We start from the raw sequence: 40,746 nt of genomic DNA, 5'->3' as shown, positions 1-40,746 counted from the left end.
GGTAACGTTGAACCCGGAACGGGAAAAACAGGCGGCTTAAATTAACCGGGGGTGACAACTACCTTGACACTTACCGGGCACTAAAACCTATTCCCACATAACCAGTGTATCGCATTGCTTTAACATATTTAACGGATCGTTCTAAGTGAGTTGCATAACCTTCAATATCCTTGATCCCTGTTTCATTCCATTTATGAGTAATAGAACTAGTAGACAGACCAAGAGCATTTTTTATTTTAGTGTATTCACCAAATTTCATAGCTTTATTAAGGAAGCCTATTTTTAATTCTCGATCAAGTTCCTTAAATAGTTGAGCACGTTTTACATAGAACTGCTCACCAATCAAAGCACCTCTTGTCATATAGGTGTTTTTATATGTTTCTTGAATTTCTTTGAGAATCCTTTCTATGTTCTCGAAATACTTTCCTACTGGATCAGCAGCAAGGCCAATTCCTTTATCAGCGATGCTAGAGAAGTTAGCTATAGTTGCATAGTGGGTATGCAGAAAGTTAGCTTCTTTATGAGTAAGAGGCTCTAACGCTTTATCAATGCGTTGTTTGGCTGCTTGCATATGAGCGATCTGATCACTGTCTTGTTTCTCTGGATCAACAAGAAGCATGATAGAACCTGCTTTATATTCCTTACTATCTCCATTCAAAGAACGATAAAGTTCTTTTGTCCCTGCTGGTGAACTACCTTCAAATAAGAATCTTTCATAAGCTCCCGTTTCAGCACCATAAGGCAGGACACAAAAACCAGCATCTACTGGTTCACGTTTCTCTTGATGAGGCTTTTTAGCTGTCTGAGCATGTTGTATAGGTTCTTCTACTTTAGCTGGTCCGGGAGCTACCAAAGGAGCAGGGGCAGCGGCAACTACAGTAGTAGCCTTAGCTGCTTTATTTTCCTCGACCCAATAGGAAGCATTTGAGAATGAAGAAATGAAACTTGCGTTACAGGGGCAAGTACTACAACTATGCAAAGTACCTGCTGCTGAAACTCCGTGAATTGTGTAAGTGGGAATGCCACCCGCTATATGATAAGTTTTCCCATTTTTACCACATGATACAGAATCACCATTTCTCGCAGTCGCAATCCCTCCAAAGCTGTGATTTGGGGAGCCTGAAAGTATGGTTCCGCCACATGTTGTCTTGTCACCTATACGTAAAAAATGACCAGTTGCCATATATTATCCTTAATGAAGATTGATCTTACCCACGTAATGTGGACACGGCCCTTAGACGCAGATACAGTCTCATTTATGCGACCAGAAGCTAACCCTTAAAGCCCGGTTTACCATTCACTTGACGCCATTCTTTAACTTCCTGAACAACACCTTCGGGGCTATCATCTTTCCCATCCTCTGGGTAAAAGATAAGGTCGGAGGCTGATGGATGTTCAACAAGTCGCCTGAACTCCCTGACCCGGCGATTATCATCCTTTTCTGTTGGCCCTTCAGCATTATAAATTTTACGAACTAAATCTAAAAATTCGCTTTCTGTATAATCAGGTAATGATTTTTTATCGCCCATATTATTTACTCTGCCTCGTTGAATGAATATCGATATGCAGCTTAGGTGAAGTTATGCTCATATTATCGACATTATAAACTTCCCCACCTTTACTTATTAGAATAATATGATGTATCTCATAGCGTTCTCTTCCTCCAGCACGATCCTGTTCTCGTGTGAAAGGAGAGTTCCCATTGCGTATATGAATTTTGTTACTCCCCCGGAACTGGCTTGAGAGTTCAGGATCTTTTGAAACCTCGAACCAAAACGCTTTACGGAACTGGTCAAAATTTCCAAAGGTTCGCCCTCGTAGTTTATCTGCTATCTGACCAGGAACCGGGGAACCATTCCCCGTGTTAGCATCAGACAACCAAATACCACTAACTTTCTGCCCTTTACCCGTTACCTGGCCGGGATTGTTTCGTAGATAAACATAAATCGGCGGAATATCCGACACTGGCAGAATAAGAATATAATCCGCAAAACTCTTCTCCTCCGGTGCCGGAGTGGTTGTCGCCTCGATGCGGGTATTTTCCGGCAGCGGATCAACAACTACCGGATTAGGTATCCTTACCGGGTGCCGGTTGCCCGTATTTGAAGGAACATTGACACCTGAACTGTCGGGCGTCCAGATAATGGTGATACGCGGATCTTCCTCTGTGGTGAACGTATAGGCTTTCCGGCTGCTGTCCCACTCCATTTTGCGCACACGCACCCTGTCTTTACCCGGTGGCGTATGCCAGCCATGAGGAACCGGATTGCCTTTATCATCCTGCTCCCACGTATAACGCACACGCGTCGGTGCTTCACGCATCTGTTCCAGACGCATCCGGTCAATAAAGTCCTGTTCGCCATCATTGAGCCTGCCGGGCATCATTCCCAACACGACTGCCGCGATGGGAGCACCGGGGCCGCTGGCCGCTATTCTTCCTGCTCCGCTTGCTAACTCACCCAGTTTTACCGCCCACGTTCCTGATGTAATGGCATTTCCACCAATCAGGGTAAGAACACTGGCTCCTTCAACAGCCGTCTGAACATTAGCAGCACTTGTCGCTGCGGCTGTTGCCCGCTGGTATTCCACTTCTTCATAATTACCGAACCACCATTTATACAGGGCGCTTCGCTTTTTCGGCTGTGGAATATCTTAAGCAGGTTTGTTTTTCCTGGCGGTCTGAGCATGTTGGGGAACATCAGTATCAGAAGCTGGATCAGCAGGGGGAACGGCCTGATAAAATGCCATCGCCGCAAAATGAGTATGGGGTTCCTGCTCTTCCCCGGCATCATTACAACCTTCACCCCGCAGGCAGGATTTGGCAAACACACGATTGCGGTCACGTTCTTCCGCCCGTTGTTTAGTTCTTTCTTCTGCTGCGGCCTGACGTTCAGCAACCAGTGCCGCAAGGGCTGCAACAGAAGGATCCGGGCCTCTGCCAACCCATTGTCCTGCCGGCGCGATAATCCGGTTAGACCCTGACGGGCAGGCACAGCGCACAACTGAACCATCCACCGCTGCTATTTTTCCATTATTGGTATCACGGGGTTCACCGGAGACGATAACCCCTGCCTCACCGCATACAGGACAGGGGGTGGTTTTGTCCCCGACACGAACCACCCTGCGTCCGTGTTCAGTATCATTGGACATGGAGGCGATACACACAGCACCGGTGGTGGTTTTATCACCTTCCAGTGCGGTTCCCCGGCCATAACAGTTCGAACGGTTTCCCATTACGCCACCTCACAGGATGACAGGAAATCCTCCGGCACGAGATTACTCTGTCTGCCCTCTGTTGTAGCCCGGTACAGGGTGTTAACAGCATGCTGCCAGCAATATGCCTGCGGGCCAGCGATAAGCACACGCGCTGCCTCAGTGATTGTGGCCGGTGCTTCCGCCGTAAACAGGGATTGCACTGTGGCTGAAAGCCGGTCCGCGGTCAGTCCATTGTTGTATTGACGATCCATTGGCTTTTCCTTGTCAGCGCCAGGGGGTAACTGATGCAATATTAACCGGCTTATAATTTGACTGAAAAGAGATGCCCGTCATGATATGAAGAATATTAAAGAAGAAAAAACTATAACAGGGACCTTCGGCTTAAGGGATTAATGGTGTTATCGCTTCTTTATTTATCTGGCCGAGTCCGGGAACGAATTTTCTGTCGTTATTGACCATTGGCTCCCTGTCCAAATCGTCTTCAGCTTCTGGCAGAAAATAGTGCCTCGCCGGGGAATATGGACACAGTATTAATTCACCCGGTGATGATAATAGCCGGAGTCAATTATAAAATATTTATCAGTAGGTTATTCAAATAAATATCCCCGCGCGCTTACTCAGGTCACACGGGGCGAGTTTATTTCTGGTTACTCAGCAACCGCAGGAAACAGGGGTTCCTTCTTTTCCCTCAGTACCGTCAGTGGAATAACCATCCCGTTTCCACCAGTCCAGCCCACCTAATAATTCTTTTACCTGAAAACCGGGCGTCATCAGTTTCATCGCTGTTTTGGTCGAAGCGTTGCAACCAATGCCATCACAATAGCAAATATATATTTTGGTTTTATCCAGGTGTTCTGTGTTGTTAAAACAGATTTCTTTATGCGGCTGATTGATTGCTCCGGGAATATGCTCTCTCTGATAAGCATCTTTACTGCGTCCGTCAACGACAACAACATTTGTATTCTCTTTTAAAGCCAGATACAGATCCCATGAATCCGTTTCATAGGCCAGTTTTTGTTGATAAAAAGATAACTGTTCAATTGCTGACATAATAACCTCATTTTCTACCGTTAAGCCTGTGCTCAGCATCCGGTATTAGCGTAACCAGTTCAATGCTCTGGCGTAAACTGGTTACTGTCATACCGGCATAAAGAACAAGTCACGGGGCAATACCGGCCCGCGATTCTCAGACAGATGTCACTTCCTATGGAAATTACACATTCAAAAAAATAACCCTGCAGCCCCTCCGGACACCGGATTTCTTTCCCCGCCACAGTGAGTGTCAGCCCGACGAAATAACCTGTAGGGGAAACCGGGCCTGGCTGGCGACGCAGCCCCGCAGGGGATCAATACAGGGGCTGTTGTGACCCGGGGGAACGGGCCGGAGATATATCCGTGGAATATCATTCAGGTAAGACCTCCGGTTGTCTTCAACTGTCAATAAACGCCACACTGTAAACCACCTCCCTTCCCGTTTCTCAGCAAAGCCATTAATCCGCAAAAATTTTTGTCAGATTGACGATCTATCTCAATAACAGTGCTGTTTACGGCGCTACACTGGGCAGCCAGGCCAGCTGTATCGCCGGGAACGGTAACCATCAGGATAACCGTGATGACTCTGATAGAGTGTATCCGCTGATATCACAGGAAAAAACACCGCTTTAGTTTTTTAATTTCCCTCTCTCCCGGCCCGGCAGAATCACGGACGGGACGAATAGCACTATTGAAAACATGGATTAATTACAGCGATGTAACATCCTGAAAACAATAATCCATTATTCCGGGTGAGCAATGATAACAACAGACGGTAACAGTGCGGTGGCTGAGGTCGCATTTAAGTGCAGCGAAATTATCGGGATCTACCCGATTACTCCCAGTTCTGCGATGGCCGAACAGGCAGATGCCTGGTCCGGTAAAGGAAAGCGTAACCTGTGGGGAGATGTCCCCACGGTTATCGAAATGCAATCAGAAGCCGGTGCGATAGCTGTAGTGCACGGCGCACTGCAAACCGGTGGTCTGGCCACTTCTTTTACCTCATCACAGGGGTTATTACTGATGATCCCCACCCTGTATAAACTGGGGGGACAGCTGATGCCTTTTGTACTGCATGTGGCGGCAAGGACCGTGGCAACCCATGCGTTGTCTATTTTCGGCGATCACTCCGATGTTATGGCTGTCAGGCAAACGGGCTGTGCGATGTTATGTGCAGGCAGTGTGCAGGAAGCTCAGGACTTTGCTGTTATTTCCCATGCGGCGACCCTGAAAAGTCGTGTCCCGTTTATCCATTTTTTCGATGGCTTCAGAACCTCTCATGAGCTGAATAAAATTGAGCCACTCAGCGATGAAACTATCCTGGCTATGCTGCCACAACAGGCGATTGATGACCATCGCTCCCGCGGCCTTACCCCTGAGCGACCGGTGATCCGCGGTACCTCAGCCAACCCGGATACCTATTTTCAGTCTCGCGAGGCTACCAATGTGTGGTACAACGCCGTCGACCAGCACGTTGAAGATACTATGCAACAATTTGCGGCCCTGACCGGCCGGCAATATGCCCCTTTCGATTATTATGGTCACCCGCAGGCTGAGCGGGTAATTATTATTATGGGATCTGCTGCAGGAACCTGTGAAGAAGTGACTGATCTGTTACTCAGCCGTGGTGAAAAGGTCGGTGTTCTGAAAGTCCGTTTATACCGGCCTTTCTCACCAGCCCGGTTGCTGGAGAAATTACCCCTCAGTGTGCGCAATATCGCCGTTCTTGACCGGACTAAAGAGCCCGGAGCTCCGGCCGAACCCCTTTGCCTCGATGTGATCAGTGCCGTGGCAGGGGCAGTCAGCAGCGGAGAAAGATCACACCTGCCACGTATTTCCGGCGGCCGTTACGGGTTATCTTCCAAAGAGTTTGATCCGCAATGTGCCCTCGCTGTCTTTGCTGAGCTGGCAAAGGAGATACCGAAACCCCGCTTCACCGTCGGTATCTATGATGATGTTACCCACCTGTCCCTGCCATTAGGTGATGACTGTCCGCCTTCCCTGGCAAGAATGGAAGCATTGTTCTACGGTCTGGGCAGCGACGGCAGTGTTTCTGCAACCAAAAATAATATCCGGATCATTGGTGAAAAGACCGACAGTTTTGCCCAGGGCTATTTTGTCTATGATTCCAAAAAAGCCGGGGGACTGACAGTTTCACACCTGCGGGTCAGCGACCACCCTGTCCGTTCTGCTTACCTGATAAAACAGGCGGATTTTGTCGGCTGCCATCAGCCACAATTTCTGGATAAATATCAGATGGCAGAGCAGCTGAAGCCAGGCGGTATTTTTCTGTTAAATACCCCCCATTCACCGGAAAATGTGTGGGCAACATTACCCCGGGAAGTACAGGCCGCACTTAATGAACGCAGGGCAAAGCTGTTTACGATTAATGCGACAAAAATAGCCAGGGAGTGCGGGCTGGGTACCAGAATTAATACGGTAATGCAGATGGCGTTTTTCAGTCTGACGCAGGTTATTCCGTTGTCACAGGCATGCCAGGCGCTGGAGCAGGCCGTTGAACGCAGTTACCGCAGCAAAGGCGATGAGCTGGCAGAAAGGAACTGGCAGGCACTGGCTGTCGCTCGTGAATCTTTGCATCCTGTCCCTTTGCAGCCGGTGACCCGTGACAGCAGGCCACGTCCGCCAGTGGTATCCGATGCCGCACCCGATTTCGTGAAAACAGTCACCGCCGCTATGCTGGCAGGGCTTGGCGATAAATTACCCGTGTCTGCTCTGCCGCCGGATGGCAGCTGGCCCGTCGGCACCACCCGCTGGGAAAAACGTAATATTGCCAGTGAGATCCCGGTCTGGAAAGCAGACCTCTGTACCCAGTGCAATCATTGCGTTGCTGCCTGTCCTCATGCTGCCATCCGCGCGAAAGTCGTCGACCCTGATGCGATGAGTGATGCCCCGTCATCTCTGCAATCTCTGGAGGTCAGGTCACGGGATATGCGCGGGAAAAAATATGTCCTGCAGGTGGCACCGGAAGACTGCACCGGCTGTAATTTATGTGTTGAAGTCTGCCCGGCCAGCGATCGGCAGCAACCGGAAATAAAAGCAATCAATATGCTTTCACACCTTGAGCATGTGGACGAAGAAAAAGTTAACTTTGATTTCTTCCTGCAGTTACCAGAGATGCGCAGTGAACAGCTGGAACGGATCGATATACGGACTTCGCAACTGCTGACCCCACTGATGGAATATTCAGGGGCCTGCTCCGGCTGCGGAGAAACACCTTATATTAAACTGCTGACCCAGCTTTGGGGCGACCGGTTATTGATTGCCAATGCTACCGGTTGTTCTTCTATTTACGGGGGGAACCTGCCATCTACGCCTTATACTACCGACCGTGAAGGCCGCGGGCCGGCCTGGGCTAACTCCCTGTTCGAAGATAATGCTGAATTCGGGCTGGGCTTCCGTCTGACCACCCGCCAGCGTAAAAACCGTATTCTGCGGTTACTTGATAGCTGCCGCAGCCTGATCCCTCCGTCCCTGTTCGCTGAATTACAGCAACCGGCGGAACCCTCACAGAAACGTCAGCAGATTGAAGCATTACGCCGGGTCCTTGAGTCAGAAGCACTGCCACAGGCAGCAGAACTCAGTCGTGATGCTGATGCTCTGGTCGATAAGTCAGTCTGGCTGATCGGCGGCGATGGCTGGGCCTATGATATCGGTTATGGCGGGCTTGACCATGTTCTGAGCACCGATGAAAACATCAATGTGCTGGTGCTTGATACCCAATGTTATTCAAATACCGGCGGGCAAGCCTCAAAAGCAACGCCTCTGGGAGCTGTGGCAGCGTTTGCCGAAAATGGCAAACGGAAAGCCCGTAAAGACCTGGGGGTCAATATAATGATGTACGGACACGTTTATGTGGCACAGATTTCGCTGGGTGCTCAGCTTAATCAGACCGTAAAAGCCATACAGGAGGCGGAAGCCTATCCGGGTCCGTCGCTGATCATTGCCTACAGTCCATGTGAGGAACACGGTTATGATCTGGCTCTGAGCCATGACCAGATGCGTCAGCTGACAGCCACCGGATTCTGGCCATTGTACCGTTTTGACCCGCGCAGAAATGGCACAGATAAACCGGCCCTCAGCCTGGACTCTCGCCCGCCGACGGATGCCCTGGCCGATGTGTTGGGTAATGAACAGCGTTTTAAACGACTTAACCGGCAGCAACCGGAGGTTGCCGCACAGTTGTGGAAAGAAGCCGCTGATGACTTACAAAAACGCTATGATTTTCTGGCATCGCTGGCAGGAAAATAATCCTCCGGATTTCCCTGCCACTCCCCGCCGCCCGGGATAAACAGCAGTACGGGAAATGACTACCATTGCATACAGCAGTTCGTCACCACGGGCTGCTGTATGGCTTGCTCTGGCAAAGTCCCGGTCACTGTATAACACTCCCCCTGACGCAGCAGGATAACCAGACAGGCGGGCGGACAGAGACAGCTCTTTCACCAGCATCGTAAATCCCTGCCGCCGCAATAATGCATCAGAAAAAATGATCTTATTTTTTGATGAAAAACCAGATGAAATATTTTGCTACAAAAAAAACTATTCACAAAAAACAGGATAAGACAAAAAAGATAATAAAAATCAGCAACATAACACCAAAAATCATCCTGAAATAAAAAATACAAATAATTTACATATTTATATATCATCAGTCTCGCTAAATTATAAAGAATAACTTAAGGGTGACTAATGAAGAAGTATATTGCTGTTTCGGTTCTGGTACTGATGACTGCAGGCTGCGCACAGATGAATACGATGACGCAGGATCCAATCTCAACCAGTGACATTGCCGCTAAAATTAAAACCGGTAAAACAACCAGACAACAGGTTATAAATCTGCTAGGTAATCCGGACAGTGATAATATTGTGAACGGGCAGGAAACCCTGTCTTACACACTTTCTAATGACGTCGCTAAAGCCGGAAAAATGGCCAGCATGGCCAGTTCCGTTATGGCCTATATCCCGGGGGTTTCTGCCTATTCCGGTTATGCCTCCCAGGCATCTTCAGGGTCCGGCGCGCTGGGGCACTCCAAACAGGTTACTGTCACTCTTAAAAATGACAGAGTTTCCAGCTATTCCGTGACAGGCAGCTGACATTGAAAAAACTACTTATTACCGCTGTTCTGTTGCTGCCTGTTCCGGCATTGTCTTCAGTCACGGTCAGTAAAATGCAATTATGTACTGACCTTTATTCATTATATACCTCTGCTGAATTCCACAGCCTGCAAGGGATGCCGGAAGATGATTTTATCCGGCAATATCATCTGCAGGATGCTAAAGAAGATTATTCACCGGCATTTTATGACTTCGAGAAAAAACTGGTTGATAAAATTTTTGCTGAGCATAAAAAATCAGCGGATGACCAGTATGAAATGATGCGAAAATCAGCCAGAGATTCAAAGGTATATCTGGATAAATGTTACGATAATTTAAAAAATACCGATAATGTTATTTTTGACTAACCTCCGGACAGTTAACACAATATAAAGGCTACATATGAACGAGCAAAAATTATCAGTAAAATCCGCCATCGATAAACTGGCAGCTAAGATTGGTTATACCAACGTTATCTGTCTGCCGCTGTTATTTATCGGCTGGTTTATACTTTCCACTGCCACTGTAAATGTTGGTTTCGGCAGCAACCTGTCATTATCTTTATGGAAAATTACTGCCAGTGGTGGTGATATGTCCGGGTTTATGAATGGCGGTTCATCCTTCAGCTTTTACAGCCTGCTATTACTGATCGGTTTTTTCGGCCCGGTGTATCCTTTCTACTTTAAAGATATCCCGGCAAAGATTGGTAATGCTCTTCCATTAATTTTCATTCTGTTATTTCTGATTATCGCTTATATGAAAATTAAAGGGCTGGAGAGCGATATGAACGATGCTTTTGGCAGAAATTCAGGTATGGCACAGGACCTGTTCCGCACAATTCATCTCGGTGCGGGCTTTTATCTCGGTCTGATCGTGAGTATTTATCTGACCATTAAAGGCTTAAAAAAATAACAGCGGGCAGTTACAGGGGGAGCCGCTCCCCCTGTAATTATTCAACGGTCCGCGAGGATAGTGTTATTTTTCTTTTTTATACAGACCCGGAATAACTTTCCGTTATTATCCGTTTATCTGCCTGCATTAATCTCTGCGAATATAAATCCGCCCTTCTTATCTGCATATTCAGTACCAGACAGATTTTCTGTGCTGCCGGCAGTTTATAACAGCCGTTCAAAACGGTAGGGTGCAGGATCGACCAGTGGCTTGTCGCCGCAGATAAGATCTGCCGCCAGCTGACCGGCGGCGGGCGACGTACCAAACCCATGGCCGGAGAACCCGGTCGCAAGTGTCAGGCCCGGTATACGGCTGACAGGACTAATCACCGGGGACGAGTCCGGCGTTACATCGATGGTGCCAGCCCACGACTGCTCCACTGTTGCCTGTTCAAACACCGGCCATGCGGCACGCAGACTCTTCAGCGCTTCATTATTCAGCCGGGTATTCACTTGCGGGTCAAGGATACGCTGTTGTTCAAAGGGTGTAATCTGGTCATTACGCCAGTGCCGTGCCATTATCCAATCCTGCAAAAAGTGTCGTCCTAATCCGATCCGCAGGTTATCCCGGGCCTGGCGCAGTTGCGGCAGATAGCGGATCCCCAGCCGTAAATGGTCCCATGTCAGGGGGGCATCCAGTGCGCCTCGCTGGGTTATAATAAAACCGCCGCCATGATGCTTGCGGAATGAAAAGTCCGCGGCACCTACCGCGATCTCAGCAGGCCCTTCCATCGGCCGGGTACGCATAACCGAGCAGATTAACGGCAAGACCGGCAGATTTATCCCCGAATTTCCCAGAAAGCGGCGAGACCAGACTCCTGCCGCCAGTAACACCTGGTCACAACGGATCTCTCCCCGTTCGCTAATCACCCCGCTGACTTTTCCGTTAGTCGTCACCAGGCTACGTACCGCACACTGTTCGACAATCACAGCCCCTTTCGCTATCGCGGCTGCGGCAATTGCCGGCGCCGCCAGGGTCGGTTCTGCCCGTCCGTCCGACGGAGTATAAATGCCTCCCGCCCAGTGTGTGGTTCCGCCTGGCACCTGCCGGACAATATCTGACGAGGTAAGCAGCTGTGTATCAAGCCCGGCACCGGCAACACTGCGGTGCCATTGTTCATGGGCCGCCATCTGTTCATCATTGCGGGCCACAAACATGATACCTGACTGGCGGTAACCCGTATCATGCCCGGTACGGGCCGCCATGCCCGCCCAAAGCCGATCGGCTTCCCGTGCAAGGGGAATATCCTCTTTTGCTCTGCTGGTTTTGCGTATCCAGCCGAGGTTTCTCGATGACTGCTCTGCGGCGATGGCCCCCTTTTCCAGCACCACTACAGGTATCCCACGTTCTGCCAGAGTCAGTGCCGCTGTCAGGCCGATAATGCCTCCGCCGATAATGATCACGGTCGATTTATCGGGTATCTGTTCTGCGGTTTTAACCGGCATGATTACTGGTGCCATAGATTATCTCCTGTCTTAGTGCGGCAGGGTGATTTGCCGCACTTCCGCTGTTCCCGCACCACGATATGCCGTAACCTCAAGCTCAACCTTATACATCTCAGAACCGAGTGGCGGACAGGTAACGGTCGATGCCGGATTAATCCCGTGAAATTTCTCACCAATAATCGCCATTACTGTAGCAACATCCGCTGGTTGCTGGATAAAGACCCGTGAGCACACGACATCGCGCAGTGAGGCGCCCACCGCTGCCAGCGCAGTTTCAATATTGGCAAACACCTGCAGAGTCTGTTGCCGTAAATCTTCCGGTATTTGTCTTGTCACCGGATGCCGTCCGGCGGTGTTTGAAACGAAGATCCAGTTATCCAGCATCACCAAACGTGAGTAACTGGCTTTTTTTTCAAATTCAGAACCGGTAGTAAGTCTGGTTACAGTCGTCATAAGATATCCTGATAATTAAATAAGTTCGGGGGTTTCCCAAAGGTTAAGGGTTACGCCAATGCCTTTTGCTTTGGCATTGCGATAAACAACCGTTCCCCATGCAACATCCTCAACCGGCATTCCGCCGACAGACATGATGATAATTTCCTGATCACTGATACGGCCTCTGGCTTCACCGGCAACGATTTTTCCCATATCTTCAAGCTGATCAGCGGTCAGTGTCCCTTCCCTGAGCATATCCATAAAACGGACACCGATAATCGGGATCGTGTTATGGGCGGGTGCAGGCACTTCAGCGACCCAGGCTTTGTACAGGCCAGGATTGTCCAGAACTTTTCGGACATCCGGCTGTTCCATCGCCTGGTCGATATTGCACAGGGCAGGCATAGCCAGAAACGCACCCGCTTTTACCCACTCCCGTTTTACCAGCGGATAGGACGACGGGTCTCCGGTTTCTCCGGAGTTACAATAGCTGATGATGTCACTGCCCCTGACCAACTGTTCGAGAGTGTCCGCCACTGTGACTGTGGTAATTTGCGGGTAGTTACTGGCGACCCAGCTCAGAAATCTGTCCAGGCTCTGTTGTCCGCGCCCTTTGACTTTCAGGGTATCAATCTGCGGGCATGCTGCCATAAACGCTGCCAGGGTCGTTTTCCCCATCACGCCGGGCCCCAGCAGACCAACCACTTTTGAGTCTTTTCGCGCCAGATACCTGGCTCCGACACCGGGGATAGCCCCGGTACGATAAGCCGATAGCAGATTAGCTGACATATGTGCCAGCGGAGCACCGGTATCAGCATCATTCAGCGTCATCATTAGAATAGAGCGCGGCAGGCCTTTTTCGCGATTAGCAATATTTGAACCGTACCATTTGACCCCTGAGGTACAAAAGTTGCCGCCCAGATAGGCAGGCATTGCCATCATACGGCGGTCTGCTGTGGGTTTCGGCATCGCGGGGAAAGGTGAATTTTCAGGAAAGGTTACCATTGCGCCATGAGAATCATTGTTTGGCCCTGCCATGCGATAATCACCGTGGTATAACAACCCGAACATCTCTTCCATAGTGTCAACACAGGCTGCCATATCTGTTACTCCGGCACGGATCATGTCCTGCTCGGATAAATAAATAAAATCCACTCTGGTTGAATCAGTCATTTTTTTCTCCCGGCCGGCAGCCTGTTCACAAACAATCAATACAGACACGGCAACAGACCAAATAGTGATCGGTTATCCTGTTGTCCGGTAATACAGACAGAAATAACCTGCCAGCCTGCCGGCTGTATTGAATATTTGCGACACGGTGAATAAATGCTGTGGCACAGGAATTGCTTTATTTATTTTTTTGACTGTCACAGGCAGGGGTTCTGATGCAATACAATAATGTCAATATCCATGGCCGTTTTCAGCCTGAGCAGCCATGGTTTGTACTGAATGCCGCCGGGCACTACACACTGCAGGGATCAGCTGATCCGGCAATATCCCACTTTTACAGTTTTGATCTTGCCCCGGGTGCCGAATTCACCCTGGCGGTCCCGGACGGATGTGTGGACATTGTTTTTGATTGTGATCCTGACAACCCCGGAGGCAGAGTCTGTGGTACGACTCTGCAGGCCCGCAGTGCAAATATGAAACACCGGCACCCTTATTTCGGGGTACGGTTTACGGCAGGTATTATTCCTGATTTTCTGGATATTGATGCCACGGATATTCCGGACCGTGAATTCAGTTTTACGGATGTGGTGCCGGGCGTACAGCAGGCTTGTGAACTGATTACTCAGGCCTGTGGTTTCAGCCGCAAAATCGCTTTATTCAATGCCTTTTTCGCCACGCGACTGGTGCGTAAATCATCGCCCCTGACAGCGCAACTGTTGCAAGTGATGGGCCAATATAAAGGTAACCTGCGTATTGACCAGCTGGAAATCCTGACCGGTTACACCTGCCGGACAATTCAACGCCAGTTCCGCCAGGATACGGGGCTATCCCCTAAAGCTTTTTGTAATATCTTACGCTGTCAGTCGGCATTAAACAGTATTCATGCCCGACAGAGCTTATCATTCAGTGAGCTTGCCTGTGATTTAGGGTTCAGTGACCAGTCACATTTTCTGCGGGAGTTTAAAAAGTCGGTCAGCACAACTCCGCGAGATTATCAGCGGAAAATTAGCGGCCAGGCATATACGCACCGTTTACGTTTTCATTGATCACCGAATCAGTGCAGCCATGCACTGTCAGTCTGTCCGATTTATTCTATACGCTGACACTATCGCTGATAAATGATGCAGAAATATTCCGCGTCTCAGCTCAGTTTCACGGCGCAGGTTATTTCTCCCCGGACAGAGGTATAAGCGATGAACCATAATTCCGGCCTGCGTAAAAATACGTTAGGTTTATTTTCCCTGGTTTTTTTTGTTATCGCTGCCGCATCCCCCCTCACCGGGGTGGTGGGCGGATTGCCCGTTGCAATTATTGCCGGTAACGGTGGCGGGATTCCGGTATTTTATATTTTTTCATGCATCATCCTGATGTTATTTTCTGTCGGCTTTGTCACCATGAGCCGCCATATAAAAAACTCAGGGGCATTCTATACCTACATTTCTACCGGGCTCGGAAAAAACTGGGGAGCACCCGCCTCAGTACTGGCGCTGATAGCCTATATCTCGGTGCAGATTGCGGTTGTGGCAATGCTGGGATATTTCACACAACTCTTTCTGGAACAGCATTTAAATACCGATATCCCCTGGTGGCTACTGAGTATGATTTTTATCATTATCGTCTGGATGCTGAGTATAAAGCGGGTCGAAATCGGCGGTAAAATCCTTGGGGTATTAATGCTGGCAGAAGCAGGTATTGTATTACTGACAGATATTTGTCTGCTGGTCAAAAAAACAACCCCCTTCAGTTACCAGTCTTTTGAACCTGCCGTATTTTTACACGGTAATCTGGGGATCGCTTTTATTTTCACTATCGCCAGTTTTATTGGATTCGAGTCGACAGCAATTTATGCCGAAGAATGCAGGAATCCGGAAAAAACCGTGCCACGGGCAACTCTCTGTGCCCTGTTATTGATCACCGGTTTCTTTTGTTTTACCAGCTGGGCGCTGATTCAGGCTTATGGATTCGACCAGATTGTGGCTATCGCCAGTAAAGACCCGGGTAATTTTGTGTTTAATATTACCCGTCAGTATGTCGGTAACCTGGCTGTTGAAATTATGTCGGTACTGCTGATAACCAGTCTGTTTGCCGCCACCCTGGCATTTCACAATAATATTTCACGCTATCTGTTTAATATCAGCCGGGACGGACTTATCTGGAAAGAACTCTGTAAAACCCATCCGGATAACGGGACTCCGCACAATGCCAGTCATTTACACAGTGTGATTATGCTAATGCTGCTGGCGGGTATCGGCAGTACCGGTTTTGACCCGATGCTACAGATTTTTGCCGTTGGCTCTGCAATTGCCACCTTATGTATTCTGATACTTCAGTTAGGTGTCAGCGCTGCGGTCGTTTTATTTTTCCGCCGTATCCGCAGCAACCATCATCCTTTCACCATCTTATGGGCACCTGTGTTGTCATTTATCTGCATGGCCGCCACGATTGTATTAGTGATTAATAACCTGCAAACACTGAGTGGCAGCCACTCTTTGCTGGTATCCCTGATCCCCTGGATTATTCTGGTCTGTCTGGTGGTGAGCTATTTTCTGTCAACCCGCAGAACAGTAAAAGTCCGGGGGTAGTTATCCCGGGTCTGCGGGAATCCTGCCCGCAGACATATACTGTTCCGCTAACCGCCGCCGGTTATCGTGACCTCAGGCCAGTGTTCAGGACTTTTCCATGGCGCATAACAAACGTTTCAGCCAGTCAGTAGCGTTCTTTTTACCACTGCGCTGGTGAGATAAAATTTTCACTGTAAAGGGAGGCGCATAAAACGGCAGTGGAAAGATCCTTATCCCCGCCGAGTGCAGGAACCGTTCTGCCGCACGACGCGGGATAGCCATCAGTAACTCGCTTTCTGCCACTATCCAGGGACCACTTAACATCGATGGTGTTTTTATGGCTATCTGTCGCTGGTGCCCCAGTCGGGCTAATTGCCGGTCAAGCACACTCTGCCGTTCGTTCCACGGGGTTACCACCAGATGGCGGGCTGACAGATACTCATTCAGTGTCAGTGAATCACGTTGCAAACGACTGATCACCACATACTCATCCTGTAGCCAGTCTATTTCCTGTACATCGGGATGAGCAGCCCCATCAGGTACACTGAAGCCAAGCGCCAGGTCGATTTCACCGGCCAGTAATTCATTTAATGCCAGCGAAGAGGATAAATAGCGTAAGTCGAAACTCAGTCCCGGCCCTTTCTGCTGCAGGGAGTTCATCAGTTGCGGAAAAACACTGGATGCCGTGTAATCCGTAATTCCTATGGTGAAGCACTCCTGACTGGTCAGTGGTTCAAACTCAGCCTGAGGGGCCAGCTGGTTATTCAGTTCTGCAAGTAGCGGGGCAATTGCCGGAGCCAGTCGCATGGCATATACGCTGGGTACCATCCGCTGCCCTTCCCGGTAAAACAACGGATCATTCAGGGCTTCCCGTAACCGCGAAAGGGCATGGCTGAGTGCCGAGTTACTGACTGCAAGTTCTGCCGCTGCCCGCCGGACCGAGCCATGACGGAAGATAGCATCCAGGGCCAGCAACAGGTTAAGGTCAAGACGGCGTAACACCGGATGCATAATATTCATCGTCTGCTGATTTCATTGCACTTAATTGTTCGGAGAATAACCCTTATGCTGTCTGCCTTCAATAAATGCCCATAAGGACCCTTTATGAACCTGAGTATCCGCCCGGCGAGGCCTGATGACAGCCAGATTATTTTTGATATGATCACCGAACTGGCTATTTATGAAAAAGCCCCTGAACAGGTAGTCACTTCCGCTACCGGAATTCGCGAGACACTGTTTGGTCCCGACAGTAAAACAGAAGCACTGATTGCAGAAGCTGAAGGGAATGTTATCGGCTACGCTGTCTTTTTTACCAGCTATTCTACATGGTTAGGCCGTAACGGCATTTATCTGGAAGACCTGTATATCTCTCCGGTATCACGCGGCCAGGGGGCAGGAAAAGCCCTGATTAAGCATATTGCCGGGCTGGCTGTTCAGCGTCAGTGCGGCCGGCTGGAATGGAGCGTTCTCGACTGGAATACGCCGGCAATCGCATTTTATCAAAGCATCGGCGCCCTGCCACAGGAGGAATGGGTCCGTTACCGCCTGGACGGCGAGGCTTTGAAAGACTTTGCCGGATACTGAGAAGCGAGGGCTACTGACAGGACCGGGAGACTTTCTTCCCGGCCCACCGGACGGAGCATCAGCCCTTGTCATTCTGCCTGTGCTATAAGTGCATTCTTTGCCCGGCTGCAATTCGTCCGGCATTATCAGGCAAAAAATGGCTGATTATCATAAACGGCCGCGGAAACATGCCATCAGAGGATAAAAAAGACCCGCCACAATGCGGGCCTGAGGTTCAGGCACTGTGGCGGATTTGTTTGGTACGGAGAGTGACGCGTACCGGGACCGATTTATATGACGGGGTACCACTTTGCGGGTCATTATAGTCAAGCGGGACTAACACGTTCGCTTCCGGATAGTAGGCTCCGACCGAGCCGGCCGAGATGTTATAAGCGATAACCGTTATACCTTCCAGCCGCAATTGTCTGCCGGGAAGTGCTGTTTCGATATCAACCACATCGCCGTGCTCGAGACCCAGCCGGTCAAGGTCACTGTCATTCATAAACAAAATATCCCGCCGTCCGAACACTCCGCGATAACGATCATCCAGGGCATAGATGGTGGTATTGTACTGGTCATGACTGCGCAGTGTGATCAGCCTGAGTATATCACTGCCCTCTGCACTGGCATTTTCCTCTACCCCGCCGAACACAGAAAACTCCGCTTTACCCGATGCCGTCGGCCAGCGCCGTTCAACCGGAGGCAACGGCATTCTGAACCCGCCCGGCTGACGGATCCGCTGATTATAATCATCAAAACCGGGGATAGTTTTTTCGATACGATCACGGATCCGATCATAGTCAGCCACCAGCTCAGCCCAGGGGACCCGGCTATCCGGTAGTGTGGCTGCAGCCATTGCTGCCACAATCGCGGGTTCGGAACGCAGCATAGCCGAGGCCGGTTTCAGCTTACCGGAGGAGGCATGCACCATCGACATCGAGTCTTCGACAGTCACTGACTGTTTACCTGTCGCCTGTATGTCCAGCTCGGTTCTGCCCAGGCAGGGTAAAATAAAGGTCTGCCGTGCAACCAGTAAATGGCTGCGGTTCAGTTTGGTGCCGATATGCACGCTCAGGTCCAGCCCTTTCATCGCCGGGAAACAGGCCTGCGGGTCGGGTAGCGCCACAGCAAAATTGCCCCCGAGACAGATTAATGCCCGGGCACTGCCGTCCACCATTGACTGCATTGCCTGTACTGCATCGTGCCCATGCTGACGGGGAGGAACAAAACCAAATTCAGCCTCCAGCCGGGCCAGAAAATCCGCAGATGGTTTTTCGGTAATCCCTACAGTCCGGTTTCCCTGTACATTAGAATGCCCGCGTAACGGACAAATGCCTGCCCCCGGTTTACCAATATTACCTTTCATCAGTAACAAATCAGCAATCAGCCGTACATTCTGCGTGCCTTTGTTATGCTGGGTAATACCCATTCCGTAAGTAATAATAGTGGCATCAGATTTCTGATAAGCGGCGGCAACAGTTTCCAAATCATTGCGGCTCAGACCACTTTCCTGTTCAATGTCCTGCCATTCTGTCGCCTGTATATCATGACTGAATAAGCTAAAATCGCGGGTATGTGTAGCAATAAACTCATGGTCCAGCACCCCGCCGCTATTCGCTTCCTTTTCCAGTAAAGCCTTAGCAATACCTTTCAGGGCAGCGGCATCGCCGCCGGCTTTCACCTGATAATATCCGGAGGCAATCTGCGTCGACCCGTAGGTTGCCATTTCGCCAACATTCTGTGGATCAGCAAAACGTTCCAGTGCCCTTTCCCGTAACGGATTAAATACAATCACCGGCACATTACGGCGTGAAAGTTCATGCAGGGTTCCCATCATCCGCGGATGATTGGTGCCAGGATTATGACCAATAGAGATCACCAGTTCGGTATGCTCGAAATCTTCCAGCGAAACAGTGCCTTTACCGATTCCGATAGAGCGAGGAAGACCCACACTGGTCGCCTCATGACACATATTTGAACAGTCGGGAAAGTTATTGGTGCCGTATTCGCGGGCAAATAGCTGAAACAGATAGGCGGCTTCGTTAGAAGCGCGTCCCGAGGTGTAGAACTCCGTCTGCGATGGCGACAGACCCCGCAAAACTTCAGCGATTTGTTGTAACGCCAGTTGCCAGCTGACAGGCTGTAGCGTATCACTGGCAGGATCATAGGCCAGCGGTGTCGTCAGACGGCCGTAATTTTCCAGTTCATAGTCCGATTTTTCCAGTAATGAGGTCACCGTATTTTCCGCCAGAAATCCGGCGGTCAGCCGTTTACTGGTCGCTTCCCAGGTCACTGCTTTGGCGCCATTTTCACAAAACTGAAAGGTTGAATGATGATCTTTGTCAGGCCAGGCACAGCCCGGGCAGTCAAAACCGTCCGGCTGGTTGGTCCGTAGCAGAGTCGGGGGTGCATTCAGGATATCCATCTGAGTACGAACCGCGATAGCAGTAGCCTTCAGTGCTCCCCAGCCACCGGCAGGTCCATCATAAGGATGAATGCCGGGTACCGCACGTCTTTTGCCCATTTTCGTTGTCTCCGATAGCGCACAGTGCAGATAATGTCCTGCGGATAATTATCTTAAAGCGTAGCAGAGTAATGGTAACGGACAGGCTGGCGGACATGTATTGTCACAGTCTCAGGCTGACGGGGCGGACGATAATTTATCCACATGCTGTTGTAAGGCGGCAGTCAGTAACGGGATATGGCTGGTTCGGGGATCTTTTACGGCACTGAGTAAGGTCAGCGTGCCGGACACGGCTTTTTCTGCCAGACGCTCTAATTCCGGTTGCAGATCCGGGGCTGCCAGTTGCTGCTGATACAGGTCAGAGAAGGTTTTATAATCAATCACCTGATGATGATAATCCCGACGCAGCGCTGTCCCGGGGGTGATTTGTTTACACCACTCGTCCATCACCAGAGTTGCTTTGCTCAGACCCCGGGGCCATAACCGGTCAGCTAATACACGGTAGCCATCCTCTGCAGACGCAGTGTCATATGCCCGTTTAAACTGGATCATTTCACCTCTCCTTTAATACACAGAAATATAACCACACAGCTTAGGTTATACCCGCACCTGGTTGACGAATAGCAGATTTTCTTATCCGGAACGGCAGAAAATGGTGTTAAATTCGCCATAACCACAGTGTCAACAGTATAAAAAGCCAGAACGGTTAAAATTCCGCATAAAGATATGTACAAATAATATTTCCCTGTGACTCATTACTGCCTAAAATAGGCTAAGTGGTCAGCACTGCGGCTGACCGGTGTTTTTTAATTTTTATTTGGAAGGTGTACTGTGCCAGCATGGTTAAATCTTGCAGCAGAATCATTCTGGCCAATGTTACATGCCGGATTGACGTTTACTATACCCTTAACGTTACTGTCTTTTGTTCTGGGGCTTTCTCTGGGGTTTGTTATCGCCCTAATCAGGTTATACGGTCCTCAGCCACTCAGGCTGGTGGCTCGTTTTTATGTCTGGCTACTACGCGGCACGCCGTTACTGGTACAGCTATTTCTGATTTTTTACGCACTGCCGAGCGCCGGGATCACGATTTCAGCGTTTCCCGCCGCAGTCATTGGCTTTACGCTGAATATCGGTGCTTACTCATCAGAGATTATCCGCGCCACCATTAAGTCGGTACCGGTCAGTCAATGGGAAGCGGCCCATTCTATCGGCATGAACTGGCGTCAGGCACTGATCAGGATCATTTTACCTCAGGCGGCCAGAATAGCCGTTCCGCCGTTGTCTAATACCTTTATTTCGTTGGTCAAAGACACTTCGCTGGCGTCAGTGATTACGGTCCCTGAAATGTTTCTGGCGGCACAACGTATTGCGGCCGTGACTTATCAGCCGCTGATTTTATATACGGAAGCAGCGCTGATTTACCTGTTTTTCAGTACACTGCTGTCAGCACTGCAAAATAAACTGGAGAAACATTTCTCTCGTGAAGAAAAGGCGGAGTCCTGAGCTGATGATTTCATTAACCGGAATTAACAAATTTTTTCAGGATAATCATGTCCTGAAAAATATTTCGCTGGAACTGCCGAAAGGTTCAGTCACCGCGCTGATCGGTCCTTCGGGCAGCGGGAAAAGCACCCTGCTGCGCTGTGTGAATCTGTTGGAGATCCCCCAGTCGGGCAGCCTTACCCTCGATCAGGAAACGCTGGAATTTCACAATAAACCCCTGCGTAGCAGAGATATCCAGCGAATCAGCCGTCAGACAGGCATGGTGTTCCAGAACTTTTCGTTATTTCCCCACAAAAGTGTGCTGGAAAATATTACCGAAGGGTTGCTTGTGGTGCATAAATGGTCAAAAGCAGAAGCTGTCGAACGGGCTGATGCCTTGCTGGAAAAAGTCGGCCTGCTGCATAAACGTGATGATATGCCGGTCACCCTTTCCGGCGGACAACAGCAACGGGTTGCCATTGCCAGGGCGCTGGCCCCGTCGCCAAAAGTATTACTCTGTGATGAGCCGACGTCTGCCCTCGATCCTGAACTGGCCGTAGAAGTGGTGGCCGTATTACGGCAACTGGCGGAAGAAGGTACCACCATGCTGATGGCTACCCATGATTTACGCCTGGCCGCTTCGGTTGCCAGCCATACGATTTTTCTTGAATCGGGTGAAGTCGTGGAAACCGGTGACTCACAAACCCTGTTCCGTCACCCGCAAAAACCCAGAACGGCAAAATATATTGCCACCCTGACCGACGGCCTGCCCGTCGGCCCGGTATAATGTTATCCAGGAGTCTGAGATGAAAAAAACTACTCTGTTATTATCAGCACTATTTTCATTAAGTGTTGCCCATTCAGCACTGGCGGATGATTCGCTGGCACAGGTCAAATCTTCCGGTGAACTGAAAATCGGTACCGAAGGGACTTACCCGCCGTTTACCTTTCATACTATATCCGGTGACCTGACCGGGTTCGATGTGGAAATTGGCCGGGCGATTGCTCAGCAATTACACGTTAAACCGGTGTTTGTTGAAGGAAAATGGGACGGGCTGATCGCAGGTCTGGATGCCAAACGTTATGATGTGGTGATGAATGAAGTAGGAATCAGCCCTGAGCGCGGGAAGAAATATGATTTCTCACAGCCTTATATCGCCTCTAAAGCTGTGGTGGTTGTCAAAAATGACAATGACAGTATCCACGACTTTTCTGATTTAAAAGGAAAAAAATCTGCCCAGTCACTGACCAGTAACTATGCTCAGATCGCCCGCAATTATGGTGCACAGCTGGTAAGTACCGATGGTTTTAACCAGTCAATTGATCTGGTGGTTCAGGGACGTGCCGATGCCACGGTTAATGATAAGCTGTCTTTCCTCGACTTTAAGAAACACCGCCCTGATGCTCCGGTAAAAATTGTGGCTTCAGAAGATAACGCCAGTGCTTCTGCAGTACTGCTGAGAAAAGGGGAAACTTCTCTGCAAACCGCGATCAATGATGCCCTGACTACTCTCAAAAAAGACGGTACCTATCAGAAAATTTCTGAAAAATACTTCGGTGAAGATGTCTCTCACTAATAAGTAATACTGACACCGGCTGTCTGCCGGTGTCAGTCTCTGACCGTGGCTTGCGGCCGCGGGTAGACTGCTCTTCCCTGTCTGATTTCCTTTTAAATACCCTGTAGCAATCAGGCTGTCTTTGCAAGGCGCACCTGCTGGTTATTTCGGCCCGGCATTTGCCGTAACACTCTGTGGTACATTCTGACTGGCAAGCGGAGTATAGCGATAACTGACTGCTGAGCTAAATGTATTGCCGGTGGCCGATGTGCCGGTAGTACCGCTGTAGGTATTATTTTTCTCAAAGAAACTGTAGCCATAGCCGCTGCTATCCTGAGAAACCGTATTGGTGTTATTAGTATTGCGGAAAGAGTTGGCCTCAGAATACACCACACTGCCGCTGCTTACCTGCAATGCTTCGTACTGTTTCTTCGGATATTTTTTACCATCAGTCCCCGTATTCTGATCAGTATCTGCATAGGTTTCGCTGTTATCAAAATAGTTATTGTAGGCATGGATCCAGCCACGGAATAACGGACGTCCGCGCATATTAGGTCCAATCCAGTTATTGTGCAGGGTAACATGCAGTTTTTTGGTCGCCTGCCAGGAATCACCGGAATTAGCCCCGATAACCATCGCTAAACGTTCATCTGCAAGATCCGTATAGTAACCCACCCAATTCCAGACCGGATCCGGAGACATATTCACCCAGCTGTCACTGAACCAGAGATGGTTATAGGACAGGGTAATATAATCTGAGCTCAGGGCAACACTCATCAGGTCATCACTGGTATCGTAAATATTACAGTGAGTCACCAGACCATTGGTGATTCGGCGGAAAGAAATACCTTCGTAGTTGATCCCCGCCAGTCTGCTACTGTCCGAAGAACCAAAGATCTGCGCCGGCATTGCCTGTAAATCAGCAATTTTGCCGAAGAAGCTCAGATTAGCAATTTTAATATTCTGAATATTGGTCCCTGCGGGGAGCAACTCGCCGTCGAATTTCAGCTGTATATTTTCCAGGGCAGCTTTGCCGCCTGCCGCGCCTTCAATGGTGGTATTGTTATTAGCCAGAGAAGAGAAGGTCAGTGTGGTTAAGCCCGCACCGCCATAAATGGTACCACTGACAATAATATGATGCTGACCACTGCTGACCGCATTTTTCAGCTGGCTCAGGGTAGAAACCGTGACCGCGGTATAGCTGTCACCGCCAGTCGTGGTCGCAAAGCCTCCACTGTCCGCAGCCAGAGCCTGGCATCCGGAAAGACTTAACGCTGCGAGTAACGATGCCTGAAGAGTACGTAATGTTGTTTTCATAATCACCTGCCGTGTAAATGTTGATAGAAGTATGTTTTTTCTTGCCTCACACACTTTTCCACACAATACACAACACATCATCCGGTCACTGTTGTCCTCTCTCAGGCACAACCATAAATGGCCACTGACGCTATTATTTACCGCAACAGTGGCCATTTTATAACGGCAACAGGGCTCAGACAGCCCCTATTGCCATTTTACTTCACCGGTATTTACTTTAGCACTGAGCTCCAGAGAACTCTTATCCGCGAGATGTGGCCAGCGTTTTTCCATACTGCTAATGACTGCTGCTGAATCTTTATGCTGCTGTAATGCCTTTTCAAAATCTTGCAGATAATTCAGGGTAAAGCTAATCGCCTGATCACCGGACGGTGCTTTGCCAATATAGTGGCCGGGGATCACCCTCTGCGGCTTAAGGTCCAGCATTTGTTGCAGCGTGTCACGCCATTGTTTACGGCTCTCCGCGGTCTGGGTGTCGGCAGTCCAGACATGAATTCCGGCATCAACACCGGTACCGCCAAGCAATGTTCTTTGCTGCGGGAACCAGACATAGGCTTGTTGTGAGTCTGCGTCACGAATATCGATCGGCTGCCCTTCCAGGCTAAAGCGGGTATCGGGGATCACCTGTGGCGTAATCAGCTTTTGCGGTGCGCCGTCACCCATTTTGGGTCCCCAGTAACTGAGTTTTGCCTGCTGTGTGGCTTTAATATGGTCGACCACTCGCTGTGTCGCGACAACTTCCACCCCCGGAAATGCCTTAACCAGCGGCTGCAGACCAAAATAGTAGTCAGGATCACCGGCCGTGATCACAATCCGGGTCAGTTTTTTTCCGCTGTCACGGATCATGCTAACCAGTTTCTCGCCGTCTTTTACACTGAACTGGGCGTCAAACAATATAACCTGTTTTTCACCACTCACCAGTGTTGAAGCAACAGGAAAAATCCCCTGCTCTGCCGGATTATAAACAGTGAACTGTAACGGGGCGGCCATTGCGCCGCCGCTGACCAGCATCGCCATCAGAGATATTGTCGATAATTTCATTACTTTCTCCTGTTGTCTGTACCGCGGGCGCTAAACCCGCGGTTGTTTGCCCGCTGCCAGGCGTCTGGCACCCGGAGAGCATCGCCGAATACGGATACATTCTATCGTTTTCATAATCTGTTAAAATTATCTTATTCTGAGATGCTGAGTTTCATAATCCGATCAGGAGTAGATATGGACAGAGTGACGGCGGCGAGGGTGTACAACCGGATTTGTGAAACCGGAAGCCTGAGTGCAGCAGCACGATCGCTGGGGATGTCGCGGCCAATGGTCAGCCGCTATCTGGAAGAAATGGAAAAATGGGCCGGAACCCGCTTGATCCATCGTTCGTCACGCCGGATGACACTGACCCCGGCCGGTGAAGATATTCTGCAAAAAACCCGTCAGCTGAACAGGCTATCAGAGGATATTGGCAGCTTACCGGTACGGGAGGTTCCTTCAGGTATATTACGGGTTGCCTGTGCCCATTACACGGCAACCCACATTATCAGCCCGGTACTGGCCCCGTTTTTATTACGCTACCCGGAATTACGTATTGAGCTGGATATTAATAATCGCCCGGTAAGCATGGTCGGAGAGCGGATTGATGTCGCTATACGCATCACCGACAGCCCTGAACCGGCGGCGATTGCCCGGCGACTGGGTGAATGCGCCTCAGTACTTTGTGCCTCTCCGGAGTACCTGGCTATTCACGGCCATCCCCGGACCCCTGACGATCTGATGTCTCATAATTGTCTGAGTTACAGTAATTTCAGTCACCAGAGCTGGCAGTTTTTCAGTGAACAGAATGACAGCCTGTCCGTCGCGGTCAATGGCAACCTGAGTGCCGGTATCTCTGCTGTATTACTGGATGCAGCCCTGGCAGGCTGTGGAATTACAATGATTCCGCTGGCAGAAGCCAGCCCCTGGCTGGCAAAGGGACGACTGGTGCGGGTGCTGAATCAGCTGACACCGCGCAGTATGGGTATTTACGGGCTGTATATGTCTCGTAAATTACAGCCCGCTGCTCTGCGATTATTTCTCGATGAAATCCAGGGCCGGCTGCAGACCCTGTAATCGCCGCCGCAGGGCTCAGGCCCTGTTGCTGTTTATCTGTGTATCAGGGCGGTAAGCAATGTAATAGATTAATGCGACAAAAATTGCCCCGCCGACAGCATTACCTGAAAATACTGCAATAAAATTACTCAGATACGCTAGCCAGCTTCCCTGTCCGGCAAAAATGGCCGCTGGGATAATAAACATATTAGCGACTACGTGCTGAAAACCTATCGCTACGAAGGCCATCACCGGAAACCAGATACCGATAATTTTTCCGGTAACATCTTTGCTGGCCATTCCCAGCCAGATGGCCAGACATACCAGCCAGTTACAACCAATTCCCGAAATAAACGCCTGTACGCCGCTGGCACTGGTTTTTGCCGCGGCAACTGCCAGGGTACTCTTTAAAAATGCCCCTTCGGTCATGCCCAGCAGATGACCAAAAAACCAGGCAACAGCCACGCTGCCGAGAAAATTACCGATAGTGACCCACAACCAGTTACGCACCAGTGCTGCCCAGCTGATTTTTTTCGATAATGCGGCTATTGTCATCACCATCATATTGCCGGTCAGTAACTCAGCTCCGGCCAGTACTGTCAGTATCAGTCCCAGCGGGAACATCATCGCCCCGAGCAACACACCAAAGGAGCCCCAGTCTGCCGGCAGACGGGAAATCACATGCAAGTCCAGCATAAAACCGATAGCAATAAAGGCCCCCCCTAAAAAACCCAGTATTAATAAGCTGCTTAACGGGGTGCGACTTTTATTCACTCCGGCCTGAACCGCCAGCAGTGCTATTTCTTTTGGTGTACTGAATGACATAATAACCCGGTAATGTTGTAAGCCGGAAACGGCCCGGATGAACAGAACGTCATCAGGGTGATGACGAGGCAAATATTCGGTAATACTCCGGGTTATGATAATCTGCGGCCAATAATCTGCCAACCAAATAATTACAGTAACTTAATAGTTTGCAGTCGAAGCATAAGGTTAAATATTAACTAGTTAATTATATTCGACCGCAAAACATCCGCGACACTCTGCTTCTTTTTTACCAGATCTTTGGCTGCTTATCTCACCCGCCAGACTTTTCAGGGGTCTGGCACTGGCAGATAACGCTTTCCCCGCGGCCAATGCTATGCTGAGTTACCGGCTAAGGCCTGCAATTAATTAACCATTCAGCCAAAGGAAAAGAGATATTATGAGTACATCTTCTTATACACCACCACAAGTCTGGACCAATGACCAGCCGGTCGGCGGAAAATTTGGCAGCATTAACCGTCCGGATTCCGGTGCCCGATACCCGCAAACCCTGCCGGTGGGCTCTCAGCCTTTCCAGCTTTATTCTCTGGGAACGCCGAACGGGGTAAAGGTCAGTATTATGCTGGAAGAGTTACTGCATAAAGGGCTGCAGGGTGCCGGTTACGATGCGCACCTGATTAACATTATGGAAGGTGAGCAGTTCGGTTCAGACTTTGTCGCAATTAACCCTAACTCTAAAATTCCGGCACTGGTTGACCGCAGCGGGCCGGAAACGGTGAATATTTTCGAATCGGGCGCGATCCTTCTTTATCTGGCTGAGAAATTTGACTGCTTTATCCCGACTGAAACTGCACAACGCGCGGCCTGCCTGAGCTGGTTATTCTGGCAGATGGGCAGTGCTCCCTTACTCGGCGGCGGGTTTGGTCATTTCTATGCCTATGCACCGGAAAAGCTGGAATATCCGATTAACCGTTTTGCCATGGAAGCTAAGCGGCAACTGGATGTGCTGGATAAACAACTGGCGAAAAATACCTATATTGCCGGTGAGGAATATACGATTGCCGATATTGCTATCTGGCCGTGGTACGGGGTTCTGGTTCAGGGCGGCATATACGGTGATGCGGCCAGGTTCCTTGATGCCGCTTCTTATACGCATCTGAAGCGCTGGGCCGATATGATTGGTCAGCGGGAAGCTGTGAAAAAAGGCAGTAACGTGCTTAAAGGCTGACCGGTGGCAGAACTGCCGTTGCCGGCAGTTCTGCTGTTATTTTACCGGCGCGGAGTCCCGATAATCTGCTCAGACGAAAGGATCATTATGCTGCCAGTAATCATCACCGTAACCGGCCTCTTTATCCGTCACTAATGCGGCACTGAGCTGCTGTCTGAGGTGCTGCTCATCCATATCCATGCCTATAAGTACCAGCTCCTGTCTGGCATCACCGATATTCTCTGTCCAGTGGCGCATAATATATTCCACTGATTCAGGATCCTCCGGCCAGTGCTGCCGGGGTACGTTTACCCACCAGCGACCCGACAGTTCATAATGGGAAACACCCCCTGCCTGTGACCATATACCTGCGGATGCCGGCCGCGATGCCAGCCAGAAATACCCTTTGGAACGCATAACGTTATTCAGTTGCCCTTGTACTAACTGGTAAAAACGCTGTGGATGAAATGGCCGTCGTGCGCGAAAAACAAAGCTGCTGATACCATATTCCTCTGTTTCAGGCTGATGCTCACCGCGTAATTCTTTCAGCCACCCTGGTGCATTGGCTGCAGCTTCAAAGTCGAATAATCCGGTATCAAGAATGTCATCTAAATCAACCCGGCTAAATGCCGATGTGATCACTTTCGCCCGCGGATTAAGCCGTGTCAGGATACTGGTGAGCCGCGCCTGCTCATCGCCGCTCATCAGGTCAGTTTTATTCAGCAATAAAACATCGCAGAACTCGACCTGTTCAATCAGTAAATCCACAACGGAACGCTGGTCTTCTTCGCCCAGTGACTCTCCCCGCGCCTGCAGGCTTTCGGCGGCCGTATAATCCCGCAGAAAATTAACACCGTCGACCACCGTTACCATGGTATCCAGCCGGGCAATCTGTGACAGACTGATGCCGTCGTCATCAGCGAAAGTAAAGGTTTCAGCAACCGGCAGTGGCTCGGAAATACCAGTAGACTCGATCACCAGTTGATCAAATCGTCCGGCTTCTGCCAGACGTTTTACTTCCAGCAGCAAATCTTCCCTTAATGTGCAGCAAATACAGCCATTACTCATTTCAACCAGTTTTTCGTCGGTCCGTGATAATTCAGCACCACCCGCTCTGACCAGAGCTGCATCGATATTCACCTCAGACATATCGTTAACAATCACCGCCACCCGGCGTCCGGCCCGGTTATTCAGAATATGGTTTAATAATGTTGTTTTTCCGGCACCGAGAAATCCTGAAAGTACGGTTACCGGCAGCCGTTTATCCGCGTGTTCCGGGGGTGAAATCAGAGACATTGTTCACTTCCTTTAAATATAGAGTGATAATTATACGTAAGCTCAGCCGGCGCTACCTGCAGGCAGAGCCGGTTTCAGCTCCCCTCATATTCTGCCACCGGCCTCAATTGTTATGTTATAACATAACAATTGAGGATTTCAATCTGTACTCTGTGATCCCCTTTGCCAGGAAATAGCGACTGACAGCCAAACCGGCAGGGAAAATCCCCGTCAGAGCAGATGGTAAAACGACGTTTCCCGTCAACCTAATCCGGCTGTCTGTGAGCCGTTACCCGCCCGGGTAACTGTCCTCCATTACACCCCTTTGTAAATATCAGGTTTCCGGACGATACCACAGCCAGATCAGTACCAGACTCATACAAGCCACAGTAATTATGACACTGGGTAAATGGGGTACCGTAAAATACATTACCGTGGCAGAAACGGACATCATCAGGGTAGTTACCCATTTTGCTTTGCGTGGCATGATACCGCGCTGCCAGTTCGCCAGCAGCGGGCCAAAAATCCGGTGCCGCAGGATCCAGCCATGTAAACGAGGCGAACTGCGGGCGGCAGCCCAGCTGGCCAGCAGTAAAAATTCGGTACAGGGCAGACCCGGCAATATCAGCCCGGCCACGGCCAGCAGCAGACTGATCACTGCCAGGCAGCGATAGAGAAACCGCCGGATGCGGCCCACCGCGGCTACTGGTGAGGGAGGGGAGGAAGGGTCCCGGGGTAATGGCATCGGCCGCACTCCTGTTACCTGAATCACTGTCCTGACGCTATGCTGCCGTTACCAGGGCCGGCAGCACTGGCACCCGGTCACAGCAGTTTGCGGGTATCGGGACTCTGCAGGTATTCACTGATCTGCAAGGCAGGAACTGCGGCACTGAACAGAAACCCTTGCCCGTAATGATAACCTTCATTAATCAAAAGTGCCCGTTGTTCTGCATCCTCGATGCCTTCGGCCACCACATCCAGTTCCAGCTGGGTCGCCAGCAATAGCAGTGCTTTTATCACCGCCAGCCCTTTTTTACCTTTACTCAACCCGCGGACAAAAGAACGATCGACTTTAATCACATCCACCGGATAATCCCGGATATTAGCCAGCGCCGAATAGCCAGTACCAAAGTCATCAAGCGCAATACGTACCCCCTGCGCTTTCAGTAATTTTATGGCACGGAAAACATACCCGGCTCCTCGTCCGTCAAACATATGTTCGGTGATTTCCACTTCCAGCAAATTAGCGGGTAAGGCATATTTTTGTAACTGTGCCAGGAATTTTTCAGCATAATCATCCCGCATAAATTCGACCGGTGAAGCATTAACTGAGACGGGCACGATCTCCAGCCCCTGATCAATCCACTGACGCATATCCGAAAAAACCTGATCGCGGATAAAAAAACCAATCCGTTCCGCCAGTCCGTAATTACTGAATGCGGCCCAGATATCGCCCGGAGAATGCAACTCCCCCTGCTGGCTGTAAAAACGCATCAGGGCTTCAATACCAATAATTTTACCGTCGGTTAAACGGACTTTCGGCTGGTAAAAGGGCACAACGGATTCATTGCGGACAATTTCTTTCGCCAGTTCCAGCTGATTACGGGTGATATCGACCTGGCGGGTCATTGCGGGTTCAAAACAACAAACTCCGCCATAACCGGTACGTTTCAGTTCATTCAGCGCCGTATCTGCGGCTTTAATCAGCTCAATACTTTCACGGCCATGTTGCGGGAATATCGCACCGCCAATACTCAGACTGAAGTTAAGGGTATGCCCCTGAAAACTGACCGCCTGACATACCTGTTCTGTCAGTTGTGTACATGTCTGGTGCAATATTTCGCTGTTATCAATGTCCGGTACGATAACCGCGAACTGATCACCACCAATCCGCGCAATAAAACTGTTTTTCGGCAGATTTCTGGTCAGTCGCCTCGCCAGTACCGCCAGCAGATTATCTCCCGCAAGGTAACCGAGCGTATCGTTGACGACATTAAAATCGTCAAGATCAAGCAGCAGTACCGCAAATGATGACCCCTGCAGACTGGCGGTGCTGAACTGTTTCTTGAGGGCCGAATGAAATACCCTGCGGTTAGGTAACCCGGTCAGATCATCATGTTCACTGATATACTTAAAACGCTGTTCTGCTATCTGTAAACGGGTAATATCCCGTGATACGCAGAGTACGCGGGATACCTGTCCTTCTGCATCCAGCACCGGCGTGAGTATGTTGTCCCAAAACAGTGGTGCTCTGCCCGGTAGCTGACTTTTGTAGGAGAAACGGGCACTGGTTCCGCCCACCGCGGCTTCCAGTGAATCGATCCCGCATTGCCGGGACTCGGCAGGCAGCATATCGGGCCAGCTCATCCCCGCCACGGATGCACGGTCAAGACCCAGCACCTGACAACCGTAGGTATTGACATCAATCAGTTCACCTCCGGTACTGATGATTTTAATGCAGTCAATACTGGTATCAAACATACGGCTGGAATAGCACAGCTCATCCCTGGCCCGGAATTTTTCCATTTGTACATCATTAATATCAAAAAATTTAACCATCCGGCATTCAGGGGACGGTATCAGATAAGCATAAACGATAAACCAGCCATATTGTTCGTTGCCAGTGGCCAGACGGATATGATGCTGAAAGTGAGTATTGTTGTGCAAAGTTTCTGCCCAGGCGACACTGATTGCCGGCTGGTCTTCAGGATGTACCCAGTCAAGCCAGTGATGTGGCCCGGTGACCGGCAATTCAGCCATTGTTTCACACCAGCACTGGTTAGCGATAACTTGCCGGCCATCGGTGGAAATACACCACGCCGGTAATGGAATATGATCAAAAAACCGTTCTTTAAACACCGTAAATGCTTGCGGCGTCATCGTATCAGCTTCTGACTCAGTCGCAGACTGCCTGCTTAATGTCGTCGATTTGCTCATCATTTACCTTGCATAACGGTGAACTATGATTTGGTTTGCCTGTATTTATAGCCACAGAGCACCCCGCCTGAATAACAGTCAGCCTCCGGAGAGATAATGTGGCTATTTTCCCGCCATCTGCGATGGTTCTTCGCGGATCTTAGCCGCGGCCTGTATTGCTTTTGCCTGTAGCCGCCGGTAATTATTCAGCCAGCTGCCACTGGTCAGTCGCCACCAGAAACAGACACTGCGTACTCCCCAGTCAAGATACATGCCCAGCCATACTCCAATCACCCCCATGCCAAGATAAATTCCCAGCACATACCCCAGCACCACCCTTGCCCCCCACATGCTGAACATAGAAACATACATGGCATAACGTGCATCTCTGGCACCTTTAAAACTGGCGGGCAATACCCACGACATTGCCCAGACCGGCATAAATGCCGCATTCAGCCAGATCAGATGTTGCGTCACCCGGATAACTTCCGGGTCGCGGGTATATAACCGTGCCAGCATACCGGCCAGCGGTACCGAGAGCAGAGCCAGGCCGCACAGGCCAAAGGTCGACAGCCAGAAAACATGGCGTACCTGTACTGATGCCTGATAGACCTGATTTCTACCCAGCCGTTTACCGGTAATAATCGTCGATGCTGAACCCAGGGCGTTACCGGGCAGGTTAATCAGCGACGCAATAGAAAATGCGATAAAGTTACCGGCAATTTCACTGGTCCCCATTCCTGCAACATAGACCTGAGTCAGTAATTTCCCGCCATTAAACAGTACAGACTCAATACTGGCCGGAATACCAATACTGAGCACTTCAGCCAGAATAATAAAATTCCAGCGCCGGAAGTAACTTTTCAGGGGAAGAGTTAATGCACCGTTGTGCCTGCTCATCAGTACTGCAACTACCACTATCGCACCCAGATAACGTGAAATAGTCAGGCCCAGCCCGGCACCGATAAAACCCAGCCCGTTCCAGGAAAAACAACCATAAATCAGTATACTACTGATAATAAGGTTGAGTATATTCATTCCTGCATTCATCAGCATAGGTATTTTGGTGTTGCCGGCTCCGCGTAATGCCCCGCTGCCAATTAATGCGATGGCTGCAGCCGGATAGCTCCACGCAGACACCCGTAAATAGTCAAGGGCAAAGGCTTTGACTGGCGGTTCTGCACTGCCGGCGATCAAATCAATAACGATATCTCCCCGGATTTCGATAATCACCACCAGTATCAAAGCCACCACCGTCATAAGCCCCAGCGACTGCCGGGCAGCAGCTCGCGCGCGCTTGCCTTCTTTTTTTGCCAGACTGAAAGCAACCACCACCGTTGTTCCCAGATCCACAGCAGCAAAAAAAGAGATCACCACCATATTGAAGCTGTCAGCCAGACCGACCCCGGCCATCGCTGATTTACCTAACCAGCTCACCAGGAAAGTGCTGAGCACCCCCATTAACAATACACAGCTGTTCTCTATCAGGATCGGTACTGCCAGCGGAGTAATTTCCTTATGCAGCAAGATACTGTAACGCTTCCGTCTGGGGTACCAGCCGGTATTTTTTATTGCATCAGTTAACGCTCTGCCGGGATTTCGCAAGGGGGATACCAAAATTAAAGCCGGTAAAAAGTAACAACAGACTTGCTGTTCGGGGACTCTCACCGAAAAATCTGTCACGGATTGCCGGCCTGGTTGTGTTATACAACCAGCCGGACTGTCTGTCTTTTCCGGAGAACGCTACTCTCCGTCATCACAAAACACTACTTAACAGTAGTTGACGAATCTTTAGTGTAATAATTATTTTTTCCTCTTAATGTCTTCCGTTAATGGCTAAAGCTGGTGGTACTCAGCGGCTCTTTTTCGGAGTAACCCGAACTGAAAAATAACGGCAGATGCTGGTAATCGGTACCGATAACCGCCAGTCTGTCATCAGACTGGCCACGTAGCGGAGTATTTATGACTGTACAACCTGAAGATATAGAATGCGCACTTGATGCCCTTGAATCCGGATACCGTGCCTCTGTGGAAGCATTGCGCGAGGCCCTGAAAACCTATAGCCACAGCGGACAACTGCCAGACCCTGTCGCCCGTAAAGCAGGACTTTTCGTTTACCCCGAGTTATCTCTGCACTGGCAAGGCGATAACTCTGCAGAAAACCGTATTCGGGCCTGGGGCCGCTTCACACGCCAGGGGCGTTATTCTACTACTGTCACACAACCTGCCCTGTTACGGCATTATTTACGTGAACAGCTGTCGATGCTGGCCAGCGAATATGACTTCAGTCTTGAAGTCAGGCCATCACAGACTGAAATTCCCTATCCTTATGTTATTGAAGGAATGGACTTCTCTGCTGACAGAGAGAGGATGGCCACTATCGCACGCAACTTTCCGTCCACTGATCTTTCTCATATTGGTGATGAGGTTTCTGACGGCATATTATCCGGTCATGAGGACTTTCCGCTGGGGCAGTTTGATGCGTTGCGTACTGATTTCTCTCTGGCACGATTACGCCACTATACCGGTACCTGCACCGCCGATTTCCAGCCTTTCGTGCTGTTTACCAACTACAACCGGTATGTGGATGAATTTGTTCGCTGGGCTGTGGCACAGGTCCGTGACCCTGCATCACCTTATACACGACTGGCCTGCGCCGGAGGTATCGAAATTACCGCCGACAGCGAGCAACCGGAAACTATTATTACTGACCTGGCGTGGAAAAAACATCAGATGCCCGCCTGGCATCTGATTGCTGACAATAAACGGGGCATTACCCTGATTAATATCGGTGTCGGTCCTTCTAATGCCAAAACTATCTGTGACCATCTGGCGGTGTTGCGGCCCCATGCCTGGCTGATGATTGGTCATTGTGGCGGCTTGCGGGAAAGCCAGCAGACCGGTGATTATGTCCTGGCCCATGCGTATTTACGTGATGACCATGTACTGGATCAGGTGCTGCCTGCAGATATTCCGGTACCGAGTATCGCTGAGGTTCAGCGGGCTCTCTATGATGCCACGCGGCAGGTCAGCGGTATGCAGGGCGACGATATCAAACGCCGGCTGCGCACCGGAACTGTTGCCACCACCGATGACCGGAACTGGGAATTACGCTATTCAGCCTATGCGTTACGTTTTAATCAGAGCCGGGCAATTGCGGTAGATATGGAAAGTGCGACTATTGCAGCCCAGGGCTATCGTTTCCGTGTGCCTTACGGAACCCTGCTGTGTGTTTCAGATAAACCGTTACACGGAGAGATTAAACTGCCGGGTCAGGCGAACCGCTTTTATGAAGGGGCGATTTCTGAGCATCTGCATATCGGTATCTGTGCCGTGTCTTTGTTGCAGGCTGAAGCAGACAGGTTGCATTCCCGGAAACTGCGGACGTTTGATGAACCACCGTTCCGCTAAGGCCGTAGTTTGCGGCTTATCCCGCCAACAACCCGCGGGTTTCTCCCTGTGATAAACAGAAAAAAGGAGCCGCGGCTCCTTTTTTCCTCAGTGTCAGGCGCTTAACCAACCCAGCTTAATCACAAACAATACCGACAGTATAATCAGTGCCGGATTCAATTCACGGAAGCGACCGCTCAGTAGTTTCACCACCGTCCAGGTAATAAACCCAAACGCAATTCCGTTAGCAATAGAGTAAGTAAACGGCATTGCCAGGGCAGTGACTGTTACCGGTGCAGCAGTGGTAATATCTTTCCAGTCAATTTCTGCCAGCCCGGAAGTCATCAATACCGCGACAAACAGTAATGCCGGAGCTGTCGCATAGGCTGGCACACTGCCTGCCAGTGGCGAAAAGAATAATGATAACAGGAACAGGATAGCAACCACCACCGATGTCAGGCCAGTACGACCTCCGGCACTGACGCCGGCAGCAGATTCAACAAAACTGGTGGTGGTTGAGGTTCCGAGTAAAGAACCGAACAACGCAGCAATGCTGTCGGCCATCAGTGCCCGCCCCATCGCAGGGATATTGCCTTTATCATCTGTCAGCCCCGCACGACGGCTTACGCCAATCAGCGTTCCGGAGTTATCGAACACATCGACAAACAGGAAAGCAAAGATAACGCTGACCAGCCCGACATTAAATGCACCGGCAATATCCAGCTTCAGGAAAGTCGGGGCCAGAGACGGTGGTGCCGAGAAAATACCGGAAAAAGGCGTTAACCCGGTCAGCATCGAAATTGCCGTGATCGCCAGAATACCAATCAGCACCGAACCGGTCACTTTACGAGCTTCCAGCACCACGATCAGGAAGAAACCGAGTAATGCCAGCAACGCACCCGGCTTAGTAATATCACCGATACCCACCAGAGTCGCAGGGTTACCGACCACAATACCGGCACTTTCCAGGGCAATCAGTGCCAGGAACAGACCGATTCCGGCAACAATTGCCGAACGCAATGCCATCGGAATACTGTGAATGATCCATTCGCGGATTTTAAACAGAGATAAGGCAAAGAAAAGTATCGCCGAAATAAACACCGCCCCCAGCGCAACCTGCCAGTGATACCCCATATGCAGGACCACGGTATAGGTAAAGAAAGCGTTTAACCCCATTCCCGGCGCCAGTGCGATGGGTAAGTTGGCAATCATGCCCATTAATACTGAGCCAATAGCCGCAGCCAGACAGGTCGCAACAAATACCGCACCCTTGTCCATTCCGGTTGCACCCAGAATGCCCGGATTCACAAACAGGATATAAGCCATTGCCAGGAAGGTAGTAACACCGGCAATGACTTCGGTACGCACACTGGTTTTGTTTGCTTTCAGCTTAAAGAGTTTTTCAAGCATAAGTAGATCCCTTTTCGAAACCGCTGATCACGATTCTCATTGTTATTACGGCATTTCAGAGCAAGTTTCCTGTGACCGGCTACCGGCAGACAACTTATCTCACATCACCCCGAAAAAAATTAAACAAGCAAAACCCATGCCATCGAATAGCACGGGTCCGGATTCATATAATTAACAGCCGGAAAAATACGTTTTCCTGCGCTGCCTGAGCGCAAACGTTTTCCTTCCGGCTGCCGATCCTAATGATCACTGGCACCGGGAGCAATAAATTTTTCTGTTCAGAGGCAGTAAAAAAACAGATTGATGCCGGTAATCCGGCATCTGAGTGGAAATCTGATGATTAACTGACCAGCATAAGCTCAGGCTCTTCAACGGAAGAGCCTTTGGTCAGAGAAAGCAGGCACTCTTTAACTGCCTGTGCAGAATCAGATAATGGCAATGCCGATGAAATATTCAGTGATAAAGGAAGATGTAATGATGGCGCAGTAATTTTTGCCATCCAGCCATTAATCGGGGCAGTCAGGGACCGGGCTGCCGACTCTGGCAGTACCGATACTCCCATTCCGCTGGAAATTGCCGCTGACAAGGTAGAAAGGGATTCGATTTCGCCAATAATATGCGCACTTAAACGACGCAGCGAGAAAGCCTCGTCCACCCGCTGACGCACTGCGCTGTAATCACGGGGCAGGTAAAGATTCATCTGCGCAACATCTGATAAATCGACATTCCGGCCCGGCGATATTCCGCTGCCGACCAGCCAGAGTTCTTCTTTCAGCAGTGGCTGACATATCAGGCCTGAAACCGGTGTCCGGTCATACAACAGAGCCATATCCAGCTGACCATTAAGCACCTTTTCATTGAGAGCATGACCACTGTTTTCATGCAGATAGACCAGAACTTCAGGGCAGGTTTCACGCAGTTTTTGTAATAATGGCATGACCAGCGAAGAAGCCGCGGTCCCGGGGGCCAGACCAATTGATACCTGACCGCTGATGGTGTGTCCTGCATTGTTCACCGCCACCTGTGCCTGTTCACACTGCCGTAATATATTACGGGCATGCGTATAAAGCACTTTACCGGCATCGGTCGGCGTCACTCCGCGTTTAGTACGGATCAGTAACTGTTGATCCATTTCACCTTCAAGAGTCGCCACCTGCTGACTCAGCGCTGGTTGTGCAATATGCAGCACTTCTGCTGCACGGGTCAGACTACCGATATCAACAATTTTCACAAAATATTTCAGACGTCTCAGATTCATTTTTCCCCCGCCACCAAATCCGGATACTCAACCCGGGCTTTGCCCGGGCTCGATATTTCGGAATTTGCAATAACCGGGCCAGAAACGAATAAAAAAAGTAACCGGCAATCTGTCATAACCAAAACACTATGAAAAAACACATAATTGTACTTTTTTTAACCTGCGGGTTAATGGCAAATGCTCACTGAGCACAGAAAAAAACGCACCAGTTAAGTGCAGTATGTTTGCAGGCAGTGCATTCCGGGGCTGGTGTATCACCATGGCCCGGCCGCTGTGACTGAATTAATTGCTCCCTCGCCCATCGCGATCACTTATGACACCCCGCCACCAGAGAATATTACGGATAACTGGTGCCAACGGAATGCTGTACATTATCCGCCCGCTTTCCCCGTTGTTTCAGCATAATGACGGTTTTATCAGCAAACAGTCACCACAACAGCAAAAGCTTTTTGACAAGCCGGGTGCCCGTCGTTACTATGCGCCCCGTCTTCACGACGATTCCTCTGTAGTTCAGTCGGTAGAACGGCGGACTGTTAATCCGTATGTCACTGGTTCGAGTCCAGTCAGAGGAGCCATATTAAAGAAACCAGATGTCTGCGGACATCTGGTTTTTTGCTTTTTATCAATTGGTTATCCCTTTCCCTGCGTCTACTCACATCTGTTAAAAAACATCCGAAGCTATACGGTAATCCCCCGAAAAACCGGTGTGTTTATACGCAGAATTTTCCCGTAATCTGAACCGGGGATGATTCTCTGCAGAAAGCACGTTTTACCGGCAGTCAGATCATGTCTGTCCTGAAACAAACTGCGGCAGTGCTACTCCTTCACTGGTATTAACATTAAGCGGTTGTTCCCCGCCTCGATAACACGGGCCTTATCCGGGTCGAGAGCATCCCGGCCCAGAACCACACGCCAGCTGTTGTTTATCTGGTCCGGCGCCATAAACATCCCGGCCACTGCCACGTACTGCGCGTCTTCCTCCATCGGCATATCGACCGTTACCGCGCCCCCGGCTGCAGGCGGATATCTTTCTCCGCGACCAGGTCTGCCCTGATGGCCTGACTGTCATAGTTAAACAGTGACGGATAGTCCGTCGTATCAAATGTTTTGCGGTCTTTAAGTTGATAAATCCGCACCACCGTCGATAGTGCAACCCCGCCAGCATTGCTGTTAACGGCCTCGCGGGCGCGAATATCCAGATGCAGGGTTTTTATCTGCTTATAAAAAATCGATTTGGTCACGGCAACGGTGCCGTCTGTCACTTTTTGCGTCAGCCCACAGCCCGCCAGTATCAGTGTGATACACGCGGCCAGCGCAGCCAGGGGAAATTTACCAGCGGTATTCGCCATATTCATCGGTCTCCCTGCGGTACAGATTTTCCTGAACCCGTTGATAGCGGCCCGGGTTAATAGTGATTGTGTTAAGGTGTAATGCACTGTTAGCCGCATTCAGCGGTCGCATCACAGCCGTGCGGCCCAGCTGCACCGCCCCCGCCTTCGGGTTACTGCTTATGATCGCATCAGGCAGCAGACTGCGAGCGACACACAGTTGCAGGCGGACGTCGAGCCGTGACCCGAGATAGACATGCAGCAGCGCCATCAGGTCGGTGTGAAGATCGCCGCCCGGCAACCAGCCCTGAACTTCAGCAGGGTGTGTGGTCGTCAGGCACATCAGCACCTGGCTGTTAACATCGGTGGCATAGTTGCCCATCACCGGACGGTTTACCAGGGTAACAGGCTGACGCACGCTCATAGTCAGGGGCTTTTTCAGCGGCACACTGCGTTTGTCATGGTGCCAGATTTTCGCCCGGGTGTTGGGTGCCAGCAGACGCACCAGCGCGACCATTCCCTCTGAAGTCCGTCCGGGCAGCAACATGGCCGGCAGCAGCGCCAGAAAGCGTGAGGCCGGTGCCGCGATACTGTCCGTACAGCCGTCAACCCCGAGCCCGGCCAGCCCCAGCAGATACTGCGAGGTTTTGTCCCTGCCGCCCGCTTCGAAGGTCGCCGGGTAAGAGTATTTACGCCAGATGCGATAGTACTGGGCAATCAACCGGTGGTTGAAGATATCCGGTAAGTGTCAAGGTAGTTGTCACCCCCGGTTAATTTAAGCCGCCTGTTTTTCCCGTTCCGGGTTCAACGTTAC

The 40,746-nt window shown here is 50.3% G+C and carries 34 protein-coding genes, 1 tRNA gene and 2 pseudogenes; 14 read left to right on the top strand and 23 right to left on the bottom strand.

Features of this window, described 5'->3' with window-relative positions; all coding sequences use genetic code 11:
• Positions 1–70 precede the first annotated feature (70 nt).
• From JK198_RS14950 to JK198_RS14930, 6 genes are all read right to left on the bottom strand, one after another.
• The gene (locus JK198_RS14950) at positions 71–1,183 is read right to left on the bottom strand and encodes a PAAR domain-containing protein (protein WP_212710904.1); all 1,113 of its coding nucleotides are present in this window, start codon (positions 1,181–1,183) and stop codon (positions 71–73) included.
• A gap of 88 nt (positions 1,184–1,271) precedes the next feature.
• Complete coding sequence (locus tag JK198_RS14945; protein ID WP_212709746.1) at positions 1,272–1,529, bottom strand: bacteriocin immunity protein; 258 nt, start codon at positions 1,527–1,529, stop codon at positions 1,272–1,274.
• Position 1,530: 1 nt separating this feature from the next.
• Positions 1,531–2,589: an S-type pyocin domain-containing protein gene (locus tag JK198_RS16875; protein WP_349290195.1), complete on the bottom strand. Its 1,059-nt coding sequence runs from the start codon at positions 2,587–2,589 to the stop codon at positions 1,531–1,533.
• Between the two features lie 63 nt (positions 2,590–2,652).
• A complete protein-coding gene (locus JK198_RS16870) occupies positions 2,653–3,234 on the bottom strand; it encodes a PAAR domain-containing protein (protein ID WP_249213351.1) in 582 nt (193 codons plus the stop codon).
• A complete protein-coding gene (locus tag JK198_RS14935; RefSeq protein WP_212710903.1) occupies positions 3,234–3,467 on the bottom strand; it encodes a hypothetical protein in 234 nt (77 codons plus the stop codon). The genes JK198_RS16870 and JK198_RS14935 overlap by 1 nt, the downstream gene beginning before the upstream one ends.
• A 400-nt stretch (positions 3,468–3,867) precedes the next feature.
• A complete protein-coding gene (locus tag JK198_RS14930; protein WP_212709729.1) occupies positions 3,868–4,266 on the bottom strand; it encodes a rhodanese-like domain-containing protein in 399 nt (132 codons plus the stop codon).
• Positions 4,267–5,007: 741 nt separating this feature from the next.
• Between JK198_RS14930 and nifJ the strand changes: the two genes are divergently transcribed.
• The 4 genes from nifJ to JK198_RS14910 all read left to right on the top strand — a co-directional run bounded on the left by nifJ (position 5,008) and on the right by JK198_RS14910 (position 10,275).
• Positions 5,008–8,517, top strand: a complete 3,510-nt coding sequence (nifJ, locus tag JK198_RS14925) for a pyruvate:ferredoxin (flavodoxin) oxidoreductase (RefSeq protein ID WP_212709050.1) — start codon at positions 5,008–5,010, stop codon at positions 8,515–8,517.
• Between the two features lie 441 nt (positions 8,518–8,958).
• Positions 8,959–9,363, top strand: coding sequence for an outer membrane protein assembly factor BamE (gene bamE, locus JK198_RS14920; protein WP_212709051.1), 405 nt, complete (start codon positions 8,959–8,961; stop codon positions 9,361–9,363).
• A gap of 2 nt (positions 9,364–9,365) precedes the next feature.
• Positions 9,366–9,731 carry a hypothetical protein gene (locus JK198_RS14915; RefSeq protein ID WP_212709052.1) on the top strand — a complete coding sequence of 122 codons (366 nt, stop codon included), beginning with the start codon at positions 9,366–9,368 and terminating at the stop codon, positions 9,729–9,731.
• A gap of 34 nt (positions 9,732–9,765) precedes the next feature.
• On the top strand, positions 9,766–10,275 hold the full coding sequence (locus JK198_RS14910; protein WP_212709053.1) for a hypothetical protein: 510 nt from the start codon (positions 9,766–9,768) through the stop codon (positions 10,273–10,275).
• Positions 10,276–10,478: 203 nt separating this feature from the next.
• Here the strand turns inward: JK198_RS14910 and JK198_RS14905 are convergent, their stop codons facing one another.
• Genes JK198_RS14905 through JK198_RS14895 form a run of 3 tightly spaced genes read right to left on the bottom strand, consistent with a single transcriptional unit; the run spans position 10,479 to position 13,367 of the window.
• On the bottom strand, positions 10,479–11,774 hold the full coding sequence (locus JK198_RS14905; RefSeq protein ID WP_212710902.1) for an FAD-binding oxidoreductase: 1,296 nt from the start codon (positions 11,772–11,774) through the stop codon (positions 10,479–10,481).
• A gap of 15 nt (positions 11,775–11,789) precedes the next feature.
• Entirely contained in the window at positions 11,790–12,212 is a 423-nt protein-coding gene (locus JK198_RS14900) for a RidA family protein (RefSeq protein WP_212709055.1), read from the bottom strand.
• A gap of 15 nt (positions 12,213–12,227) precedes the next feature.
• Positions 12,228–13,367 (bottom strand): tyramine oxidase subunit B, encoded by a 1,140-nt coding sequence (locus JK198_RS14895; RefSeq protein ID WP_212710901.1) that lies wholly within the window; start codon positions 13,365–13,367, stop codon positions 12,228–12,230.
• Between the two features lie 212 nt (positions 13,368–13,579).
• Between JK198_RS14895 and JK198_RS14890 the strand changes: the two genes are divergently transcribed.
• On the top strand, positions 13,580–14,410 hold the full coding sequence (locus tag JK198_RS14890) for a helix-turn-helix domain-containing protein (protein ID WP_212710900.1): 831 nt from the start codon (positions 13,580–13,582) through the stop codon (positions 14,408–14,410).
• Between the two features lie 147 nt (positions 14,411–14,557).
• A complete protein-coding gene (locus JK198_RS14885; protein WP_212710899.1) occupies positions 14,558–15,946 on the top strand; it encodes an APC family permease in 1,389 nt (462 codons plus the stop codon).
• Between the two features lie 84 nt (positions 15,947–16,030).
• Here JK198_RS14885 and JK198_RS14880 read toward each other — a convergent pair whose 3' ends face one another.
• Entirely contained in the window at positions 16,031–16,945 is a 915-nt protein-coding gene (locus JK198_RS14880) for a LysR family transcriptional regulator (protein ID WP_212709058.1), read from the bottom strand.
• Positions 16,946–17,029: 84 nt separating this feature from the next.
• On the opposite strand from JK198_RS14880, the gene JK198_RS14875 reads away from it, so the two are divergent.
• A complete protein-coding gene (locus JK198_RS14875; RefSeq protein ID WP_212709059.1) occupies positions 17,030–17,509 on the top strand; it encodes a GNAT family N-acetyltransferase in 480 nt (159 codons plus the stop codon).
• A gap of 214 nt (positions 17,510–17,723) precedes the next feature.
• On the opposite strand, the gene JK198_RS14870 is transcribed toward JK198_RS14875, so the two are convergent.
• Together JK198_RS14870 and JK198_RS14865 are read right to left on the bottom strand one after the other, a co-directional pair.
• On the bottom strand, positions 17,724–20,012 hold the full coding sequence (locus JK198_RS14870) for an FdhF/YdeP family oxidoreductase (protein ID WP_212709060.1): 2,289 nt from the start codon (positions 20,010–20,012) through the stop codon (positions 17,724–17,726).
• A 111-nt stretch (positions 20,013–20,123) separates the two neighbouring features.
• The gene (locus JK198_RS14865; RefSeq protein ID WP_212710898.1) at positions 20,124–20,504 is read right to left on the bottom strand and encodes a DUF488 family protein; all 381 of its coding nucleotides are present in this window, start codon (positions 20,502–20,504) and stop codon (positions 20,124–20,126) included.
• 279 nt (positions 20,505–20,783) lie between these two features.
• Between JK198_RS14865 and JK198_RS14860 the strand changes: the two genes are divergently transcribed.
• Genes JK198_RS14860 through JK198_RS14850 form a run of 3 tightly spaced genes read left to right on the top strand, consistent with a single transcriptional unit; the run spans position 20,784 to position 23,011 of the window.
• Entirely contained in the window at positions 20,784–21,455 is a 672-nt protein-coding gene (locus JK198_RS14860) for an amino acid ABC transporter permease (protein ID WP_343876727.1), read from the top strand.
• Between the two features lie 4 nt (positions 21,456–21,459).
• Positions 21,460–22,221, top strand: a complete 762-nt coding sequence (locus JK198_RS14855) for an amino acid ABC transporter ATP-binding protein (RefSeq protein WP_212709062.1) — start codon at positions 21,460–21,462, stop codon at positions 22,219–22,221.
• 19 nt (positions 22,222–22,240) lie between these two features.
• Positions 22,241–23,011: an amino acid ABC transporter substrate-binding protein gene (locus JK198_RS14850; protein ID WP_212709063.1), complete on the top strand. Its 771-nt coding sequence runs from the start codon at positions 22,241–22,243 to the stop codon at positions 23,009–23,011.
• Positions 23,012–23,152: 141 nt separating this feature from the next.
• Here JK198_RS14850 and JK198_RS14845 read toward each other — a convergent pair whose 3' ends face one another.
• On the bottom strand, positions 23,153–24,307 hold the full coding sequence (locus tag JK198_RS14845) for a hypothetical protein (protein ID WP_212709064.1): 1,155 nt from the start codon (positions 24,305–24,307) through the stop codon (positions 23,153–23,155).
• 186 nt (positions 24,308–24,493) lie between these two features.
• A complete protein-coding gene (locus JK198_RS14840) occupies positions 24,494–25,348 on the bottom strand; it encodes a Vmh family MBL fold metallo-hydrolase (protein WP_212709065.1) in 855 nt (284 codons plus the stop codon).
• A 174-nt stretch (positions 25,349–25,522) separates the two neighbouring features.
• On the opposite strand from JK198_RS14840, the gene JK198_RS14835 reads away from it, so the two are divergent.
• The gene (locus tag JK198_RS14835) at positions 25,523–26,404 is read left to right on the top strand and encodes a LysR family transcriptional regulator (RefSeq protein ID WP_212709066.1); all 882 of its coding nucleotides are present in this window, start codon (positions 25,523–25,525) and stop codon (positions 26,402–26,404) included.
• Positions 26,405–26,419: 15 nt separating this feature from the next.
• Here the strand turns inward: JK198_RS14835 and JK198_RS14830 are convergent, their stop codons facing one another.
• On the bottom strand, positions 26,420–27,208 hold the full coding sequence (locus tag JK198_RS14830; protein WP_212709067.1) for a formate/nitrite transporter family protein: 789 nt from the start codon (positions 27,206–27,208) through the stop codon (positions 26,420–26,422).
• A gap of 379 nt (positions 27,209–27,587) precedes the next feature.
• Here JK198_RS14830 and yghU point away from each other — a divergent pair, with 379 nt between their 5' ends.
• The gene (gene yghU / locus JK198_RS14825) at positions 27,588–28,376 is read left to right on the top strand and encodes a glutathione-dependent disulfide-bond oxidoreductase (protein WP_212709068.1); all 789 of its coding nucleotides are present in this window, start codon (positions 27,588–27,590) and stop codon (positions 28,374–28,376) included.
• Between the two features lie 69 nt (positions 28,377–28,445).
• Here the strand turns inward: yghU and zigA are convergent, their stop codons facing one another.
• The 4 genes from zigA to JK198_RS14805 form a co-directional block, all read right to left on the bottom strand.
• The gene (gene zigA, locus JK198_RS14820; protein WP_212710897.1) at positions 28,446–29,651 is read right to left on the bottom strand and encodes a zinc metallochaperone GTPase ZigA; all 1,206 of its coding nucleotides are present in this window, start codon (positions 29,649–29,651) and stop codon (positions 28,446–28,448) included.
• 313 nt (positions 29,652–29,964) lie between these two features.
• Positions 29,965–30,375 carry a YbaN family protein gene (locus tag JK198_RS14815; RefSeq protein ID WP_212709070.1) on the bottom strand — a complete coding sequence of 137 codons (411 nt, stop codon included), beginning with the start codon at positions 30,373–30,375 and terminating at the stop codon, positions 29,965–29,967.
• A 77-nt stretch (positions 30,376–30,452) separates the two neighbouring features.
• Complete coding sequence (locus JK198_RS14810; RefSeq protein WP_212709071.1) at positions 30,453–32,510, bottom strand: EAL domain-containing protein; 2,058 nt, start codon at positions 32,508–32,510, stop codon at positions 30,453–30,455.
• Between the two features lie 159 nt (positions 32,511–32,669).
• On the bottom strand, positions 32,670–34,151 hold the full coding sequence (locus tag JK198_RS14805; protein ID WP_212709081.1) for an EmmdR/YeeO family multidrug/toxin efflux MATE transporter: 1,482 nt from the start codon (positions 34,149–34,151) through the stop codon (positions 32,670–32,672).
• A gap of 357 nt (positions 34,152–34,508) precedes the next feature.
• On the opposite strand from JK198_RS14805, the gene JK198_RS14800 reads away from it, so the two are divergent.
• Positions 34,509–35,957, top strand: a complete 1,449-nt coding sequence (locus JK198_RS14800; protein WP_212709072.1) for an AMP nucleosidase — start codon at positions 34,509–34,511, stop codon at positions 35,955–35,957.
• Between the two features lie 93 nt (positions 35,958–36,050).
• Here JK198_RS14800 and JK198_RS14795 read toward each other — a convergent pair whose 3' ends face one another.
• Both JK198_RS14795 and nac read right to left on the bottom strand, forming a co-directional pair.
• Positions 36,051–37,346: an NCS2 family permease gene (locus JK198_RS14795; protein WP_212709073.1), complete on the bottom strand. Its 1,296-nt coding sequence runs from the start codon at positions 37,344–37,346 to the stop codon at positions 36,051–36,053.
• A gap of 340 nt (positions 37,347–37,686) precedes the next feature.
• Positions 37,687–38,604: a nitrogen assimilation transcriptional regulator NAC gene (nac, locus tag JK198_RS14790; protein ID WP_212709074.1), complete on the bottom strand. Its 918-nt coding sequence runs from the start codon at positions 38,602–38,604 to the stop codon at positions 37,687–37,689.
• A gap of 499 nt (positions 38,605–39,103) precedes the next feature.
• Here nac and JK198_RS14785 point away from each other — a divergent pair.
• Positions 39,104–39,179, top strand: a tRNA-Asn gene (locus JK198_RS14785).
• 241 nt (positions 39,180–39,420) lie between these two features.
• Here the strand turns inward: JK198_RS14785 and tssJ are convergent.
• Together tssJ and JK198_RS14775 are read right to left on the bottom strand one after the other, a co-directional pair.
• Positions 39,421–39,953 (bottom strand): annotated as a pseudogene (gene tssJ / locus JK198_RS14780) (type VI secretion system lipoprotein TssJ).
• Positions 39,934–40,671: pseudogene (locus tag JK198_RS14775) on the bottom strand (type VI secretion system baseplate subunit TssG); the annotation flags it as partial. The pseudogenes JK198_RS14775 and tssJ, both read right to left, overlap by 20 nt.
• Between the last annotated feature and the right edge of the window lie 75 nt (positions 40,672–40,746).

This window comes from Tatumella sp. JGM91 (genome assembly GCF_018257575.1).
Taxonomy (GTDB): domain Bacteria; phylum Pseudomonadota; class Gammaproteobacteria; order Enterobacterales; family Enterobacteriaceae; genus Tatumella; species Tatumella punctata.
Note: the sequence above shows the minus strand (reverse complement) of the source record. Positions and strands in the feature narration are given on the sequence as shown.

What these genes read in the sequence shown, in the direction of transcription:
- JK198_RS14910 (WP_212709053.1), top strand. Translation starts at nt 9,766, where the DNA reads ATGAACGAGCAAAAATTATCAGTAAAATCCGCCATCGATAAACTGGCA.
- JK198_RS14835 (WP_212709066.1), top strand. Translation starts at nt 25,523, where the DNA reads ATGGACAGAGTGACGGCGGCGAGGGTGTACAACCGGATTTGTGAAACC.
- JK198_RS14935 (WP_212710903.1), bottom strand. Translation starts at nt 3,467, where the DNA reads ATGGATCGTCAATACAACAATGGACTGACCGCGGACCGGCTTTCAGCC.
- JK198_RS16870 (WP_249213351.1), bottom strand. Translation starts at nt 3,234, where the DNA reads ATGGGAAACCGTTCGAACTGTTATGGCCGGGGAACCGCACTGGAAGGT.
- JK198_RS14900 (WP_212709055.1), bottom strand. Translation starts at nt 12,212, where the DNA reads ATGACGACTGTAACCAGACTTACTACCGGTTCTGAATTTGAAAAAAAA.
- zigA (WP_212710897.1), bottom strand. Translation starts at nt 29,651, where the DNA reads ATGTCTCTGATTTCACCCCCGGAACACGCGGATAAACGGCTGCCGGTA.
- JK198_RS14930 (WP_212709729.1), bottom strand. Translation starts at nt 4,266, where the DNA reads ATGTCAGCAATTGAACAGTTATCTTTTTATCAACAAAAACTGGCCTAT.
- JK198_RS14810 (WP_212709071.1), bottom strand. Translation starts at nt 32,510, where the DNA reads ATGACGCCGCAAGCATTTACGGTGTTTAAAGAACGGTTTTTTGATCAT.
- JK198_RS14830 (WP_212709067.1), bottom strand. Translation starts at nt 27,208, where the DNA reads ATGTCATTCAGTACACCAAAAGAAATAGCACTGCTGGCGGTTCAGGCC.
- JK198_RS14875 (WP_212709059.1), top strand. Translation starts at nt 17,030, where the DNA reads ATGAACCTGAGTATCCGCCCGGCGAGGCCTGATGACAGCCAGATTATT.
- nac (WP_212709074.1), bottom strand. Translation starts at nt 38,604, where the DNA reads ATGAATCTGAGACGTCTGAAATATTTTGTGAAAATTGTTGATATCGGT.
- JK198_RS14815 (WP_212709070.1), bottom strand. Translation starts at nt 30,375, where the DNA reads ATGCCATTACCCCGGGACCCTTCCTCCCCTCCCTCACCAGTAGCCGCG.
- JK198_RS14905 (WP_212710902.1), bottom strand. Translation starts at nt 11,774, where the DNA reads ATGGCACCAGTAATCATGCCGGTTAAAACCGCAGAACAGATACCCGAT.
- yghU (WP_212709068.1), top strand. Translation starts at nt 27,588, where the DNA reads ATGAGTACATCTTCTTATACACCACCACAAGTCTGGACCAATGACCAG.
- JK198_RS14885 (WP_212710899.1), top strand. Translation starts at nt 14,558, where the DNA reads ATGAACCATAATTCCGGCCTGCGTAAAAATACGTTAGGTTTATTTTCC.
- bamE (WP_212709051.1), top strand. Translation starts at nt 8,959, where the DNA reads ATGAAGAAGTATATTGCTGTTTCGGTTCTGGTACTGATGACTGCAGGC.
- JK198_RS14865 (WP_212710898.1), bottom strand. Translation starts at nt 20,504, where the DNA reads ATGATCCAGTTTAAACGGGCATATGACACTGCGTCTGCAGAGGATGGC.
- JK198_RS14880 (WP_212709058.1), bottom strand. Translation starts at nt 16,945, where the DNA reads ATGAATATTATGCATCCGGTGTTACGCCGTCTTGACCTTAACCTGTTG.
- JK198_RS14945 (WP_212709746.1), bottom strand. Translation starts at nt 1,529, where the DNA reads ATGGGCGATAAAAAATCATTACCTGATTATACAGAAAGCGAATTTTTA.
- JK198_RS14890 (WP_212710900.1), top strand. Translation starts at nt 13,580, where the DNA reads ATGCAATACAATAATGTCAATATCCATGGCCGTTTTCAGCCTGAGCAG.
- JK198_RS14845 (WP_212709064.1), bottom strand. Translation starts at nt 24,307, where the DNA reads ATGAAAACAACATTACGTACTCTTCAGGCATCGTTACTCGCAGCGTTA.
- JK198_RS14895 (WP_212710901.1), bottom strand. Translation starts at nt 13,367, where the DNA reads ATGACTGATTCAACCAGAGTGGATTTTATTTATTTATCCGAGCAGGAC.
- nifJ (WP_212709050.1), top strand. Translation starts at nt 5,008, where the DNA reads ATGATAACAACAGACGGTAACAGTGCGGTGGCTGAGGTCGCATTTAAG.
- JK198_RS14855 (WP_212709062.1), top strand. Translation starts at nt 21,460, where the DNA reads ATGATTTCATTAACCGGAATTAACAAATTTTTTCAGGATAATCATGTC.
- JK198_RS14795 (WP_212709073.1), bottom strand. Translation starts at nt 37,346, where the DNA reads ATGCTTGAAAAACTCTTTAAGCTGAAAGCAAACAAAACCAGTGTGCGT.
- JK198_RS14950 (WP_212710904.1), bottom strand. Translation starts at nt 1,183, where the DNA reads ATGGCAACTGGTCATTTTTTACGTATAGGTGACAAGACAACATGTGGC.
- JK198_RS14850 (WP_212709063.1), top strand. Translation starts at nt 22,241, where the DNA reads ATGAAAAAAACTACTCTGTTATTATCAGCACTATTTTCATTAAGTGTT.
- JK198_RS14870 (WP_212709060.1), bottom strand. Translation starts at nt 20,012, where the DNA reads ATGGGCAAAAGACGTGCGGTACCCGGCATTCATCCTTATGATGGACCT.
- JK198_RS14800 (WP_212709072.1), top strand. Translation starts at nt 34,509, where the DNA reads ATGACTGTACAACCTGAAGATATAGAATGCGCACTTGATGCCCTTGAA.
- JK198_RS14840 (WP_212709065.1), bottom strand. Translation starts at nt 25,348, where the DNA reads ATGAAATTATCGACAATATCTCTGATGGCGATGCTGGTCAGCGGCGGC.